The 57,671-nt window shown below is 60.0% G+C and carries 44 protein-coding genes (1 of these 44 running past the window's edge); 14 read left to right on the top strand and 30 right to left on the bottom strand.

Annotated features, from left to right (window positions below; genetic code table 11):
• Positions 1-202: 202 nt before the first annotated feature.
• Positions 203-3,313, top strand: a complete 3,111-nt coding sequence (locus PSH69_RS05320; protein WP_305411282.1) for a transglycosylase domain-containing protein — start codon at positions 203-205, stop codon at positions 3,311-3,313.
• A gap of 388 nt (positions 3,314-3,701) precedes the next feature.
• Entirely contained in the window at positions 3,702-8,528 is a 4,827-nt protein-coding gene (locus tag PSH69_RS05315) for an NEL-type E3 ubiquitin ligase domain-containing protein (RefSeq protein ID WP_370695228.1), read from the top strand.
• A gap of 48 nt (positions 8,529-8,576) precedes the next feature.
• On the opposite strand, the gene PSH69_RS05310 is transcribed toward PSH69_RS05315, so the two are convergent.
• The 6 genes from PSH69_RS05310 to PSH69_RS05285 all read right to left on the bottom strand — a co-directional run bounded on the left by PSH69_RS05310 (position 8,577) and on the right by PSH69_RS05285 (position 15,518).
• Positions 8,577-9,794, bottom strand: coding sequence for a hypothetical protein (locus tag PSH69_RS05310; protein WP_305411280.1), 1,218 nt, complete (start codon positions 9,792-9,794; stop codon positions 8,577-8,579).
• Between the two features lie 38 nt (positions 9,795-9,832).
• The gene (locus PSH69_RS05305) at positions 9,833-11,080 is read right to left on the bottom strand and encodes a hypothetical protein (protein WP_305411279.1); all 1,248 of its coding nucleotides are present in this window, start codon (positions 11,078-11,080) and stop codon (positions 9,833-9,835) included.
• 25 nt (positions 11,081-11,105) lie between these two features.
• Complete coding sequence (locus PSH69_RS05300) at positions 11,106-11,606, bottom strand: CS1 type fimbrial major subunit (RefSeq protein WP_305411278.1); 501 nt, start codon at positions 11,604-11,606, stop codon at positions 11,106-11,108.
• A 3-nt stretch (positions 11,607-11,609) separates the two neighbouring features.
• A complete protein-coding gene (locus tag PSH69_RS05295; RefSeq protein ID WP_305411277.1) occupies positions 11,610-12,350 on the bottom strand; it encodes a molecular chaperone in 741 nt (246 codons plus the stop codon).
• Positions 12,351-12,389: 39 nt separating this feature from the next.
• Positions 12,390-14,912, bottom strand: a complete 2,523-nt coding sequence (locus PSH69_RS05290) for a CS1-pili formation C-terminal domain-containing protein (protein ID WP_305411276.1) — start codon at positions 14,910-14,912, stop codon at positions 12,390-12,392.
• Positions 14,913-15,026: 114 nt separating this feature from the next.
• Positions 15,027-15,518: a CS1 type fimbrial major subunit gene (locus PSH69_RS05285; protein WP_305411274.1), complete on the bottom strand. Its 492-nt coding sequence runs from the start codon at positions 15,516-15,518 to the stop codon at positions 15,027-15,029.
• A 517-nt stretch (positions 15,519-16,035) separates the two neighbouring features.
• Here PSH69_RS05285 and PSH69_RS05280 point away from each other — a divergent pair.
• Together PSH69_RS05280 and PSH69_RS05275 are read left to right on the top strand one after the other, a co-directional pair.
• Complete coding sequence (locus PSH69_RS05280) at positions 16,036-16,611, top strand: PadR family transcriptional regulator (RefSeq protein ID WP_305411273.1); 576 nt, start codon at positions 16,036-16,038, stop codon at positions 16,609-16,611.
• Entirely contained in the window at positions 16,608-17,399 is a 792-nt protein-coding gene (locus PSH69_RS05275; protein ID WP_086946072.1) for a siderophore-interacting protein, read from the top strand. The genes PSH69_RS05280 and PSH69_RS05275 overlap by 4 nt, the downstream gene beginning before the upstream one ends.
• A gap of 55 nt (positions 17,400-17,454) precedes the next feature.
• Here the strand turns inward: PSH69_RS05275 and PSH69_RS05270 are convergent, their stop codons facing one another.
• The 3 genes from PSH69_RS05270 to PSH69_RS05260 form a co-directional block, all read right to left on the bottom strand.
• Positions 17,455-18,099: a Pr6Pr family membrane protein gene (locus PSH69_RS05270; RefSeq protein WP_305411272.1), complete on the bottom strand. Its 645-nt coding sequence runs from the start codon at positions 18,097-18,099 to the stop codon at positions 17,455-17,457.
• 2 nt (positions 18,100-18,101) lie between these two features.
• A complete protein-coding gene (locus PSH69_RS05265) occupies positions 18,102-18,332 on the bottom strand; it encodes a VF530 family DNA-binding protein (RefSeq protein ID WP_018926655.1) in 231 nt (76 codons plus the stop codon).
• Between the two features lie 160 nt (positions 18,333-18,492).
• Positions 18,493-19,881 carry a PLP-dependent aminotransferase family protein gene (locus tag PSH69_RS05260; RefSeq protein ID WP_305411271.1) on the bottom strand — a complete coding sequence of 463 codons (1,389 nt, stop codon included), beginning with the start codon at positions 19,879-19,881 and terminating at the stop codon, positions 18,493-18,495.
• Positions 19,882-20,228: 347 nt separating this feature from the next.
• Here PSH69_RS05260 and PSH69_RS05255 point away from each other — a divergent pair, with 347 nt between their 5' ends.
• The 5 genes from PSH69_RS05255 to lon all read left to right on the top strand — a co-directional run bounded on the left by PSH69_RS05255 (position 20,229) and on the right by lon (position 29,638).
• A complete protein-coding gene (locus PSH69_RS05255) occupies positions 20,229-21,434 on the top strand; it encodes a benzoate/H(+) symporter BenE family transporter (protein WP_305411270.1) in 1,206 nt (401 codons plus the stop codon).
• A gap of 139 nt (positions 21,435-21,573) precedes the next feature.
• Positions 21,574-22,812 (top strand): serine hydroxymethyltransferase, encoded by a 1,239-nt coding sequence (gene glyA / locus PSH69_RS05250; protein ID WP_305411269.1) that lies wholly within the window; start codon positions 21,574-21,576, stop codon positions 22,810-22,812.
• A gap of 243 nt (positions 22,813-23,055) precedes the next feature.
• Entirely contained in the window at positions 23,056-24,438 is a 1,383-nt protein-coding gene (locus PSH69_RS05245; protein ID WP_305411268.1) for a carbohydrate porin, read from the top strand.
• Between the two features lie 150 nt (positions 24,439-24,588).
• Positions 24,589-26,997, top strand: coding sequence for a glucose/quinate/shikimate family membrane-bound PQQ-dependent dehydrogenase (locus tag PSH69_RS05240; RefSeq protein WP_305411267.1), 2,409 nt, complete (start codon positions 24,589-24,591; stop codon positions 26,995-26,997).
• Positions 26,998-27,220: 223 nt separating this feature from the next.
• On the top strand, positions 27,221-29,638 hold the full coding sequence (lon, locus tag PSH69_RS05235; RefSeq protein ID WP_305411266.1) for an endopeptidase La: 2,418 nt from the start codon (positions 27,221-27,223) through the stop codon (positions 29,636-29,638).
• 145 nt (positions 29,639-29,783) lie between these two features.
• Here lon and PSH69_RS05230 read toward each other — a convergent pair whose 3' ends face one another.
• Both PSH69_RS05230 and PSH69_RS05225 read right to left on the bottom strand, forming a co-directional pair.
• Positions 29,784-32,855 carry an efflux RND transporter permease subunit gene (locus PSH69_RS05230; RefSeq protein ID WP_305411265.1) on the bottom strand — a complete coding sequence of 1,024 codons (3,072 nt, stop codon included), beginning with the start codon at positions 32,853-32,855 and terminating at the stop codon, positions 29,784-29,786.
• A 6-nt stretch (positions 32,856-32,861) separates the two neighbouring features.
• Complete coding sequence (locus PSH69_RS05225; protein WP_305411264.1) at positions 32,862-33,962, bottom strand: efflux RND transporter periplasmic adaptor subunit; 1,101 nt, start codon at positions 33,960-33,962, stop codon at positions 32,862-32,864.
• Between the two features lie 94 nt (positions 33,963-34,056).
• Here PSH69_RS05225 and PSH69_RS05220 point away from each other — a divergent pair, with 94 nt between their 5' ends.
• A complete protein-coding gene (locus tag PSH69_RS05220) occupies positions 34,057-34,701 on the top strand; it encodes a TetR/AcrR family transcriptional regulator (protein WP_018926667.1) in 645 nt (214 codons plus the stop codon).
• 161 nt (positions 34,702-34,862) lie between these two features.
• Here the strand turns inward: PSH69_RS05220 and PSH69_RS05215 are convergent, their stop codons facing one another.
• On the bottom strand, positions 34,863-35,645 hold the full coding sequence (locus PSH69_RS05215; RefSeq protein ID WP_018926668.1) for a class I SAM-dependent methyltransferase: 783 nt from the start codon (positions 35,643-35,645) through the stop codon (positions 34,863-34,865).
• A gap of 93 nt (positions 35,646-35,738) precedes the next feature.
• Between PSH69_RS05215 and PSH69_RS05210 the strand changes: the two genes are divergently transcribed.
• Complete coding sequence (locus PSH69_RS05210) at positions 35,739-36,359, top strand: energy transducer TonB (protein WP_305411263.1); 621 nt, start codon at positions 35,739-35,741, stop codon at positions 36,357-36,359.
• A gap of 35 nt (positions 36,360-36,394) precedes the next feature.
• On the opposite strand, the gene PSH69_RS05205 is transcribed toward PSH69_RS05210, so the two are convergent.
• From PSH69_RS05205 to ppc, 6 genes are all read right to left on the bottom strand, one after another.
• A complete protein-coding gene (locus tag PSH69_RS05205; RefSeq protein ID WP_305411262.1) occupies positions 36,395-37,216 on the bottom strand; it encodes an oxaloacetate decarboxylase in 822 nt (273 codons plus the stop codon).
• Between the two features lie 31 nt (positions 37,217-37,247).
• Positions 37,248-38,108: a DUF72 domain-containing protein gene (locus PSH69_RS05200; protein ID WP_305412787.1), complete on the bottom strand. Its 861-nt coding sequence runs from the start codon at positions 38,106-38,108 to the stop codon at positions 37,248-37,250.
• Entirely contained in the window at positions 38,105-38,410 is a 306-nt protein-coding gene (locus PSH69_RS05195; RefSeq protein WP_007940187.1) for a hypothetical protein, read from the bottom strand. The genes PSH69_RS05200 and PSH69_RS05195 overlap by 4 nt, the downstream gene beginning before the upstream one ends.
• A 154-nt stretch (positions 38,411-38,564) precedes the next feature.
• Entirely contained in the window at positions 38,565-39,239 is a 675-nt protein-coding gene (gene tsaB / locus PSH69_RS05190; protein WP_018926673.1) for a tRNA (adenosine(37)-N6)-threonylcarbamoyltransferase complex dimerization subunit type 1 TsaB, read from the bottom strand.
• A 93-nt stretch (positions 39,240-39,332) separates the two neighbouring features.
• Entirely contained in the window at positions 39,333-39,980 is a 648-nt protein-coding gene (gene adk / locus PSH69_RS05185; RefSeq protein WP_018926674.1) for an adenylate kinase, read from the bottom strand.
• A gap of 303 nt (positions 39,981-40,283) precedes the next feature.
• Entirely contained in the window at positions 40,284-42,914 is a 2,631-nt protein-coding gene (gene ppc, locus PSH69_RS05180) for a phosphoenolpyruvate carboxylase (protein WP_305411261.1), read from the bottom strand.
• 204 nt (positions 42,915-43,118) lie between these two features.
• Between ppc and PSH69_RS05175 the strand changes: the two genes are divergently transcribed.
• From PSH69_RS05175 to PSH69_RS05165, 3 genes are all read left to right on the top strand, one after another.
• A complete protein-coding gene (locus tag PSH69_RS05175) occupies positions 43,119-43,463 on the top strand; it encodes a hypothetical protein (RefSeq protein ID WP_018926676.1) in 345 nt (114 codons plus the stop codon).
• Positions 43,464-43,750: 287 nt separating this feature from the next.
• A complete protein-coding gene (locus tag PSH69_RS05170; protein ID WP_258672456.1) occupies positions 43,751-44,149 on the top strand; it encodes a DUF4398 domain-containing protein in 399 nt (132 codons plus the stop codon).
• A 56-nt stretch (positions 44,150-44,205) separates the two neighbouring features.
• Positions 44,206-44,994 carry an OmpA family protein gene (locus PSH69_RS05165; protein ID WP_305411259.1) on the top strand — a complete coding sequence of 263 codons (789 nt, stop codon included), beginning with the start codon at positions 44,206-44,208 and terminating at the stop codon, positions 44,992-44,994.
• Positions 44,995-45,128: 134 nt separating this feature from the next.
• Here PSH69_RS05165 and PSH69_RS05160 read toward each other — a convergent pair whose 3' ends face one another.
• The 12 genes from PSH69_RS05160 to PSH69_RS05105 form a co-directional block, all read right to left on the bottom strand.
• Positions 45,129-45,458: a hypothetical protein gene (locus tag PSH69_RS05160; protein WP_007940182.1), complete on the bottom strand. Its 330-nt coding sequence runs from the start codon at positions 45,456-45,458 to the stop codon at positions 45,129-45,131.
• The gene (locus PSH69_RS05155) at positions 45,455-46,369 is read right to left on the bottom strand and encodes an alpha/beta hydrolase (RefSeq protein ID WP_305411258.1); all 915 of its coding nucleotides are present in this window, start codon (positions 46,367-46,369) and stop codon (positions 45,455-45,457) included. Before PSH69_RS05155 ends, PSH69_RS05160 begins: the two co-directional genes overlap by 4 nt.
• A gap of 130 nt (positions 46,370-46,499) precedes the next feature.
• Positions 46,500-47,750: a flavohemoglobin expression-modulating QEGLA motif protein gene (locus PSH69_RS05150; protein WP_172901247.1), complete on the bottom strand. Its 1,251-nt coding sequence runs from the start codon at positions 47,748-47,750 to the stop codon at positions 46,500-46,502.
• 63 nt (positions 47,751-47,813) lie between these two features.
• Entirely contained in the window at positions 47,814-48,368 is a 555-nt protein-coding gene (locus PSH69_RS05145; protein ID WP_019581611.1) for a hypothetical protein, read from the bottom strand.
• Between the two features lie 162 nt (positions 48,369-48,530).
• Positions 48,531-49,247 carry a TetR/AcrR family transcriptional regulator gene (locus PSH69_RS05140; RefSeq protein ID WP_253416619.1) on the bottom strand — a complete coding sequence of 239 codons (717 nt, stop codon included), beginning with the start codon at positions 49,245-49,247 and terminating at the stop codon, positions 48,531-48,533.
• 102 nt (positions 49,248-49,349) lie between these two features.
• Entirely contained in the window at positions 49,350-50,852 is a 1,503-nt protein-coding gene (gene lysS, locus PSH69_RS05135) for a lysine--tRNA ligase (RefSeq protein WP_018926680.1), read from the bottom strand.
• A gap of 68 nt (positions 50,853-50,920) precedes the next feature.
• A protein-coding gene (prfB, locus tag PSH69_RS05130) for a peptide chain release factor 2 (RefSeq protein ID WP_096481021.1) occupies positions 50,921-52,016 on the bottom strand; the annotation gives its coding sequence in 2 pieces (ribosomal slippage) (positions 50,921-51,943 and positions 51,945-52,016; 1,095 coding nt in all).
• Positions 52,017-52,299: 283 nt separating this feature from the next.
• On the bottom strand, positions 52,300-53,301 hold the full coding sequence (locus tag PSH69_RS05125) for a PleD family two-component system response regulator (RefSeq protein ID WP_305411256.1): 1,002 nt from the start codon (positions 53,299-53,301) through the stop codon (positions 52,300-52,302).
• Positions 53,302-53,349: 48 nt separating this feature from the next.
• Complete coding sequence (locus PSH69_RS05120) at positions 53,350-54,360, bottom strand: chemotaxis response regulator protein-glutamate methylesterase (RefSeq protein ID WP_305411255.1); 1,011 nt, start codon at positions 54,358-54,360, stop codon at positions 53,350-53,352.
• Positions 54,357-56,654, bottom strand: coding sequence for a hybrid sensor histidine kinase/response regulator (locus PSH69_RS05115; RefSeq protein WP_305411254.1), 2,298 nt, complete (start codon positions 56,652-56,654; stop codon positions 54,357-54,359). The genes PSH69_RS05120 and PSH69_RS05115 overlap by 4 nt, the downstream gene beginning before the upstream one ends.
• Positions 56,651-57,334, bottom strand: a complete 684-nt coding sequence (locus tag PSH69_RS05110; protein WP_305411253.1) for a chemotaxis protein CheW — start codon at positions 57,332-57,334, stop codon at positions 56,651-56,653. The genes PSH69_RS05115 and PSH69_RS05110 overlap by 4 nt, the downstream gene beginning before the upstream one ends.
• A protein-coding gene (locus tag PSH69_RS05105; protein ID WP_305411252.1) for a protein-glutamate O-methyltransferase CheR crosses the window boundary here: on the bottom strand, positions 57,331-57,671 show its 3' portion. Its footprint extends 934 nt past the window's final position; the window shows 341 of its 1,275 coding nt (coding positions 935-1,275); its start codon lies beyond the right edge, outside the window — the gene reads right to left on this strand; the stop codon is at positions 57,331-57,333. The genes PSH69_RS05110 and PSH69_RS05105 overlap by 4 nt, the downstream gene beginning before the upstream one ends.

The following is a 57,671-nucleotide window of genomic DNA, read 5'->3' as shown; positions in this document are numbered from 1 at the left end:
TGCTGCGCAGCCGAACGGGGGCAAGCCCCCTCGCCACAGGCAAGCCCCCTCACCACAGTAAGTCCCTGTCCACAGTAAGCTCCCTTGCCACAGTTGATGATGCATACCTGATATTTGGTTGTTCACAATTTTTTCACCAACGCCAACCACCGTCTAAGCTTCAAACAAGTCCGATCAATCTGCGTGAATGGATCAGTCGACTATGGGCGCTTTGTGGCAAACCGATTCGAGTGACACTGTGGTTCCGACTGAACGTGTGGATGAAGCGCCTTTACCTGAAAAACCCCGTCGTTCACGGCACGGCTGGGGGGCGTTCTGGTTGCTGCTGCTGATTATCCTGATTGTCCTGGGCCTGGCCGCAGCCAAGGAAATGCGCACCTCCAAGTTCCAAGCCCGGGAAATCAGCAAATATGCCGCCTCGCTGAAATACGAACTGCAACCCGGCCCCAGCGACGCGATTCGCTACCCTGGCGAAGGCCCGTTCGATCAGCGTCTGGGCTACAGCTCCCTGGATGAATTCCTGCCGCGCCTGCTCAAGCGCGATTACGTCATAGCGGCGCAAACCCGCTTTTCGCCTGCGTTGATGAAGTACAGCGACAAGGGCTTTTTCATTCCCTATACCGAGAAAATCCAGGCCGGGCTGTCGATCACCGATTGCCGTGCGGCCCCGCTGTACCAGTTCAAGTATCCACAACAGCTCTATTCAAGCTTTGCCGCGATTCCACCGGTGGTGGTCAACAGCTTGCTGTTCATCGAAAACCGCTTTCTGCTCGATCCGCACCAGCCCCTGGCCAACCCCGCCGTGGACTGGCCACGGTTCGGCATGGCGGCGTGGTCCCAGGTGGCCAAGCTGTTGCGCCTGCCCGGCCAATCGGCGGGCGGCAGTACGCTGGCGACGCAGCTTGAGAAGTATCGACACTCGCCCGACGGGTTGACTGTGTCGGGCGCGGAAAAAATCCGCCAAATGATTTCCGCCAGCGTGCGGGCCTATCAGACGGGGCCGGAAACCCTTCAGGCACGGCAAAATGTGATTCGCGATTACCTCAACAGTGTTCCGCTGTCCGCGGTACCGGGCCACGGTGAAGTGCACGGCATGGCCGAAGGTTTGCGCGTGTGGTACGGCGCCGATTTCAACAAGGCCAACGAACGGCTGGCCAGCACCGACACCGATCAGAAAAGCCTGGCGGAAAAAGGCCTGGCCCTGCGTGAAATGCTGTCGCTGATGATTGCTCAACGCCGCCCTTCGCACTACTTGACCAAGGGCCGCGATGAATTGGCCAGCCTGACCGACAGCCATATTCGCCTGCTGTCACAAAATGGGGTGATCGATGCGCCGCTCGCGGCGGCGGCACTGGCCAGCCAAGTGACCTATCGCGACTGGCAGACCCAGCCCACCATCCAACCAATCGAAACCAACAAAGGCATCAGTGTCGCGCGCAGTCGGCTGGGCAGTTTGCTCAACCGTCCGCTGTATGACCTCGACCGCCTCGACCTTTCCGCCACCAGCACCCTGCAAGGCGAGCTGCAAACCCAGGCCACCGCATACCTCAAGCATTTGGCCGACCCGGCTTATGCAGCGGAAATCGGCCTGATCGGCGAACGCCTGCTCACCCCCACCAGTACCACCCAGGTGCGCTACAGCTTCACCCTGTTCGAACTGACCCCGGACGGCTCGCGGGTGCGGGTGCAGACCGACAGCACCGACCAACCGTTCGACATCAATGAAGGCAGCAAGCTGGAACTGGGCTCCACCGCCAAAATGCGTGTGCTCACCACTTACCTGCAGATCATCTCCGAATTGCACGATCGCTACGCAGGCATGACCGTTGCCGAACTGAAGAAAACCGAAGTCGCCGAACAGGATCGCCTGAGCAGCTGGGCCGTCGATTACATGATTCAGAACACCGACCGCAGCCTGCCAAAAATGCTCGGCGCCGCACTGGATCGCAAATATTCCGCCAGCCCCGGCGAGGCGTTTTTCACCGGTGGCGGGCTGCACACGTTTGTTAACTTCCGCAAGGAAGACAACGGCCGCATGCCGACCCTGCGCGATGCCATTCGTGAGTCGATCAACCTGCCGTTCATTCGGCTGATGCGCGACCTGGTGCGCTACAGCACCTACGCAGGCCCCAACAGCAGCGCCGAATTGCTCAAGGACGACCGCGACCCGCGGCGTCAGGAATACCTGGCCCAGTTCGCCGACCGCGAAGGCACCGCATTCCTGTTGCGATTCTGGAAGAAGTACCAGAACAAAGACACTCAGACCCGCCTCGAGACCTTCCTCGACAGCATGCACCCGACACCGATCCGCATGGCTGCCGTGCATCGCTACCTATTCCCGCAGGCCGACCAGGAGAGCTTCAACACCTTCGTGCGTTCACACCTCAAGGGCGCCAAGCTCACGGAAAAACTCACCGACGAACGCCTCGAACGCCTGTACCTGAGTTACGGCCCGGGCAGCTACGACCTGCCGGACCAGGGCTTCATCGCCAAGGTCCACCCGCTGGATCTGTGGCTGATGGGCTACTTGCTGAACAACCCCGACGCCAAGTTCAGCCAGATCGTCAAAGCCAGCGAATTCGAACGCCAGGAGGTTTACAGCTGGCTGTTCAAAAGCAAACACAAGGGTGCCCGTGACAGCCGCATCCGCACGATGCTGGAGATCGAGGCGTTCCTCGACATTCATCAACGCTGGCAGAAAGTCGGCTATCCGTTCGACCACCTGGTGCCCTCGCTGGCCACCGCCATCGGCAGCTCCGGCGACCGCCCCGCCGCGCTGGCGGAGCTGATCGGCACCATCCTCAACGACGGTGTACGCCTGCCGACGCTGCGCATCGACAGCCTGCACTTCGCGGCTGGTACGCCCTATGAAACCCAACTGATCAACAATCCGGTCGTCGGCAAACGCGTGATGCCTTCCGAGGTGGCAACCGCCATGCGCGAGGCCTTGTCGCAAGTGGTGGATGCCGGCACGGCCAAACGCGTGGCAGGCAGTTTCAAACTGGCCAACGGCACCCCGCTGGCCATGGGTGGCAAAACCGGGACCGGCGACAACCGCATAGAAGCCATCGGTCCGGGAGGGCGGATTCTGAGCTCGAAATCGATCAACCGCACCGCAACGTTCGTGTTCTACATCGGCGATAGCCATTTCGGCACCTTGACCGCCTACGTGCCGGGGCGCACGGCCGAAGCCTTCAAATTTACCTCGGCGTTGCCCGTGCAAGTGCTCAAGGGCATGGCGCCCATCCTGATGCCGTATCTGCAACCGGGGAGTGGCACCGGATGTTTGCCCGTGGAGCTCTCCCGCCGCTGACCGGGTAGTAAATAGTTATTTTCGGCATGGAAAATTCCAATGCTTTCGGCACTCTCCACAGGTGTTCCGCGCAGTAATTCAGACTTTTACTTTGAGCGATGAAGGATAGGCTGTTGCCTTCCATAACTGCTCAAGGCTGATAAAAACAATGTCAGATTTACAAGGACGTAAAACTGCCCGCCCAGGAGGGGCAGACGACGATAAGGGCCGTCACTACGCTTTCATCCAGAGTCGAATTCACCCGACATTCAAGGAAGCTTCGTTGCGCAGGGCGCGGGAACTGAGCCTCACACAAACCCGTTCCGGACAATGGATCAGGACCGCCACTCGATCTGCTCACACACAGTTACAAGATGCCAACCTTGAACTCTGGTCTGCCCAGAACAAGGTGGATCGGTTTCTCGAAGAGTTACAAAACGTTGATGACTTCGCTGAACCCTTGCTCACCGATGCATTGATGAAACAGTACGGGGTCGACGTCGATGTCAGAACCACTTACTTGCATCTTTACTTACCCAAAGAACGCCCCTGGTATGCCATCGACGTCACAGGCGGCGTCGTCACCCGAACCGTCTCCCTGCTGAACGCAGCCCTGCACAACTTCGCACGCAGCGAAACCTGCGAGCCGGATTCCGACTTCATCAGCCAGCCCGATGAGCGCGGTCTGTTCGACGTCCTGCCGGTCAAACGCAAAATGTCCATCGCCCAGTTCCAGACCCTGTGTCGAGAGCTGGACATTGGCGCGCGCTATGCCCGATACCTTGAAGACCGCTTGCTACCCGGCGATGCCGTCGCCAGGCGTTTTCTGCAACTCAAAATCATCGACAGCGAGAAAGCCGCCTTCAAGGCAGCCGTTCAACAAGCGCTGATGACCGGCGACATTGATGCCGACGCGAGCGACCTGATCCTGAAGATGCTCGATGGCCAACGCAACCTCACCCGCAAGGGCCGGGTGATGCATTTCGCAGAACTGTCCGTTCTGGACACCCGGCTGGCCGGGATCGTACTGATCACACCGGACCTGTACCGTGAGCACAGGCGAGAGGTCGTGCCGATATTCGCGTATGTCCCACAGGACCCTGAACATCCGTTGAAAGAGTACCCCTCAACGGTCGCCTTCATGAATGAACTGACTCGCCAGCTGCGGGACAACCCGCTCATCTCGTCCACTGGAATGACTTATCGCCAGTTCTTCAGCCGGTTCGTCGATCAGCCGGAGCGAGGGCATTTTTTCGGCGGGCTGCAGCAGCGTCTGTTCGAGGTGAAATGGCATCAGAAAGATCCGCTGGATCCAGGGCCCAGCTGGCGGGAAGTGCCGGTCGAGCAGCCCAATCTTCGTTTCAGCGCCACACCGATCCGCGGTGAATTCTGGAAATACCGCTTTGAGCAGAAGCTGAACAAGATCCTCAATGACGCCCGACACATCGCCGTGTCCACCGCCGACACCGATCGCAATGCCCGATGGGCCTGGTGGGAGAATTTCAAGAAAATAGTCTCGGACATCTTCAACGTCGCCCTGATGGTCGTCACACCGTTCGTGCCGGGGTTGGGGGAATTGATGATGGCCTACACCGCCTATCAGATCGCCAACGATGTCATCGAAGGCTTCGTCGACATGACGTTGGGGCTGTGGAACGAAGCCGTCGAGCACATCGTGGGTGTGGTGGAAGATGCCATTCAACTGGCGGCGTTCGCCGCCGGGGCAAACATTGGCAAGGTCGTGCGTCTGAAAATCTCGCCACTGATCGAAGGCATGAAACCGGTCACGCTGCCCAATGGCGAGCCACGCCTGTGGTATCCCGATCTGCAGCCTTACGAGCTGCCGGATGTGAAGCTGTCGGCCGACTCCGGTCCTGACGAGCTGGGCCTGCATACCCACCAGGGCCAGGACATCCTGCCGCTGGATGACACCCACTTCGCCGTGCGGAAAGACCCGCAAACCGGCAACTACCGCGTCAAGCATCCACACCGCGCCAATGCGTATTCACCCGAGTTGCGACACAACGGCCTCGGCGCCTGGACTCACGAAGGCGAAAACCCGCGAGCATGGAGCACGCCGAAACTGCTGCGCCGTCTCGGCCACACCGTCGACGGCTTGACCGACGCGGATCTCGAGCGCGCGCGCATTGCCAGCGGCACCGACGACAGTGCACTGCGCCGGATGTACATCGACAACACGGCTGCGCCACCGCTACTGGACGACAGTCTCGAACGCCTGCACCTACAGCGCCAGACCCGGCACAGCATTGAACGGATTCGCACAGGGCTGGCGCTGGATCCGTCCTCCTACTGGTTTGAACCGCTGGCGACCTACCTGGACGGCTGGCCTGCGGATAAATCGCTGAAGGTTTATCACAACGACGACCTGACCGGTCCCTTTCGCCAGTATGGCAATCCCGAGGCAACGGCCGGGCAGACGCTGTCCACCAGCTTGTCGCACCTGTTGAGCAACCGGTTTGCGCCAAGCCTCGTCAACTTCCTCGATGAAGCGGAACTGCAAGCAGTACTCGGCCGGCCAATGGCGAAAAGCGAACAGGTGCAAGCGCTGCGCGATCGGCTGGCGGACGAAGCCAATCGCTTGCTTCCAGACATCGTTAATCAGCTGTACCAAGGTGCACAAGCATCGGACGATCCCCGGGTCAGGCTCGTGCGCCATGAGTTTGCACAGCTGCCGTCCCGTGCGGTGAAGACCCTGCTGAGCCGTGCCGACAGCCCTGATCTCAAGCGAATGGGACAAGAGCAGCGCCTGCCTTTGAACATCAAGATCCGCGCCCGTGAAGCGGACTTCGAAGTCCGGGCAAACCATGCCTATGAAGGGTTCTACGACGATGCGCAGTGGGTGGCGGAAACCGAAAGCCTGGTGCTCAATGCGCTCAGGATTCATTCCGACACATTCAATGAGTTACGCATCGAAGTACGCGAAGGCAGCGATGCCGGCCCCCTGCGTTGCAGCGTGGGCACGCAGGATGCGTCGACCGTCCGGGTACTGGTCAGGGATGAGGAGAACCGCTTCGAAGTCTGGGACGCACAAAACCACAAATTGCGGGAAGCCGCCGATTTTTTCGAAGCGGTGCTCAACGCCTTGCCGAAAAACAAACAGACGCAATTGGGTTATCGACCTGGCCAGGGCCGTTTTTTCAAACAATGGGTCATGGTCAAGACCCAGACGCCTGCCGAACGCCGCACCGTGCTCCTTGCACCACCGATCCGTCCGCGGGCGGATCACGAAGACATCATGCTGTTGCGCGGCCCTGGTTTGTCCACCCGTAAAGCCACCCTCACGGAAAGAGTGCAGGACCTCTACCCGCACTTCAACGAACGAGAAGCCGATACCTTTGTGCGATCCCTTGGCTCGCCGGAACAAGGGCATCAGACCCTGACACGACTGGACCGCGAACTGCATGATCTTGAGGCGCTGCTCAATAAATGGCGATACCGGCAACCTGATAGCTGGGGCCCGGATCGCCAAGGGTTCGTCCGCGGTGGCGGGCTGCACATCAGCGAACGGCTCATCGATTGTTTCAGGAGAAAGCCCACCGTATTCGGTGAACGCAGCACCACTTCCGATGGCGGCTATGCACTGGACCTTTCCACGGAAATCGATGCTGTCGACCTCGAGCGCTGGTGGAAGGAACTGCCGGACATCAAGCGCTACCTCGATCAGATCACCACGTTGAACCTGGACCGCACGACGTTCTCCCAGAACGCCTCCGGCCTGTTGAAAGACTTCCCTCACCTGCGGCAACTGAGCGCCCGCAGCTGCGGCTTGACGCAATTGCCCGACAGCATCGGCAAGATGCATTACCTGCGCACGCTACGCCTGATGAACAACGACATCAGGCTGACACCGGCGTCCGTCGAGCAGCTGCGAAACCTGACCCGTATCGAAACACTCAGGCTCGATGACAACCCAAGGCTGGGGACGCTGCCGAACGTTGAGCGCATGCCCAAGCTCAGCATCCTGAGCCTGAGCAACACGGGGGCCACCACATGGCCGGATGGGCTCTTTGCGCCCAACAAGCGTCGACCTCGCGGATTTTTCCTGGATCTGCAGGAAAACCCGATCAAGATGATTCCCACCGTCGTGCCCGGCTCTGACGATGCGTTTATCGTGGCGCGGACCCGCCTGTTCGAAAGGAACCTGTCGCAGGCCAATATGGTCAAGTTCCAGGCGTATCGACGCTCGGTCGGCATCTCGCCCACACAGGTCTTTACCGACGCCGCCACCGACGCGATGGCCCAATGGCCGATGAAGGACGACTCGGTGTGGTGGAGTGCCGAAGTCTCCGGGTTGGGGACCTTCCGCCAGGAAGCCTGGCACGACCTGATGTCCGAGCCTGGCTCTGAAGGTTTTTTCGCCTTGATCCAGAAACAGACCACCTCGGCCGATTACCGCGCCGGTGGTGAATTGCGTGATCAACTGAGCAGCCGGGTATGGCGAATGGTCGAAGCCGTCGACCTGGACAGCGAGTTGCGCGCCGATCTGTTCGAAATGGCGACGTCGCCCACGACCTGCGCCGATGCGGGAGCCCAGATGTTCAACCACATGGGCATCAAGGTGCTTGCCTCCGAAGCCTATGCCTTGTCGACATCGGGCGCCATGCTGGAAAGCAGGTTGGTCAGGTTGGCAAAAGGGGCGGCCCGTCTTGCGCGGGTGGAAGATATTGCACGGGCCGATTTCGCCAAACGTTCGGGCGGCGACGAAATTGAAGTTTACCTCGCCTATGAGAGCGGCCTGGCGCAACGTCTCGATTTGCCGTGGCAATCGACATTGTTGCGGTATCCCGAATGGGCCAAGGTAAACGCTGAAATGCTCGACACGGCGTTCGAGACGGTGATGTCGATGGAAGCCGGCGACGGGTTGGTCAATGGAATGATCGAACAGCCGTACTGGGAGAAATACCTGCGTGACACCTATCCCGCGGAGTTCCGGCGCAATGCCCGGATGTATGAACACAGGACCGACCTACTGGATGAACTGCGCGAGGCCCAACGCGCCTGGGCCGGTTCCAGGGAGCAGATGATTGCGCAAAGACGCGCACTCAAACAGCGGTTACTCGACCTTGCCAGTCAACTCAACATCCCGGAAAGCCTTGTGCTCACCGGCGAGGAAATGACGGACGAGGTCTATGGTGGATTGCTCAACGACATCGGCTACGAGGAAAAACAGCTGAGCCGTCGGTTGACCCGAGCGGCGCTGCAAAACGCCGGATAATCAGCCCCCGCCCTGAAGGCGATCACGCCTTCAGGGCGCCTTCCACCGTTATCCCACTTCGGCGTCCCATATCACGGTGATGTTTCCGGAATAACGGGACGACACCCCGGGCTGGATCATGTAATCCACATAATTCGGTGTAATCTCGAAATGCAGGGCGCCTGGCGCGCGATCAACGTAGAAACCAGGCCTGAACTCCTGTGCATTCACCTGGCCTATGCGCAGCGGTCGACGGTTGACCGGTTGGCCGCTGACGTCCGTCAAGCCATTGGGCAGGCTGACACTCAGTTGTACCTGGGCAACGCGACTGGAAACAGGGTCGCGGATCAAGCAATGCGTCGACCCGCCCTCTCCGCACTCCAGGTGCATTTTGAAGCGGCTCGACGACGAGATGTTGAACGTCTGATCGCGAAACAGCCGGGTCGGTTTACGCCCCTGGGTCAGCCAGGCTTGCCAGCCACCCTGCGGCACCAGTTCAACGCTGCGTCCACCGGGCGGGATCTCGACTTTCAACGTGTGCTCGACACTCAACGTGAAGTTGAGAGTGATCAAATCGTCGTCAGGCAACATGACATCGCCCATGTCGAAATCCTGGTGCGGTCCGACGGTGTAGTTCAGCACGCCGCGATAGGTGCCTGCCGACATTTTGAGCGGGTTGGGCGTGGCCAGCTCGTAGCTGAACCCCGTGTTTTCATAAGCGAACTGGTAGTCCTGGGTAATGTCTTTTTGTGCCTGCTTGGCACACACCTCCGCATTGGCCGGCACTCGCCAAAAGAACGCATAGTACAAGGCAGTGCCATAACCCACCCCGCCATATCTGCAGGGAGGAGGCGCGTTGACCCAGGTACTTTGCCAGACCCCTGTGGGCAGAGGCGTCTTGATCGTGTAAGCGGCACCGATACCGTTCACGCGCATCCTGAGCGTCTCGGACTCTCCGGTATCGTCGTGCACCACCGTGACGTCTCTCCAGGATGAAGGAACCCGGAACATCGCGCCCCGACGCTGCTCGTGCATCGCTGGTATGTCTGCCGCCATCCGGAAGCGAACGGGCAACAAAATGCTGAAAACGCCCGCCTCGCAGTACTCGGGGTGATCTCCGCAATACCCGCCCTGAGGGGTCGTATTGATAAAGGTGTTTTGCATCGGTTTCGCCGGATCGGGACGAAATACCGCGGTCATTTCAACGGTGCTGGCGAGCGCGGTCTGCATGAACGCCCCCGCCAAACCCAAGCCGCTCAGCGGGATGATTTTCCTGAGCATTTCCATGATTGCTGCACTCCTTTTCACCGCATGGGCGCAAGACACTAAACCTCTGAATCCCACACCACTGTCACGTTTCCCGAATAGTGTCGTTGTTGTCCGGGGCGAATCATTGCTGCGACTTCACTGGCGGGTATTTCGAAATGCAGCGTTCCCGGTTTGCGATCCACATAAAACCCTGGCATGAACAACTGCGTGCCAGTGCCGTCAAGGCGTAGTGGCCGACGATTGACAGGTTGACCGCCCGCGTCCATCAAACCCTGGGGCAGACTTACGTCGACGTTCAGCGGCACAAAGTGACCGGACAACGGATCATGCAGCGAGCAGGTATTGCCTTGGATGTACTGGCACTGCAACTGCATCTTGAAACGTGAACTGGCGGAAATGTTGAAGGTCTGGTCGCGGAACAGGCGCGTCGGTTTTCGTCCTTGCGTCAGCCAGGATTGCCAGCCGCCCTGCGGGACCAGTTCAACACGGCTTCCACCGGGAGGCACCTCGACCTTGAGGGTGTGCTGAACGTCCAGCGCGAACTTCAACGTCAATGAAGTACTGCTGGGCAGCATGATGTCGCCCATGTCGAAATCGCCGTGGGGGCCGATCGTGTAAGTCAAATTACCGAGATATTTTCCCGAGGACATACCCAACGGGTTAGGGGTCACCAGTTCATAGGCAAAATCGAGATAGCTGTAACGCAGCCAAGGCACATTGAATTTTGCCTGTTTATGACACGAGCCTTCGGTCGGGGTTTTCCAGAAAAAAGCATAGGTATTCGACGTGTGCATACCCTCGCCGCTGTAAAGACAGGGAGACGGTGCCCAAACCCAACTCAGCCCCCACAGTTGATTGTGGGCAAGCCGATCATCGTTGCCTCCACCTACCAGACTGGTCACGTCTTCAGTCACGTATCTCGATCCTATACCCGCAATGCGCACCCTAACGGTTTCCGCTGCCCCGGTGGATTCGTGGAAAACCGTCAAATCTCGCCACTGCGCCGGCGCTTTTATCAACGCACCCTTGCGTGGATCCTCGTGATGGGCGGTGATCGGCGCGATGGAGTCGAATCGGATCGGCACCCTGATACTGAACATTTCGTTGTCGATGCATTGCTGAGGATATTGGGCGCAATAACCACTGGGTGGCGTGTCATTGTTGAATTTATTGCGTTGCGGGTACGCCGAGTCCGGTTTGAACGAGGCTTGAATCTGCACCTCCTGCGCCCATACCGATGACAGCGATCCCAGGAGCAAGGCCATTACACCTGCACATTGTTGTAATGCTTGAAAACGAATCATCTCTTTGGGCCTCATAGAATCGGTATCAAGCACCCGGCATCACCGCGTTGAAGATCATGTTGACGCTGCCAAAGTAACTTCCGGGCTTGTAAACCCCATCGGCAGGCGGCATCGGGAGGATTTCCAGCACCACGCGTTTACCAGGCGCGGCCTCGGCCAGGGACACCACTTCGCTGCTCTCGTGCTCGCTCAACTGTTTGCCGTTGAACAGCACCCGCAAGGCAATGTCATGGGCGTCGGTGCCGTTGGACAGATACGGCCGGCCTTCCAGCCGCGCCTCGATCGAGCCCGCTTCGTTCTTCACGTCGAAGTACTTGCGCAAGCCACCCAGTGTCGACGACGTCAAGTTCCAGGGCAGTTGCTGTTCGCGATGGATCCACCCTGGGTCCGATGGAATGACATAAAACGCCTGGGTCGGAATCGTCACGAACACCTCGAAGGTGTGCTCTTCCCGGGCGGCGAAGAGATTGGCGCTCGTGCACATGGCCACAACCGACAACAAGACCTGGGTCAGCTTTGTGCTCATGGGTTATCCCTTCACGTCCAGTTTTTTACTGCGTTCACCTTCCACCAGGGTGAACTGATACTCACGACCGGCCTGTTTTTCGAACTCAAAAGTACGCCCCGCCAGAATGTGATGCTTGGTCGTGGGCTGGCAGTCCTGCTCGTTTTTAACCGAACAATCCTTGAACTCATCGATCACCACCACGCTGTTGCCGTTGTTGCGAATCCGATACATGCCTGCGCCGTTTTCAATCGCACTGTCGAAGCGTGTTTCCTTTGGCCGTACGAAAAACACCGCGCCGTAACCCGCTAGCACGGTCACCCCGGCCGACAGGGATTTTTTGTAGTCTTCCCGCTCTTCGCCGGACACTGCGAATTCGTCTTCCTTCTCCGGCACCACCGGCACAAACCGCACCCGGAAGTAGCGCTCCCTGTCGCGCTCGCCCATGAACAGCAGACGGGTGCCCTGCATGCCATTGGCAGGCACAATCAGTCGCGCGGGACTTGCCATCAAACCATCGCGGGACTTGCCGTCGGTGTTGGATTTGAGCGGCACTTCCTGCGACTTGCCGTCGGCGTCGTAGAGAATTTCGAGGATGTTGACCTTGACGAATGCAGTGCTGTCGCCGCCGTTGAACACGCGTTTCAGGTACGTACTTTTATCGCCGTCCAGATAGTCGTAAACGGTGCCGATATTGATGCTCGGTCCGGCATGAACAGCTTGGGAAAACAAACAAAAACCCACAAATGCCAAAAGACGTTTCATCGTCCCTACCTCGTTAATTAATCAAGTGTTCCCGGGGGGTTAACCCGCGGTTGGAGCCATGAAAGTCGCATCGGCCAACGTATCCGGCGTGCAACGCAAATCGCCGATCATCAGCACGTTGTTTTCGGTACGCCCATTGTTCGGGTCCAGGCGGAACTGGCAAAGCAACTGGCTGCCGTGGCGCACTTCCAGGGTCGGTGAACCCGCATTCATTTCCATGGAGAAGAAGCCGTCCACTTCGCTCACCCCACGGCTGGCGTGGTTGATGATGTGGTGGCCTTTAAGCGGATTGCCCTGCGGGTCGATCAGGCGACCGAGGACGGTCAGGGTTTTCATCACTTTCACCTGGCGATATTCCACCCCACCCTTGTTCAGGTGATAGCTGGAACGGGCCGGTTGGATGGTGGCGGCCGGAACGTGGTTGCCCTCGAAATCGAAACTGACCGAGCTGCTTTTGTACGCGGTGATCGGCACGAAATTGCGCCCGGGCTTGAGCACCGCGCTGCCGCCGCTCAAATCATCGGCGCGCAAGGCGATGTCCTCGATGTCCGACTCCACGTCGATGATCATGCCGGCACCGTTGCGGTGATACTGGCTGGTCATGACCATTTTTTGCCCGCCGACGGCGACGGTGCTATCGAGGTTCAAGCCTCCGGTAAGGTCGTTGTTGAAGGACGAGCGCTGGATGAAGCCGTCGCCGTTGACCAGGTCGGAACTCATGGTCGCCATGGCATTCAAGCCGATGCCGTAGGTGTCGGTGATGGCCGTGGCGGAGACGCTTTGCAGCACGTGGTCCTGAAGGGTTTTGCGGTAGGTGATCGAAGCGTTGTTGTCGCGCCCGCCATCACGGTCGGTGCGGGTGCCGATACTGCCGGAAAGCTGTTCACCGGGACCGCCCAGATCGATGTTGACGCTCAAGTCGATACCCCGATTGCGGTCGTCTCCCGAGCTCACGCTGCCTGGTCGATCAAACAGCGACAGGCGCCAATTGGCGTCACTGCCAAACAGTTGGGTGCGCTGGGTCCAGCCCAGATCCACGCCCGTGCCGTTGGTGTTGCCTTCGCTGTGGGACACCCGGGCATTGACCGAGCTTTTGCTGTTGAGTCGATGGTTTATCGACAGTGAAGAGTTGCTGGTCTGGCCAATAAATACATTGCGCTGACGCACCCGCGTGCCATCGGGCAGCGTGTCGTACAGCCGAGTGGTATCGAGCCAGCTACGGTTATGGCTGGCGACGATGCTGCCGCTGCCATAGGAATAAAGCCCTTGCACGTCGAGGCCGGTACCGTAGTCCTCGGTCTTGTAGACGTTGGCATAGACGCTGGCGTTGTTGACGATTGCCCAATCGACCGACGTGCCGTATTGCAGAGCGTCGCGCACCTGTCGACCCGACAGGCCCAGGATGACTCGCGGGTGCAGCAGAAAGTTGAACGCGGCCCCCGCCGTCATGTCGCCGTCGGTCTGCTCTTCCCAGTTGCTGAGCAATTTCGATTCGCGGCCGGCGAACAGGTTATAGCGCCAGCGCTCGTCATGGTTACGCCAGTTGTTGGGTTTGTAGACCAGCTCCAGGGTGCTGGAGGTGATTTGGCCGTCTTCGATCAGACGCACTTCCACTTCATAAATACCGCCGGGCAGCGGACGCGTATCAAGGGTCTGCAACCCGGCAGGCACCGCCTGGGTGTTGATCAGCAAACCGTCGCGGTAGATCTCCACCGAACCCTGTCGATTGGCCGTGACGTAGATCGGATAGACCGCCGGTTTCGGGTTGTTGATGGCCAGGCTGTCGGAGCTGCCGTACATGACGCCCAATGCGGTGTCGGGGCTTGCGCCAAACGTGCGCGGCTGACGGGTCAGTCCTTCGGACGTAGGGGTGAAATAGCCCAGGCGCAGAAAGTTGCCCTCCAGCTCGCGCTGGGTAAAGAGCTCATGCACGGCGTGATACAGCTTGTTATCCAGACCACCCAGTCGAGACAGTTGCATATTGACGGCCTGGGTCCAGTTACCCAGGCTGCTGCTGGCTTCCAGGCCGTAGCGCCCGCCCAGGTCCTGGTTCTGCCCGCCGTTGAGGTTCAGCTGGTTGCGCACGATCAACCCGGTGCTGCCGTTTTCGGGCAGGTTGTAATAACGCTGTACCTGATCGTCGCGCTCAGCGTTTTGGGTGAGGATCGACACCAGTGAGTTTTCCAGGCTGTAGTGCACGGCCAGCAGTTGTTCGGGGCAATTGGCCTGGCAGCCGCCGAGCGCCACCCCTTGTTTCAGATAGTTGGCCCAGATGTCGCGCTCGCCGGGTTTGATCATGCTGTCGCTGACATCGGCGAAGTCAACGAGGGTGATGCGATCGTCGCGGGTCAACACGACCATCGCCTCACCGAGAAACTGTTGGTCAAGTTCCACGCGCACCGCCAGTGGCACATCAAAGAAATGCTCTTCGAATTCGGTCGGCAAACCCTTGGCCTGCGCCAACAGACTTCGAGGTGTATGGCCGTTTTCCGTGGGCGCGGCCAGGGCAGTTGCACAAAAACATAGGGCAAGTGCCGTCGCGATGGGCGTCATCGGGAACATGAACGAGATACTCTGAAGAGGGATGCATTAAAACCCGATCGACAGGGACAACACCCTATCGATCGGTGAACGTTGCCAAGTAAGACAGAACTTACTTATAGAACGCGCCTTGGTTTAGATGCGCGGAATGGCATCAAACATGACCACGGGATTGGCGGTATAGACACCCACCTGATTGTTGTTCGGCTTTGCGGCCTTGATGACCAGGTCTGCGCGCATGCCACCGTTGGACTCGACATCGCCTACCACTTCCTGGGAATCGGCAGTCAGCACCGTGCCATTGAAGGTATAAGTCAGAGGGATGTTCAAGGCCGAATTACCGTTGAACAGTGGCGTCGGACCGCCTACGACATAAGCGCCTACCGAACCATTGGTGTGTTGGATATCAAAGGTGCCACGGATCTCACTCAGGTCACCGGCACCGACGATGTATTGCATTCTCTCGTCTTTACCGAAGTCCGGGTTCACCGGCTGGGCATGGAAGACCTTGCTTGGAATATCCGCAGTAATGTTGATGGAAGTGCGCGATTCTTCAGCAGCGAACGCCACCGAGGAACTCAGGGCCAGGAGGGTCATCGGAACGGCGATTGCAAACTTCTTGAACATTGTTGAGTACCTGTCTTTTTCAAAGGAATGGGCCGAAGAAAGTCTGTACAAGCGGACGCCACCTAAAACGGGCGATGGCAATTTCGCTCAACTTTCAACGCCGAAAGATGATCGTCCAATCCCTCAATAAAGTAAGTACGTAACTTCCGAAGAACATGTAGTAACAATGGCACTCATGCAGCAGGAAAAAAGTTAAAAAAACACAAACTTTATTGTTTTGCCCTCAGAGAAATACTACACACAGTTTTAATTGAAAAAGCACACAGACAAGACTGATTTAAACTTCCGTAAGACCAATACTACTGTTCATACAAGAACAGGCCAGCCATAAACGGAAGAACCTTATAATTAGTTCAATTACTCTAAAAATCAACCTTCGCAGCATCCTCGTCACTCTCGTGCGCTCCCCATTCGCACCTTTCCCAAGTCCCCCAATCTCGACCGTTGGTCAAGATCGCTTGCGCCAGCCTAAAGATATATCTTAAGTTGTATCTAAACACGACGAGAGAAAGCAAAAATGAGAGACCATCATTCCCCCCACCGCGAACACGGCGACGGCCGCGACGGCTTCGAGAAACGCTCCGGTCGCGAACGCGGCAGTCGCGGCCCACGTGTCTTCGCCCCTGGTGACCTGAAATTGTTGCTGCTGGCGCTGATTGCCGAGCAGCCCTGCCACGGCTATGACCTGATCCGCCAGATCGAAAGCATGTTCGACGGCGCCTACAGCCCCAGCCCCGGCGTGATCTACCCGACCCTGACCTTCCTTGAAGAAAGCGAAATGATCCTGGGCGACGCCGAGGGTGGCAAAAAACGCTACAGCATCACCGACGCCGGACGTCTGTCATTAAGCGACCAGGCAATTGCCCTGGACGGTGTGCGCATGCGCATCGAAGTCAGCAAGCGCTCATTGCGCGGCCAGGATCGCCCGGCCGAGATCCATGAAGCGGTGCACAACCTGCGCCATGCCTTGCAAATGCACCATGGTCGCTGGAGCCCGGAAGAAATCCTGCGGGTGCGCGACCTGCTCAACAACACGGCCAAAGCCATCGTCGACGGCCCCGCCGTTCAACCCGTTTCGGAGAAAGTCGAATGACCGACGTTATCGTGCCATCCCAAACCATCCACCGTGTCAGCCACGAGATCAAACGCCGTCGTCTGCAAGTGCTGCGGGTGGTCGACCTGACGCCGCGCATGCGCCGCATCACGCTGGGCGGCCCGGAACTCGCAGGCTTCGTCAGCCTCGGCACGGATGACCACGTCAAACTGCTGTTCCCGCAAAACGCAGCGGAACAGGCAGCGCTGGAAACCCTGGTACTCGGCGCCGGCAAGGATAACGGGCCGATGCCCGCAATGCGCGACTACACGCCCCGTCGTTACGACCTGGACACGCTGGAACTGGACATCGACTTCGTGCTGCACGGCGACGGCCCTGCCTCAACCTGGGCCGAGCAGGCCAAACCCGGCCAGTTCCTGCACATCGGCGGGCCGCGTGGCTCGATGATCGTGCCGGACATCTTCGACAGCTACCTGCTGATCGGTGACGAAACCGCCCTGCCCGCCATCGCCCGTCGACTCGAAGGCCTGGCCGCCAATCGACGCGCACTGGTGATCGTGGAAGTGGAAAACGGCGCCGAACAACAACGCCTGGAAAGCGCCGCGCAAGTCGATGTGATCTGGGTGCTGCGTGAAGGAGGCAAAAACAACCTGCTGACCACCGTGCAACAGATCAAAGTGCCTGCTGGCAATCTGTATGCGTGGGTGGCGACCGAAACCAAAGTGTCGCGGCAGATCCGCCGGGCATTGCTCGATGAGCACGGGCTGGACGAGCAGTTTGTGAAGGCTGTCGGTTACTGGCGGCTGGAAGACAGCGACGAGGAATAAACGCTGTGCATGCTTTCTGTGGTGAGGGGGCAAGCTCCCTCGCCACAGTCAGTGTTCACTTGCGATCCGTGCGCCACCGATCCAACCCGATCACCAACAGTGAAACCAGCACAAACCCCGCCAACAATCCCCCTGCATTCACGAACACCTGTGGATAACCCAGTTTGTCGACATCAATGAACGGATAGGGATAAACCGCCAGCAGATGCCCACGCCAAAGCGAATAGCCGAAGTACACCAGCGGATAAATCACCCACAAGGCAATGTGCCGCAGCCGCAACGTCCCCTTGGGCACACAGAACCACCAATACACCAGGAACAGCAGCGGCATGACGTCATGCATCAACTCATCGGCCAGCCATTGCCAGCCTTCGGGATGCCATAAATGGCGTAACAACAGGCTGTACGCCACGCCGACCACCGCGATACTCACCGCAATGGCACTGCTCACCCACGGCTGCAAAAACCAGCGTCGCGCCGCTGACTCGCGGGACGTCAGTTCACAGGTCAGCACCACCGCCACCAGCGTATTGGTCAGCACCGTGAAAAAGCTGAAAAAACTCACCAGCCCGCCCAGCAGGCTGGCCGCGATACTCCAGCGGGTATAGAGAATCAGGTACATCTGAATGCTCAAGCCCGCCCAGCCCAGAATCGCCGCCACGGCCACACAACGATGCCTCGCGGTCGAGGGTATGACCATGCTCAAACCGGGCGCTTGGTGCGCATCAGTTTCACGTACAGGCGTTCGACCTTCTCCCGCGCCCACGGAGTTTTGCGCAAAAAGGTCAGGCTCGACTTGATGCTTGGGTCGCTCTTGAAGCAGCGGATATCGATACGCTCGGCCAGCCCCGACCACTCGTAGTGCGCAACCAGGGCGTTGAGGATTTGCTCCAGCGTCACGCCGTGCAGGGGATCAGGGTTGTGTTCGGTCATGCCGGGCCTTCGAACGATGAAAGGATGGGAAGCCGCGCACCTTAACGGAGGCTTTCGTCCGGTGGAAGGGCTCCGGACAGAGGCATTCGTCAGAGGCTGAATTAACTGTAGGCGAGTTGGCTATCATCCGAGGGACAAACGTCAGGAGATAGCGCCCTGCTCAGTAATAACGACGCGGGTCCGAATCGATCAGGCTGGCCAGCTTGGTCAGGGCAAACCGCAATTCGTCCTGGCTGGTGGGCGACATCAACACCAGTCGCACGCAGCGCGTAATGCCGCTACGTTCGGCCTGGAACTGGGTACCGCTGAGGACCAGCACACCGTTGGCACGGGCCAGCATGGTGAATTCGTCGCTGGTCCAGGGCTCGGGCAGCGTCAACCAGACGTGGTAGGCATACGGCTGGGTCTTGAGTTCGAAATTGGCGAAGATTTCCTGAGCGATCGCCTGCCGCCCGGCGGCTTCGTTGCGCTGAATACGGATCAGCTTTTTATCCAGCCCCTCGGTGATCACATTGCTGGCCAACTGAGCGGTCAATGGCGACGGCATCCAGACGCTGCTGCGCACCATCGAGGTCAGGCGCGACAGCAGTTTCGGCGGGCTATAGAGATAGCCAATCCGCAAGGCCGGCATGATCGACTTCGACAGACTGGTCAGGTACACCGAACGATCCGGGGCAAACGCCGACAGCGGTTTGATCGACGGGTCGGTGGCCAGAAAACCGTAGATGTCATCGTCCAGGATAATGAAGTCGAACTCCTCGGCCAACGCCGCGATTTGTGCCCGACGTTTTTGCGACATGATCGCCGCCGTTGGGTTCTGGCACGTCGCCACGCAGACCAGCATCGCCGGTTTCTCACGCTGGCACAGCTCACGCAGCGCTTCGGGAATGATCCCTTCATCGTCCATTGGCACGCCACGCAGGCGTCGTTCGAGTCCATGGGCAAGGGAAATGATGCCGGGGTAGCAGAGCTCCTCGCAGAGCACCAGATCACCGGCGTTGGTCAGCGCACTCATTGCGACCATCAAACCATGCTGTGCGCCGGCGGTGATCACCACTTGCTGCCATTGCGCATCGGGCAACGAATGGCGCAGCCATTGCGCGCCCGCCTCGCGATGAGCCGGATGTCCACCATCGGGTGCGTAATCGAGGGCATGGGCAAAATCCGTGCTTTTGGCCATGCCCACCAAGGCTCCGCGCAACCAGTATTCCAGGGTTTCGCTGTAAGGCTTGATGATCGAAAGGTCCAGTAACTCAGACTGTCCAAGATTCAGCGAGACGGCACTGTTGCTGGCCGGCAGTTCCAACTGTTTCTGGTTGAGCACATAAGTGCCCCGCCCTACTTCCCCCTGCACCAGACGCCGCCGATGGGCTTCGCTATAGGCACGGCTGATGGTACCGGGCGTGACATTCAGCGTGGTGGCCAGCTCCCGCAGGGTCGGCAGACGATCACCTTCGTTCAACACGCCGTTGCTGATATCGCGCGCCAACGCATCGGCAATCGACAAATACATCGGCTGGTTGAATTCGCTTAGCTGAGGAACCCACATGAATGACCGCTACCATCGTAGAAATGATGAATATCCGAGCATATCACAGGGTGGTCAGGCAACTAATAAATGGACTCAATCAATAAATTGAGTCGATTGATTCGGCGAACGAATCGAAAAGCATCTTTCACGCAAAATATTTTCAAACCAATAAATATATTTACAAATCAATTAGTTATTTAAAAAAAACCTGACAAATACACCTTGATAACCAAAAAGCATCTCGTAACAACTCGCCCACCTATTGAATCAACTCAATTCATTCAAATACACTCATCTCGAATCGAAGCAATCAACTCAATCTCATTCTGAATCACCGCGTGCCAGCCACGCCAAGCCGAGACATCATGGACACACTCAGAAAGGATCTATCCCTGTCAGCGATCATTGCAGGCTTCATCGCCGTGATCATTTCCTATGCCGGCCCGCTGATCATCGTGTTTCAGGCGGCCCGGGAGGCACACCTGCCCAATGATCAAGTGTCGTCCTGGATCTGGGCTATTTCCATCGGCAGCGGCATTACCGGTCTGTTATTGAGCTGGCGCTTGAGGATTCCGGTGATTACGGCATGGTCGACACCGGGTGCGGCGTTGCTGGTGTCGATGCTGCCCACGGTCTCCCTGCCCGAGGCCATCGGCGCCTATGTGGTGGCTTCGGTGATTATCGCGGTGGTCGGCCTGTCCGGTGCGTTCGACAAATTGATGAGTCGCCTGCCAAAAGCCATCGCCGCCGCCATGCTCGCCGGCATCCTGTTTCGTTTCGGCGCCGAACTGTTCACCTCGATCAAGCTGCAGCCGAGCATGGTGCTGTCAATGATCGCGGCGTACCTGATCTTCAAACGCTTTTCACCGCGCTACGCCATCCTGTCGGTATTGATTGTCGGCTGCGCCGTGGCCGCCTCGTTCGGTGGACTCAACACAGGTTCGATCACCGTCGATGTCGCCCACCCGATCTTCATTGCCCCGCAGTGGAGCTGGCACGCGATCATCAATATTGGCCTGCCGCTGGCCCTCGTCACCCTGACCGGGCAGTACGTGCCGGGCATGGCGGTGTTGCGCACCTCGGGCTACAACACCCCGGCGCGCTCGATCATTTCGGTCACGGCCATCGGCTCGATTTTGATGGCGCCATTCGGCTCCCATGGCTTAAACCTGGCGGCCATCACCGCCGCTATCTGCACCGGCCGCGAAGCCCATGAAGATCGCGACAAGCGCTACATCGCCGGGATCGCCTGCGGGGTGTTCTACATTCTGATGGGCATCTTCGGCGCGACCCTCGCTTCGGTGTTTTCTGCCTTGCCCAAAGAGCTGATCGCCTCCCTCGCCGGGCTGGCTCTGTTCGGGGCGATCAGCGCCGGGCTGACCGGCGCCATGGCTGAAGAGAAACAACGTGAAGCCGCGCTGATCACCTTCCTGGTCACCGCCTCGGGCATGAGCTTCCTGGGGCTGGCCGCTGCATTCTGGGGGCTGATCTTCGGGCTCGTGGCACATTTCGTACTGACCTACACCCGGGAAAGCAAAGCCGGCGCCGTCGCCGAGGGCAGCCGACCATGACCGTTCGTTACGACTTCACGGGCAGGGTCTGAAAGAGACGTTCATTTTTCTTTCGACACCAGCAAAAGCCAGTCACGGGTGTTGCCGCATCACGCGCCAGCCCCCTTGGCTGAAGCACTCATTTAAAGGAATGCCCTCCATGAGCCTGCAGAATCTAGACCCCACCCTCGCTCGCCTGATCGGTCGCGAACGCAATCGCCAGGAAACCCATCTGGAGTTGATCGCCTCGGAAAACTACGTCAGCGAAGAAGTGCTGGAAGCCCAAGGTTCGGTGCTGACCAACAAGTACGCCGAAGGCTACCCAGGCAAGCGCTATTACGGTGGCTGTAAAGTGGTCGACGAGATTGAAAGCCTCGCCATCGAACGTGCCTGCAAACTGTTTGGTAGCGAATATGCCAACGTCCAGCCGCACTCCGGCTCCCAGGCCAACCAGGCCGTGTTTCTCGCCGTGCTCAACCCTGGCGACACGATTCTGGGAATGTCCCTGGCCGATGGCGGCCACTTGACCCATGGCGCCTCGGTAAACTTCTCCGGCAAGTTCTACACCGCCTATTCTTACGGCCTGGAAAAACACAGCGAAACCCTCGACTACGCCGAGATGGAAGCCCTGGCCCGGGAACACCGGCCGAAAATGATCATTGCCGGTGCCTCGGCGTATTCCAGAACCATCGACTTCCAGCGTTTTCGCAACATCTGCGATGAAATCGGGGCGTACCTGATGGTCGACATGGCGCACTACGCCGGACTCATCGCAGCCGGCCTGTACCCCTCGCCGGTCGGCATTGCCGACTTCGTCACCTCGACCACTCATAAAACGCTGCGCGGCCCACGGGGCGGTCTGATCCTGGCCAAACGCGAACATGCGGCGTTGCTCGACAAGACGATATTCCCGGTCTATCAGGGTGGACCTCTGATGCACGTCATCGCCGCCAAGGCCGTAGCGTTCAACGAAGCCCTCGGGGATGAGTTCAAGCACTATCAGCAACGCGTCATCGACAACGCCAGGACCATGGCGAATATCCTTACTCGACGCGGCCTGCGGGTGGTGTCAGGGGGCACCGACTGCCACATGTTCCTGCTCGATCTGCGCGCGAAAAACATCACCGGAAAAGATGCCGAGGCGTTGCTCGAGAGCGCCCACATCACCTTGAACAAGAACGCGATCCCCGACGATCCGCAAAAACCTGCGATCACCAGCGGCATCCGCATTGGCACACCCGCCCTGACCACGCGGGGCTTCGGTGAAGCCGAATGCGCCGAAGTGGCCAACCTGATTGCCGACCTGCTTGAGCAACCGACCAATGCGGCGCTGCTGGACAATGTCCGTCGACGGGTGATGCATTTGTGTGAATGCTTCCCGGTCTATCTGTTGAATTAACGGCCCTGAAACATAGCGAGGCGGACTATTCAGTCCGCCTTTTTTTTGCGCCACCCGGCACTGTGGCGACCGGTCGCAGCCGACTATTACCAAATCCGAAATGATCCATGTCAGTAAAAGCCCTTTCTCAATGTGTTACAGAACATTATCCTTACGCCCGTCCAGCTGAAACGCTTCTCCCCTGCTGCATTCCTGCTGCGTTCAGCGCATCCCCTTTAGAAAAAGATCAAGAACTCCTTCTCTATGCCTGATTTTCAAACCCCGCGAGACAGCGCTGTCTCACCCGCTGTGTCCAGCCGAAAAGCCCTGAAGCTGATCAGCGGGTTCACCGCACTGGGCCTTGCCACTTGCACCCAGGCCGCGCCAGCCTTCGATAGCGACTCGCCATGGATGCTGGGTGACTGGAACGGCACTCGCACCGAACTTTCGGAAAAAGGCTACGACTTCAAAGTCGATTACACCGGTGAAATGGGCAGCAACCTGCACGGCGGCTACGACCATGACCGTACCGCGCGCTACAGCGATCAGTTTGCCTTGGGTACTCACCTGGACTTGCAGAAGATTCTGGGTTGGGACGACGCTGAATTTCAGCTGACCATCACTGAACGCAACGGCAACAACATCAGCAACGACCGGATCAACGACCCGCGTGTCGGCGGTTTCACCTCGGCGCAGGAAGTCTGGGGCCGTGGCCAGACCTGGCGCCTGACGCAGATGTGGTACCAGCAGAAATTCTTCGACCAGAAGCTCGACATCAAGGTCGGCCGCTTCGGCGAGGGTGAAGACTTCAACAGCTTCCCCTGCGACTTCCAGAACCTGGCGTTCTGCGGCTCCCAGGTCGGTAACTGGGTCGGTGGCATCTGGTACAACTGGCCGGTCAGCCAGTGGGCCATGCGCGTCAAATATCACCTGACGCCCGAGCTTTACGCACAAGTCGGGGCTTACGAGCAAAACCCGTCCAACCTGGATCGCGGCAACGGTTTCAAGCTCAGCGGCAGCGGCACTCAGGGCGCAATCCTACCGGTGGAACTGGTCTGGACCCCGAAGCTCAATGGCCTGCCGGGTGAATACCGCGCCGGTTACTACTACAGCAGCGCCAAGGCCAGCGACGCCTATAAGGACAGCAATGGCCAGCCGGCCGCCCTGAGCGGCGAGGCTTACCGCAGTGCATCGAGCAAGCATGGCGTATGGCTCGGTATTCAGCAGCAACTGACCAGCCGCGCCAGCGACAACTCACGCGGCCTGAGTGTGTTCGCCAACGCCACGATGCACGACAAGAAGACCAACGCCATCGACAACTATGTCCAGGCCGGCGTCGTCTATAAAGGCCTGTTCGATGCCCGAGCCAAGGACGATATCGGCTTCGCCCTGGCCCGTGTCCACGTCAACCCGGCCTACCGCAAGAACGCCGAGGCCACCAACCAGGCCCGCGCCGTCCAGGACTTCGACGATCCGTCGTTCCTGCCCCCGCAAGACACCGAATACAGCAGCGAGCTCTATTACGGCGTGCACGTCACCAACTGGCTGACCGTGCGCCCGAACCTGCAATACATCCGCCACCCCGGTGGCGTGGACAAGGTCGACGACGCGCTGATTGGCGGGATCAAGATCCAGTCATCGTTCTGATTAAACGCATTAAACCCGTGGAAGCTGGCTTGCCAGCCTCCACAGCGATTGCTTCACCTGAACACTTTTTAACCTGAACCATGCCCGCGCCAGATCGTCATCTACAGTGAACTTGCGCGGGACTACTTAAACGTCACGGAGAACCACACTATGAGCACTGATGGTGCTTTGAGTCGAAGCCGTCTGCTACCGAGCCTGCTCGGTATCGTGCTTCTGCTAATGGGCCTGGCCTTGCTGGCCGGGGGAATCAAGCTGAGCATGCTCGGCGGCTCGCTGTATTACCTGCTGGCCGGTATCGGCCTGTTGGTGGCTGGTGGGCTGCTGCTGGCCGACCGTTATGCGGCGCTGAGCGTGTACGCGGTGGTGCTATTCGCCAGTACCGTCTGGGCACTGTGGGAAGTCGGTCTGGACTGGTGGCAACTGGTGCCGCGTCTGGCACTGCTCTTTACCCTCGGCATCGTCATGCTGCTGCCATGGTTTCGTCGCCCGTTGCGTCGCGGCGACTTCAACCCGGTCGGCACCGGTGTGCTGAGTGCTGCCGTGGTCATCGCCGGTATCGCCGCGCTAGCCAGCCTGTTCACCAACCCCGGTGAAATCAAAGGCCAACTGGACCGTGACGCCGTGCCTGGCATGAGCAACACCGCCCCGGCCATGCCGGATGGCGACTGGAACTCCTACGGCCGCAGCGCCCATGGCGATCGCTACTCGCCACTGGCGCAAATCACCCCGCAGAACGTCAGCAAACTGGTTCCCGCCTGGACTTTCCGTACCGGTGACCTGCCTGGCCCGAACGACCCGGGCGAAACCACCGCCGAAAACACCCCGCTCAAAGCCAACGGCATGCTCTATGTCTGCACGCCGCACAGCCAGGTGATCGCACTGGACCCGGACACCGGCAAGGAAATCTGGCGTTTCGATCCGAAGCTCTCCACGCAGAACGCGGCGAACTTCAAGGGTTGGGCGCACATGACCTGCCGTGGCGTGACCTATCACGATGATGCCGCCTACGCATCCGAGCAGAGCCCGACCGGCACTGCCAACCCGCCAGTGACCAGCGTCTGCCCGCGCCGTATTTTCCTGCCGACCGCCGACACCCGCCTGATCGCCCTGAACGCCGACACCGGCAAAATGTGCGAAGACTTCGGTAACGGTGGCCAGGTCGACCTGACCGCCAACATCGGCGGCTTCACCCCTGGTGGTTACTACTCCACTTCGCCACCGGCGGTCACCAAAGACCTGGTGGTGATTGGCGGCCACGTCACCGACAACGTTTCCACCGACGAGCCAAGCGGCGTGATCCGCGCGTTCGACGTGCACACCGGCAAACTGGTGTGGAACTGGGACAGCGGCAACCCGGACGACACCACGCCAATTGCCGAAGGCAAGGTCTACACCCGCAACTCGCCGAACATGTGGTCCATGTTCGCCGTCGACGAAAAACTCGGCATGCTCTACCTGCCGATGGGCAACCAGACCCCGGATCAGTTCGGTGGCGCGCGTACCCCTGAATCGGAACTGCACGCCGCCGGCCTGACCGCGCTGGACATCGCCACCGGCAAGGTGCGCTGGCACTTCCAGTTCACCCACCATGACCTGTGGGACATGGACGTCGGTGGCCAGCCAACCCTGATGGACCTGAAAACCGCTGACGGTGTGAAGCAGGCGGTGCTTGCGTCCACCAAGCAAGGCAGCATTTACGTGCTGGACCGCAGCAACGGCAAGGCCATCGTGCCGATCAACGAAGTGCCGGTGCCACAAGGCGCTGTCGAAGGTGATCACACCTCGCCGACCCAACCGAAATCCGACCTGAACCTGATGCCGCCGCCGCTGAAAGAGCGCGACATGTGGGGCGTCACCCCGTTCGACCAACTGATCTGCCGGATCAACTTCAAATCCCTGCGCTACGACGGCCCGTTCACGCCGCCATCGCTGCAAGGTTCGATCGTTTATCCAGGCAACTTCGGTGTGTTCGACTGGGGTGGTATCTCGGTTGACCCGGTGCGTCAGATTGCTTTCATGAACCCGGACTACATGGCGTTCAAATCGAAACTGATCCCCGCCGCCGAAATCGCAGCCCAAGGCCCGCGTAAAAGCGAAACCGAAGGCGTGCAGCCGAACAAAGGCGCGCCATACGGCGTCATCCTCGAACCCCTGCTCTCGCCAATGGGCCTGCCGTGCCAGGCACCGGCCTGGGGTTACGTGACAGCGGTCGACCTGACCACCAGCAAAATCATCTGGAAACACAAAAACGGCACCGTGCGTGACAGCTCGCCGGTTCCGATCCCTCTGAGCATGGGCGTACCGAGCCTGGGCGGGACCTTCACCACCGCCGGTGGCGTGGCCTTCCTGAGCGGCACCCTCGACCAGTACCTGCGCGCCTACGACGTGAAAAACGGCAAGCAGCTGTGGGAAGGCCGCCTGCCAGCCGGCGCGCAAACCACACCGATGACCTACACCGGCAAAGACGGCAAGCAATACGTGCTCGTTGTTGCGGGTGGTCACGGATCGCTGGGCACCAAGCAAGGTGACTATGTGATTGCGTACAAACTGTCGGAATAAGCGGTAGCGGCAGTTAAAACAAAGGCGACGCCCTGTGAGGGGCGTCGCCTTTTTTTGTGCGCGCTGCAATCCCCGCCATCCCCAAAATCCCTATAGGTGCGAAGCCCTTTGGAGGTCCAATACCTGTCAAAACCCTGAACACACACTCTGAAATAGCCAGGGCCATTGAAACCACCCCCCACCTGCCCCATCTAACATCCATACCCTATTGCGCAGGTGCCCCATGACCGACCAGCAAGAATTCCCCGAAGACCCGAGCGAATACGCAGAAACAGACAACGCCGAACACCATGCACCCGGCAAAGGCCTCACCCTGCCTGGCCAGAACCTGCCGGACAAGGTCTACATCATCCCGATCCACAACCGGCCTTTCTTCCCGGCGCAAGTGCTGCCGGTGATCGTCAACGAAGAGCCGTGGGCCGAGACTCTCGAACTGGTGAGCCAGTCCGACCACCATTCCCTGGCCCTGTTCTTCATGGACGCCCCCCAGGACAACCCGCGCCATTTCGACACCAAAGCCCTGCCGGAATACGGCACGCTGGTCAAAGTCCATCACGCCAGCCGCGAAAACGGCAAACTGCAATTCGTCGCTCAGGGGCTGACCCGGGTGCGCATCAAAACCTGGCTCAAGCACCATCGCCCACCGTACCTGGTGGAAGTCGAATACCCGCACCAGCCCACCGAGCCGACCGACGAGGTCAAGGCCTACGGCATGGCGCTGATCAATGCGATCAAGGAGCTACTGCCGCTGAACCCGCTGTACAGCGAAGAGTTGAAAAACTACCTCAACCGCTTCAGCCCCAACGATCCGTCACCCCTGACCGACTTCGCCGCCGCCCTGACCTCGGCCACGGGCAGCGAGTTGCAAGAAGTGCTCGACTGCGTGCCGATGCTCAAGCGCATGGAAAAAGTCCTGCCGATGCTGCGCAAGGAAGTCGAAGTCGCGCGCTTGCAGAAAGAGATTTCCGCTGAAGTTAACCGCAAGATCGGCGAACATCAGCGCGAGTTCTTCCTCAAGGAGCAACTCAAGGTCATCCAGCAAGAGCTGGGCCTGACCAAGGACGACCGCAGCGCCGACATCGAGCAGTTCGAGCAGCGCCTGACGGGCAAGGTACTGCCGGCCCAGGCGCAGAAGCGTATCGAAGAGGAAATGAACAAGCTGTCGATCCTCGAGACCGGCTCGCCGGAATATGCGGTGACCCGCAACTACCTCGACTGGGCGACCTCGGTGCCTTGGGGCGTATATGGCGAGGACAAGCTCAACCTCAAGCACGCGCGCAAGGTGCTGGACAAACACCACGCCGGTCTCGACGACATCAAGGACCGCATCCTCGAATTCCTCGCGGTCGGTGCCTATAAAGGTGAGATCAGCGGCTCCATCGTCTTGCTGGTGGGCCCACCGGGTGTGGGCAAGACCAGCGTCGGCAAATCCATCGCCGAATCCCTAGGCCGACCGTTCTACCGCTTCAGCGTTGGCGGCATGCGCGACGAAGCCGAGATCAAGGGCCATCGCCGCACCTACATCGGCGCACAACCGGGCAAACTCGTCCAGGCGTTGAAAGACGTCGAAGTGATGAACCCGGTGATCATGCTCGACGAGATCGACAAGATGGGCCAGAGCTATCAGGGCGACCCCGCCTCGGCGCTGCTGGAAACCCTCGACCCGGAACAGAACGTCGAATTCCTCGACCACTACCTCGACTTGCGGATGGACCTGTCGAAAGTGCTGTTCATCTGCACCGCCAACACCCTGGACTCGATCCCCGGCCCGTTGCTGGACCGGATGGAAGTGATTCGCCTGTCGGGTTACATCACCGAAGAAAAAGTCGCCATCGCCAAGCGTCACCTGTGGCCGAAACAGCTGGAAAAGGCCGGCGTACCCAAAGGCAACTTGAGCATTAGCGACACCGCATTGAGGGCCTTGATCGACGGCTATGCCCGTGAGGCCGGAGTCCGTCAGCTGGAGAAAAACCTCGGCAAACTGGTGCGCAAAGCGGTGATGAAACTGCTCGACGAACCGAAAGCCGTCATCAAACTCGGCCCCAAAGACCTGGAAGCCTCACTCGGCCGCCCGGTGTTCCGCAACGAGCAAGTGCTGTCCGGCGTCGGCGTGATCACCGGGCTGGCCTGGACCAGCATGGGCGGCGCGACCCTGCCGATCGAAGCCACGCGCATCCACACCCTCAACCGAGGCTTCAAACTCACCGGGCAACTGGGAGACGTGATGAAAGAGTCGGCGGAAATCGCCTACAGCTACGTCAGCTCCCATCTGAAGCAATTCGGTGGTGACCCGACATTCTTCGATGAAGCCTTCGTCCACCTCCACGTACCGGAAGGCGCAACGCCGAAAGACGGCCCGAGCGCCGGCGTGACCATGGCCAGCGCCCTGCTCTCCCTCGCCCGCAACCAACCGCCGAAAAAAGGCGTGGCCATGACCGGTGAACTGACGCTGACCGGGCATGTACTGCCGATTGGCGGGGTGCGCGAAAAAGTTATCGCGGCGCGTCGGCAGAAGATCAATGAACTGATTTTGCCGGAGCCGAACCGCGGTAACTTCGAGGAGTTGCCGGACTACCTGAAGGAAGGCATTACCGTGCACTTTGCCAAGCGCTTTGCGGATGTGGCGAAGATATTGTTCTGAGCCGTAACCTGATCGTTTCCATGTGTTGGGAATAATCAGACACAACAAAAAGCCCGCTGACCTTTTAATGGGTCAGCGGGCTTTTCATTTATGTCATCTACAAGGGAATGCGGTGAACCAAACCACGAGGTCGAGGCCACCAGGATCAAGCCGGTTCTTTTTTCACTCTGAACCAAGCTGCATACAACGCCGGCAAGAACAGCAACGTCAACGCCGTCGCCACAATCAGCCCGCCCATGATCGCAACCGCCATCGGCCCGAAAAACACACTGCGCGATAATGGAATCATCGCCAGCACCGCCGCCAGCGCGGTCAACACAATCGGCCGGAAACGTCGCACCGTCGCCTCGATGATCGCCTGCCAGGGCTTGAGCCCGGCAGCGATGTCCTGCTCGATCTGATCCACCAGAATCACCGAGTTACGCATGATCATCCCGGACAGCGCGATGGTCCCGAGCATGGCGACGAAACCGAACGGCTGACGGAATACCATCAGGAACAACGTCACCCCGATCAACCCCAGCGGCGCGGTCAGAAACACCATGGCAGTGCGTGAGAAACTGCGCAGTTGCAGCATCAGCAACGTCAGCACCACCACGATGAACAGCGGCACGCCGGCCTTCACCGAGTTCTGCCCACGGGCCGAGTCTTCCACCGTGCCGCCGACGTCCAGCAGATAGCCGTCCGGCAGTTCGGCGCGGATCGGATCGAGGGTCGGCATGATCTGCTGCACCAGTGTCGCTGGTTGTTCCTTGCCGTAGATGTCGGCGCGAACCGTCACGTTGGGCAGGCGGTTACGGTGCCAGATGATGCCTTCTTCGAAGCCGTATTCCAGCGTGGCAATCTGCGACAGCGCCACGCTGCGACCGTTGTCGGTCGGCACGGCCAGGCTCGGCAGCAATGCCAGTTCAGTGCGCTCATGCACCGTGCCGCGCAGCAGGATCTCGATCAATTCGTTATCTTCGCGATACTGGCTGACACTGGAGCCGGTCAGCGAGCTTCGCAGGAACCCCGAGAGGTTCGCCGTGCTCACGCCCAGCGCCCGCGCGCGATCCTGATCGACGTTCAGGTACACGACTTTGCTCGGCTCTTCCCAGTCCAGATGCACGTTGGCCACGTGTGGATTCTCGCGAACCTTGGCCGCAACTTTACGCGCCAGGGCGCGAACGTCCGCGATATGTTCACCGGTGACCCGGAACTGCACCGGATAGCCAACCGGCGGGCCGTTCTCCAGTCGTGTGACCCGCGAGCGCAGGGCCGGGAATTGTTCGTTGAGGGTTTCGATCAGCCAGGTGCGCAGGGCTTCTCGGTCTTCGATGGTCTTGGCCAGCACCACAAACTGCGCAAAGCTTGCGGCCGGAAGTTGCTGGTCCAGCGGCAGGTAGAAACGCGGCGAACCGGTACCGACATAAGCCACGTAGTTGTCGATCCCGGCGTGATCCTTGAGCAGGCCTTCGAGACGCTTGACCTCCTCGGCGGTGTTGCTCAGGGAGGCACCTTCGGCGAGTTTCAGATCAACCATCAACTCCAGTCGCCCCGATGCCGGGAAGAACTGCTGCGGCACGAAACGGAACAGCACCACGGACGCGACGAACATCACGATGGTCAGCACAATCACCGTTTTGCGCCGGCGCACGCACCACTCCACCAGCCGTCTGACGCGCTGATAGAACGGCGTGCCGTAAGGGTCGGGCTGGCCGTCGCCGGTGCCGTGTTTGGCGGCGTGAATTTTCGCCAGGTCCGGCAGAAGTTTCTCCCCCAGATAAGGCACAAAAACCACAGCCGCCACCCACGACGCCAGCAGCGCGATGGTTACCACCTGAAAGATCGAGCGGGTGTACTCGCCGGTGCCCGATTGCGCGGTGGCAATCGGCAGGAAACCGGCGGCGGTGATCAACGTACCGGTGAGCATCGGGAACGCGGTGCTGGTCCAGGCATAGCTGGCGGCCTTGATCCGGTCGAAGCCCTGCTCCATTTTGATCGCCATCATTTCCACGGCGATGATCGCATCATCCACCAGCAAGCCCAGCGCCAGCACCAGCGCGCCGAGGGAAATCTTGTGCAGGCCTATTCCTAAGTAATACATGCAGGCGAACGTCATCGCCAACACCAGCGGTATCGCCAGCGCTACGACCATGCCGGTGCGCACGCCGAGGGAGAAGAAGCTCACCAGCAACACAATCGCCAGGGCCTCCACCAGCACCTGGACGAACTCGCCGACACCGGTTTTCACCGCAGCGGGTTGATCGGACACTTTGCGCAACTGCATGCCGGCCGGCAGGTTTTGCTGAATCCGGGCGAACTCGATTTCCAGCGCCTTGCCCAATACCAGAATATCGCCACCGTCCTTCATGGCCACCGCCAGACCGATGGCGTCCTCAGCCATGAAGCGCATGCGCGGCGCCGGTGGATCGTTGAAGCCACGACGAACGTCCGCCACATCACCGATGCGGAACGTGCGATCTGCGACGCGGATCGGGAAGTTCTTGATCTCGTCGACCGTCTGAAAATTCCCCGAGACCCGTAGCTGCAACCGCTCGCTGGTGGTTTCGAAGAAGCCTGCGGTGGACATCGCGTTCTGTTCTTCGAGTGCCTGCTGCACCGCTGCCAGCGGCACCCCGAGGGTGGCCAGTTTAACGTTGGAGAGTTCGATCCAGACCTTCTCGTCCTGTAACCCGAGCAGGTCGACCTTGCCCACATCCTTGACCCGTTGTAGCTGGATCTGGATGCGGTCGGCGTAATCCTTGAGCACTGCGTAATCAAAGCCCTCGCCGGTCAGGGCGTAGATATTGCCGAACGTGGTGCCGAATTCATCGTTGAAAAACGGGCCCTGGATACCCGGTGGCAGGGTCTGGCGAATATCGCTGATCTTCTTGCGGACCTGATACCAGAGGCCCGGGATATCCACCGAATGCATGGAATCGCGCGCCATGAACGTCACCTGGGACTCGCCCGGGCGGGAGAACGAGGTGATCCGTTCGTACTCGCCGGTTTCCATCAGTTTCTTTTCAATACGCTCGGTGACCTGGCGCGCCACTTCCTCGGCCGTGGCCCCCGGCCAGTTGGTACGAATTACCATGGCCTTGAAGGTGAACGGCGGGTCTTCGCTTTGGCCGAGCTTGGTGTAGGACAACGCCCCGACCACAGCCAGCAGGAGCATCAGGAACAGTACGATCTGGCGGTTACGCAGCGCCCATTCGGAAAGATTGAAACCCATCTGGGATTACTCCTTGTGCGCCAGATTGACCACGCGGTTGGAGCGATCCACCGGGCGTATTTGCTGCCCGTCGTGAAGCACATGAACACCGGCCGCCACCACCCAGTCACTGGCGTTCAGCCCCTCAAGCACCGGCACGGTTTTCTCGCCGAATGCACCGACCCGCACCGGGACTTTTTTCAAGGTGTTGTTGGCGCCGACCACCCACACGTAGGTGGCGCCGTTTTCTGCGGTGAGGGCCGACAGCGGCACTGACAACGGCACCACTTCGGCGGTCTGGATGAACACCCGGGCGCTCTGGCCGAGTTCGGCGGGAACCTTGCCGGCGGTAAAAGCGATACGGGCGGCAAAAGTGCGGGATTTGGGATCGGCGGCAGGCGACAACTCACGGATGTGCCCAGGGAAACGCTGATCGGGTTGGGTCCAGAGCTCCACCGAGACCGGCTGACCGACCTTGAAGCGGCCGAAGCTCTGCTCCGGCAGGCTGATCAACACTTCGCGTTCGCCATCGGTGGCCAGGGTAAACACGGTTTGCCCCGCCGCCACCACCTGCCCGACTTCAACCGCACGCTTGGCGACCACGCCATCCTGCGGCGCACGCAGCACCGCGTAACTGGCCTGATTGGTCGATACGTTGAATTCGGCTTTGATTTGCTTGAGGCGGGCCTCACCGGAGCGGTAGAGGTTTTCCGCGTTGTCGTACTGCGAACGGCTGACCATCTGCCGCTCCATCAGGGTCTTGTAGCGATCGCGCTCGGCGCGCACCAGGTTCAGATTGGCTTCGGCAGCCGCGACCTGGGCACGGGTGGCTTCCAGTTGCAGGCGCACGTCCTGAGGATCGAGTTCCGCCAGGGGTTGGTCAGCCTTGACCCGCTGCCCTTCTTCGACCAGTCGTCGGCTGACTTTGCCGCCAATCCGGAAGGCAAGATCCGGCTCATACCGCGCGCGAACTTCGCCGGGATAGCTTTCCATTGCCTGGGCCGAGGGCTCTGGCTGCACCACCATGGCCGGGCGCACGCTGACCGGAGGGGCTTCTTCATGGCCACATGCCGACAATAAAAAAGCCAGACTGACCGGCAACGCGAGGGGCAAGGCAAAGCGCAGCATGGTGAACGACCTTTCGCTAATGGTGCTTGGAATAATTATACTGACCAGTATGTTATTAATAGCAAACTCACCAGTCCAGTATTAAAAGCGAAGAATGTCAGACAATCTTTCCACCCCCAGCGGTCCGGGCCGTCCCAAGGATCTGGCCAAGCGCCGGGCAATCCTCGACGCGGCGAAAATCCTGTTTTTGAGTAAGGGATACGCCAACACCAGCATGGATGCCGTAGCGACTGAGGCCGGCGTATCGAAGCTGACGGTCTACAGCCATTTCAACGACAAGGAGACGCTGTTCTCTTCTGCTGTCGTAGCCAAATGCGAGGAGCAATTGCCTCCGCTGGTTTTTGAATTGCCGGACGGCGTCGCCGTGGAAACCGTGCTGCTGAACATCGCACACGGCTTTCATCAACTGATCAACAGCGACGAATCGGTGAACCTGCACCGGCTGATGATGACGCTGGGCAGCCAGGACCCGAAACTCGCACAGATCTTCTTCGAGGCCGGGCCGGAACGCGTGCTGCACGGCATGGAGCGTTTGCTGAGCAAGATCGATCAGAGTGGCGTGTTGAGCATCGACAAACCGCGCAATGCCGCCGAGCACTTCTTCTGCCTGCTCAAGGGCGCGGGGAATTTCCGCTTGCTGTATGGCTGCGGCGAACCGGTAACCGGGGATGCGGCCGAAGCCCATGTGCAGGAAGTGGTGGGATTGTTTATGCGGGCGTATCGGCCGGAGTCGGCCTGATAGATATTTGGCGTCTGGACTGACGTGATGATCGTTCCCACGCTCTGCGTGGGAATGCAGCCCGGGACGCTCCGCGTCCCAGAAACGGACGCAGAGCGTCCATTGAGGCGTTCCCACGCAGAGCGTGGGAACGATCAAGGATCAGTGAAGGAGACTCGGTCTTAAGGCTTGAGCGCTTTCTTCGGATAAATGTCATACCGGCTGGATTTACCGTCCAGCGCATGACTCGGCTTCGGTCCATCAATGCACGGCGCCTTGCGCGGGCGTTTGACCACCACCCGGTGACTGGCCAGGGCCAACGCCGCTTCGAGCAGAGCCGGCGCATCCGGGTCATCGCCGACCAGCGGCCGGAACAGGCGCATTTCCTTCTTCACCAACGCGGTTTTCTCACGATGGGGAAACATCGGGTCGAGGTAGATCACCTGCGGCGGCTCGCCTTCCCAGTTGCGCATCACCTCGATCGAATTGCCCTTGAGCAAACGCATCCGCGCCACGATCGGCGCTACGTCGAAATCTTCCGCGCCGCGTGCCAGACCATCTTCAAGCAAGGCGCCGATCAGCGGCTGGCGCTCGATCAGGCTCATCTCGCAGCCCAGGCTGGCCAACACGAACGCGTCCTTGCCCAACCCGGCCGTGGCGTCCAGTACCCGCGGGCGCACGCCTTGGGCGATGCCGACCGCTTTGGCGATCATCTGACCGCTGCCGCCGCCGTACAACCGACGATGGGCTGCGCCACCCTCGACGAAGTCCACCCGCACCGGCCCCGGTGCGTCCGGCCCCAGTTGTTGCAGCTGCAAACCCTGCTCGCCCACCTGTAAGGCAAACTCGCCGTCATCCACCTGCAACGGCAAACCCAGGCGCTCGGCCCATTGCTCGGCCTGTGGCTGGAACGTCGCGCCCAAGGCCTCGACATGGATGCGGCAGGCCGCAGGTTGCTCAATCATGGGAAAACACGCTCAAAAAATTAATGATCGGCAAAAACGGCCGATAACCAAACTATCGAGCATTTTGCCAGAGCTGAGCGTCGACCGAGAGAAATGTCAGACATTCAACGCACATCGATAGGTTACATCTCGCCCCACGGCGATTTTGGCCTGCGAAATTCCCAAGCACTGAGCGGCGTCAGTCACCTGTGGCAGGATTTTTTTGCCCAGGCCCTGGCCGATCAGTCGGGCGATGTGGTGCCGGCGTCTCTGGACTTCCCACCGGTCGATCTCGACAGCCCGGTCGAACCGACCGTCGGCAGCGAGCTGCTGGCGCACATCATTTCCCAGCGTGAATGCAACGTCACAGAAACCCCGGTCCGTCCACCCGAGCCGTTGTTCCTGCCGATTGCCGAGTTCGAAATGGACCTGGCCGATAAACCATTCCCGCCGTTCCCGCCGGAAGAAATCGTCGCGCAACAGAAACAGCAGGACTTCGAAAGCGGCTGGGTTCGCCCGATCGTGCTCACTGCCGGTCAACCGCTGCCCGAGCCTGGTGCCGCATCGCAACCGCGTCCGCTGCACTTGCCAATCGCCGAGTTCGAACTCGACCTGCTGGACAAACCGTTCCCGCCGTTCTCACCGCAAGAGTTGGTGGAACAGCAGAAACAACTCGATTTCGATAACGGCTGGGCGCGCCCGATCGTTCTGCAGAACCTGCGCATCGCCGCATAACCCCTCAGCGGCCCAGCCATCACGGCCCGACCTCGTCAGCCTTTGAAGAATTGATTGGCCTTCTGGAACGGCATCGACCGGGAAGTGAAGCCGAAAGTCCCGTGTTGCTGGATTTCCTCGGCCGCGCGCAAGAACTCGCCATACGCTGCCAAAGCCAGGGCCGAACCGACGCTGATGCGCTTGACGCCCATTTCGCTCAACTGCGCCACCGTCAGCTTGAGCCCGCCGGACATCAACACATTGACCGGTTTCGGTGCCACGGCGCGAACCACCGCCAAGACCTCTTCAGCATTGCGCAGGCCTGGGGCGTAAAGCACGTCCGCGCCGGCCTCGGCGAATGCCCGCAAGCGGCGAATGGTATCGTCGAGGTCAGGATTGCCGTGCAGAAAGTTCTCGGCACGCGCCGTCAACGTGAAGGGGAAAGGCAAACTGCGAGCTGCTGCGACGGCGGCTTCGATACGCGCCACGGCATGCTCGAAGCAGTAGATCGGCCCGTCTTCACGCCCTGTGGCATCCTCGATCGAACCGCCAACGGCACCGGCCTGGGCGGCCCGCAGAATACTTTGGGCGCACTCGGCGGGGTCGTCAGCGAAACCGTTTTCCAGATCGACCGCGACTGGCAGGTCGGTGGCCGCGACAATCGCTCGAACGTTCGCCAGGGTATCGTCGAGCGTCAATCCACCATCGGGGCGGCCCTGGGAAAAGGCGTAGCCGGCACTGGTCGTCGCCAGCGCCTCGAAGCCAAGGCTGGCGAGCATTTTCGCCGAGCCGGCGTCCCAGGGGTTGGGAATGACAAAAGCGCCCTCGCGTTCATGCAGTGCTTTGAACGCCTGGGCTCGAAGGGTTTGCGCATCCATTGGCAGGCTCCTGAAAAAGGGAAAACCCGCTTCAGAGCAAGCCAAGTTGCTCGGCGGCGGGTTCTCTGTATAGCTCAGGCAGCGGCGGCAAGCCAGGCAAACGCTGCATCAGTTGTGCGTGAAAACGTTGTGCCAGTTTCGCCGCCAGCAGGTTATCGGCGGTGTGCAGGAAGATATATGGCGTGCGGCCCTCTTCGATCCAGACGGCGATTTTCTCGACCCATGGCACCAGGAACGGATCGTTGGCTTCAAGCTCCGGATGGCCGATGAAACGCACCTGCGGAAACTGAGTGAACGCCGCGGGGCGAGGCGGCACCCTGGGCTTTTTCGATTGGGCGTGAAGCACCGAAGGATCGGTCGAGGTGCAGCTGAACAGCGCGCGCGGATCGAGGCAGATGCGCTCGACGCCACGATCCAGCAGCAGGCGATTGAGCATTCGCTCGGCATCGCCCTTGGCAAAGAACTCGTCATGCCGCACTTCGACCGCCAACGGCCGGTCCACCGCATCAATAAAACCGGCCAGTTCCGACAGTCGTTGCGGGGTGAAGCTTTTGGACAATTGCAGCCACAATGGCGAAACCCGCTCCCCCAGAGGGCTGAGCAATTGCAGGAACGTTTCTGTGGCGGTCAATTGTTCGCGCAGGTCACCGCTGTGGCTGATGTCGCCGGGAAATTTGGCGGTGAAGCGAAAGTGTTCGGGCATGGTCTCGGCCCAGCGCTGCACGGTGGCGGCAGCCGGGCTCGCGTAGAAGGTCGTATTGCCTTCCACGGCGTTGAACACTTGAGAATAAAGATCAAGAAACTCGGCGGGTTTGGCGCCTTGTGGATACAAGTAGTCACGCCAGGCGTTTTCGCTCCAGGACGGGCAGCCGAGGTAATAAGGCAGCATCAGATGTACAGGTCGAGACCCAGCACATCCGCATCCCAGTCGACAAAAGTGGCAGTGCTCAGGTAACTGGCCAGTGCCATTGCCACGCTTTTGCTCATGGCGCGGTGATAAATCATGTCTTGTTGACGCGCGGGAAGATTGCTCAGGCGTTGCGCGGAGGCTTTGGCGGCGCGGGCGGCCAATTGCTCTTCGGTAGGGAATTCCAGCTCGCCGTCGATATCGACGGAGTCATCCTCGGACACATGGCCTTTACGAGGCTTGCGCTTGATCGGGTAGGACTGGGAGGAAACGCCGTCTATACGCATAAGTGCATGCTCGGTATCGATGATGGCAGTTTAGTGGCGCATTACCCACTTCGCAAACCGCCGAGTGATAACTAGAACACAGAAAAGCGAAAAGGTTTAAAAGCGGCGGGCAGAAACTGACAATTTGCCAAAGATGAAATGCCGACCATGTGGATTACCGCGCTTTCGGCGTCGCGACTTTATCGCGCAGATACACCGGCTGCGCCTGATCGGCCACGATCGCTTCACCGCGTTCCCAGGCGAAACGCGCCAGGGTCAGCAGATCTTCGGCGTGGGGCAGCATGCTCGCGTCCTGGCCGCTCAGGTTCACTGCAATACGCTCGGCATAACCCCAACCGGTGCCCGCGCCGAACCACTCGCCGCTGGCATCGACCGGCAACGCGGCGGCTTCCGGTGGCAATACCGCTTCGTTACCCACCAGCCGCATCTCCCCCGCCGTTTCGCGGTAGCAGCCCCAATACACCTCATCCATACGCGCATCGATGGCTGCCGCGACCTGGCTGACGCCGTGTTCGCGATAAGCCCGCTGGGCGAGTACAGCGAGGTTGGAGACCGGCAACACCGGACGGTCCAGCGCAAACGCCAGCCCTTGCACCACGCCAATGGCGATCCGCACACCGGTAAACGCGCCCGGCCCACGACCGAACGCAATGGCGTCGACCGCTTGCAGCGTGGTCCCGGCATCGGCCAGCAGTTGCTGAATCATCGGCAGCAACTTCTGCGCATGCAGGCGCGGGATCACCTCGTAATGACTCGTGACCTTGCCGTCATGCAGCAAGGCAACGGAGCAAGCTTCAGTCGCGGTGTCCAGGGCCAGCAAGGTGCTCATCGATGTATCCGTAAGAGAGGTCAGAAAAAGTGCGCCAGTATAAACAACTACGGCCCGCAAGCGGGCCGTAGAAGATGAAGCCGATCAGACTTTTCAGCTCAGTGCTTCAAGCACCTTGCCGGTAATCGTCTCAACCGAGCCAACGCCAGGAATATGGCTGTACTTCGGCTTGCCCTGAGCAGCGGCCAGGCCTTGGTAGAACTCCACCAGAGGTTTGGTCTGGGAGTGGTAGACCGACAGGCGATGACGCACGGTTTCTTCGGTGTCGTCCTTGCGCTGCACCAGCTCTTCACCAGTGATGTCGTCTTTACCGGCGATTTTCGGCGGGTTGTACACGGTGTGGTACACGCGGCCGCTGGCCTCGTGAACGCGACGACCGGCGATACGCTGAACGATCTCTTCGTCATCGACGGCGATTTCGACCACGTTGTCCAGTTCCACGCCAGCTTCTACCAACGCTTCAGCTTGCGGAATGGTGCGCGGGAAACCGTCGAACAGGAAACCGTTGGCACAGTCAGGCTGCGCGATACGGTCCTTGACCAAAGCGATGATCAGATCGTCGGAGACCAGACCACCGGCATCCATGATGCTTTTGGCTTTGATGCCCAGCTCGGTGCCGGCTTTTACAGCAGCACGCAGCATGTCACCGGTAGAGATTTGTGGAATGCCGAACTTTTCGGTGATGAACTTAGCCTGAGTACCTTTACCGGCCCCGGGAGCTCCCAGCAGAATGACGCGCATTAGATGTGCTCCTCAATTTTTTATTTAGAATTACTTAAACAAAACAAAGGATTCGCCTCGTAGGGCCAATCTCAAAAAATAGGGTCGTGACCGCCCAAACGGCCAAAGGCTGATCAAGATACACAGCAGGCCCTGCCCACACAAGCCGCCGAAAGTCGGAGAAACCTGCGCCGGACGTGCCCTTTCGAAGGGGTACCCCAAGTCGCAACCCCATCATTAACTGTCGCGTGGCAGACCTTTTCGACCGCTCGCCGACAGGCACTCGACGCTCGCGCCGGGTGCCTGTTCCCTATGACGAAAACCTTAGCCGGTATTTCGCAAACCGGCGGCAATCCCCGCCACAGACACCAGCAACGCCTGTTCTACCGGGCTGCCCTGCGCTTCATCCTGCTGCCGCGAACGGGCCAACAGTTCGGCCTGCAATAGATGCAGCGGGTCGAGGTAGGTGTTGCGCAGGCGGATGAATTCAAGGGTGTCTGGGCTATGTGCCAGTAGCTGGGACTGACCCGTCAGCCCCAGGACCACCGCACAGGCCTGCGACAATAGGTCGCGTAAATGCGCACCCAAAGGGAGCAGATCCGGCTCGACCAGGCGCTCGTCGTAAGACTGGGCGATATCGGCGTCGGCCTTGGCCAGCACCATTTCCAGCATATCGATGCGGGTGCGGAAGAACGGCCATTGCTCGCGCATCTGCCCCAGCAGCTCCCCTTCGCCGCGCTCCAGCGCCTTGCTCAGCGCCGTTTCCCAGCCGAGCCAGGCCGGCAACATCAGGCGCGTCTGGGTCCAGCCGAAAATCCACGGAATGGCGCGCAGGCTTTCGATGCCGCCGGCGCGGCGCTTGGCCGGGCGGCTGCCCAACGGCAAACGCCCCAACTCCTGCTCCGGGGTGGACTGGCGGAAATACTCGACGAACTGCGGATTTTCCCGCACCACGGCACGGTAGGCCTTGACCCCATCGGCGGCCAATTCGTCCATCAAGTGGCGCCAGGCAGGCGTAGGAGGTGGCGGCGGCAGCAAGGTTGCTTCCAGCACCGCCGCCAGGTACAGATTGAGGTTTTGCTCGGCGATGTCCGGCAGGCCGAATTTGAAACGGATCATTTCCCCCTGCTCGGTGGTGCGGAAACGCCCCGCCACCGACCCCGGCGGCTGCGACAGAATCGCCGCGTGCGCCGGGCCGCCACCACGGCCCACGGTGCCGCCACGGCCGTGGAACAACAGCAGCTCCACTTGTTGCTCCCGGCAAATATCCACCAGACGCTCCTGCGCCCGATACTGCGCCCAGGCCGCCGCCGTAGTGCCAGCGTCCTTGGCCGAGTCGGAATAACCGATCATCACTTCCTGTGGCCCTTGCAGGCGCGAGCGATAGCCCGGCAGCAACAACAGCTTTTCGATCACCGGGCCCGCGTTATCGAGGTCGGCGAGGGTTTCGAACAGCGGCACCACGCGCATCGGCCGCAATACACCGGACTCTTTGAGCAGCAACTGCACGGCCAGCACGTCGGAAGCGGCGCCAGCCATGGAAATCACATACGAGCCGAGGGAAGCCCCCGGTGCCGCAGCGATTTCCCGGCACGTCGCCAGCACTTCGGCGGTGTCGGCAGACGGTTTGAAGTAGGCCGGCAGCAACGGCCGGCGATTGTTCAGTTCGCGCATCAGGAAGGCAATGCGCTCTTCTTCGCTCCAGTCCTCATAACGACCGAGGCCGAGGTAATCGGTGATTTCAGTCATGGCCGCGGTGTGGCGTGAGGAGTCCTGGCGCACATCGAGGCGCACCAGAAACAGCCCGAACGTCACCGCGCGGCGCAGGCAGTCGAGCAACGGGCCATCGGCGATAACGCCCATGCCGCATTCATGCAGCGAGTGGTAACACAGCTCCAACGGGTCCAGCAGGTCGCGGTTGTTTTGCAGCACATCGGCGGACGCCGGCGTGGTGGCCGTCAGGGAGGCCTGGGCCCAATTACGGGTTGCGCGCAGGCGCTCACGCAGCTGTTTGAGTACCGCGCGGTAAGGCTCGGCGCTGTCGCCAGCCTTGGCTTTCAGGGCGTCGCTGGCCTGTTGCATCGACAATTCGGCGGCGAGGTGATCGACATCGCGCACGTACAAATCGGCAGCCATCCAGCGTGCCAGCAGCAAGACTTCGCGGGTCACGGCGGCGGTGACGTTGGGGTTGCCGTCGCGGTCGCCGCCCATCCACGAGGCGAAACGAATCGGCGCGGCCTCCAGCGGCAGGTGCAGGCCAGTGGCGGCATGCAGGGCCTGGTCGGCTTTGCGCAAATAGTTGGGAATCGCCTGCCACAGCGAATGCTCGATCACCGCAAAGCCCCACTTGGCTTCGTCTACAGGTGTCGGGCGGGTGCGGCGGATTTCTTCGGTGTGCCAGGCTTCGGCGATCAGGCGCTGCAAGGTGGTCTTGATCTGCTCGCGCTCGGCGGTGGTCAGGTCGCGATGATCCAGGGCCGCCAGTTGCGCGGCGATCGCGTCGTATTTCTGGATCAGTGTGCGTCGCGCCACTTCGGTGGGGTGCGCCGTCAATACCAGCTCGATGTCCACCCGCCCCAATTGCCGGGCCAGGGATTCGGCGTCATGGCCGGCAGTCAGCAGGCGAGCGAGCAGTTCCGGCAACACCCGGGCCTCGAACGGCGCGGGTTGTGACTCTTCGCGGCGGTGAATCAGCTGATATTGCTCGGCGATATTGGCCAGGTTGAGGAACTGGTTGAACGCCCGCGCCACCGGCAGCAATTCGTCCTCGCTCAACTGGTTGAGGCTGGCGCTGAGTTCGGCATCCATCGAACCGCGACGGTCGGCCTTGGCGCCTTTGCGGATCTGCTCGATCTTGTCGATAAAGCCATCCCCGTACTGCTCACGAATGGTGTTGCCCAATAGCTCACCCAACAGGTGAACGTCCTCGCGCAAGCGTGCATCAATATCGGTCATCAGCAGTTCTCCAGCGAAAATCCGGGCGGCTATGCTTTGATAGTAGAGAGTGCCGCTGTAAAGCGGTTCTTACAAGCAGACGGCAGGGGTCGTCAAACTTCAAGCCTTGCAGCTAGTCTCAACACAAGCCGTACAACGGCTTACCACCGGCCACCGCCGGACACTCACCCGGCCTGCCATGAGCAGGTACGTAATGAGGTCATTATGAAAATCCGCGAGCTCGCCAAGCACTGGGAAGAAAACGCCAAGGGTCGCCTGACCGACACTGGCTATACGATTCGTCTGGACGTGGAAGCCGCCGCACGGCTGGCGGCGATTATCGATATGTACCCCAAGCGGCACCCTGAAGAACTGCTCGGAGAATTGATCGGCGCCGCCCTGGAAGAGCTCGAAGCGAGCTTTCCGTATGTGAAAGGGTCAACGGTGGTCGCCACCGATGAAGAAGGCGATCCGCTGTACGAAGACGTCGGTCCAACCCCGCGTTTTCTCGCCTTGTCCCGTCGTCATTTGCACGATTTGTCGACCGAAAACGACAAGCCAAAACACTGATTTGCGCGTCTTGCTCCCCTTCCAGAAATACGTATTTCCTGGCCCGTGCAGGGCCGGGAATACCCCTGCGCACGACTAAAGTTCCCGATTTAGAGCCTTGTCCGTCAGGTCAAAGTTTTTTCGGGCGAAAGGCCATATTCTCTGAACTTTTAAAAAATACCTCGGGTCAACCCAGTAACCACGCCTGGGACGGCCGTTTCAAAATGCTCTGGAAATCGAAGGTTGCGGCTCCTTGCCCAGGATGGATTCAGATGTATTTCAGGAGTTATCCAACGGAGTTGAAAACCATGAAGACCAGCACTGCTTCATCCTCGTCCACCCACCTGCGCGGTCTCAAACTGGCGGCCCTGGCCATCGGCAGCAGCCTGGTTCTGGCCGGATGCGCCGGCAACCCGCCCACCGAGCAATACGCCGTGACTCAATCGGCCGTGAACAGTGCCGTCAGCGCCGGGGGCACCGAATTCGCCGCGGTGGAAATGAAGTCCGCCCAGGACAAGCTCAAACAAGCCGAAATCGCCATGCACGACAAAAAGTATGACGAAGCCAAAATGCTCGCCGAACAGGCCGAGTGGGACGCCCGAGTGGCAGAACGCAAAGCCCAGGCGATGAAAGCCGAACAGGCTGTAAAGGACTCACAGAAAGGTGTTCAGGAACTGCGTCAGGAAAGTCAGCGCACCGTGCAGTGAGCGCGCATCCCGATTTTCAGGCCTGACACTTTTATCGATAGAAAGGACGAACCACCATGCGCAAACAACTGATGATACCCGCCCTCCTGGCCGCAAGCATTGCACTGGCTGCCTGCTCCACACCGCCCAACACCAACCTGGAGCAAGCCCGCACCAACTACGCCGGCCTGCAAGCCAACCCGCAAGCCAGCAAAGTCGCGGCACTGGAAACCAAAGACGCCAGCGATTACCTGGACAAGGCCGACAAGGCTTACCAGGACAAGGAAGACCAGAACAAGGTCGACCAACTGGCTTACCTGACCAACCAGCGTGTTGAAGTGGCCAAGCAGACCATCGCCCTGCGCACCGCGGAAAACAACCTGAAAAACGCCGCGGCTCAGCGAGCCCAGGCGCGTCTGGATGCCCGCGACCAGCAGATCAAACAATTGCAGGCCAGCCTCAACGCCAAACAGACCGATCGCGGCACGCTGGTAACGTTCGGTGACGTACTGTTCGCCACCAACAAGGCCGACCTGAAACCCAGCGGCTTGGTGAACATCAACAAACTGGCGCAGTTCCTTCAGGAAAACCCCGACCGTAAAGTGATTGTCGAAGGCTACACCGACAGCACCGGCGCAGCGTCGTACAACCAGTCGCTGTCCGAGCGGCGCGCGACCTCGGTGCAAGTGGCCCTGATCAAGATGGGTGTCGACCCGGCGCGCATCGTGGTCCAGGGTTACGGCAAGGAATACCCGGTGGCCGAAAACACCAGCGTCTCCGGCCGTGCGATGAACCGTCGGGTGGAAGTGACCATTTCCAATGACAACCAGCCAGTGATCCCGCGTTCAGCTGTCAGCTCTAACTGAGCTTCGTCTGAAACACAAAAGCCCCGTCTGATCGGATCAGGCGGGGCTTCTTATTGATCGAACACTTGTCTTGGGGCCAAGCAACCCTGTGGCGAGGGGGCTTGCCCCCGTTCGGCTGCGAAGCAGGTGGGATTTTACTGTTCGAGTTTTTGCGGGGTTTCCTGGCCCATGCAGCGCACGGCTTTTTTCTTGTTGTTGACCAGTACGCCAGTCAGGCCTTTCTGTTCGGTATCAAACATCACCAGCACGCCATCGATGCACTGCGCCACTTGCGCGGCCGGTTCCAGGGAGATTTTATAGTCTTCGCCCGGCACGGTCTTGAGCATGGTGAAGTCGCTGAGCAGCAGCGCATCTTCGGGTTTGGCGAAGTGCAGGTAGCCGTACCACCACAGGGCCCCGACGGTGCCGAGGATGCTGCAGATACCGGTGATGATCAGCGGGATGGCGTTACGTTCTTCACTCATTGCGGACTCTCTGGTGGTTCATCTTCAGAATTCGGGGGGGCCGGGTAATTCGGGATTTCACCCAGGCGGCGCAGGCCGTTGAAATGCTGCGGGTCTTCGAGGTAACGCAGCATGACTTTTCGCCAGACCGGGTCGGCGAAGGTTTGCACATGACCGCCCCGGGTCAGTTGCAGCACTCGCGGCGGCGGCGCAGCTTGATACAGTCGGATGCCGTTGGAAAGGGGCACCAGCTGATCATCGATACTGTGATAGATCAGTTTCGGTACGCCATTGAGCTGTGTCATGGAACGGATCGCGCTATCGCCATCCGGCACCAGCCAGGACAACGGCACCTGGAACGGCCAGGTCATCCAGGAGGTGCTGAGGGCGAATCGTCCGACATCGCGGTAACTGGCAGGCGCGCCATCGAGCACTAAGGCCTTGAGTTGCCGCTGACGCTCGGGATGCTGGGCCAGGAAATGCACGGCCATCGAACCGCCGAGGCTCTGACCGAGAAGGATCAACGGCTTGCCCTTGACCTCCGGCGCCTGGTCGAGCCATTTGAAAGCGGCGTCGATGTCCTGGTAAATCGCCGGCAACGCCGGTTTACCTTCGGACAAACCATACCCACGATAGTCCACCAGCAACACCTGATAGCCCTGCTTGGGCAACCACCAGCTTGCGCCCAGATGCCACGCCAGATTGCCGCCGTTACCATGCAAATGCAGCACAGTGCCTTTGACTTCGACGCCTTTTTTCGCCGGCAGCCACCAGCCATGCAGCTTAAGTCCGTCGGCAGTGGTCAGGGTGACGTCGCGATAGTCGAGCTTGGCTTTTTCCGGGGTGAACGGCTGGCCGGGCTCGGGGTAGAACAGCAAAGAGCTGCAACCGCCGAGGGCCAGGAGCAGGCAGAAGATGCCGAGGATTCTCATCCGGTGAAGCCTCAATGTGGGTGATCGTTCCCATGCTCCGCGTGGGAATGCATACCGTGACGCTCTGCGTCACAGTGGACGCGGAGCGTCCATGGCGGCATTCCCACGCAGAGCGTGGGAACGATCTGAATCAAAGGATATTGGAGTAATCCGCTTCGATCCGGTCCAGGCTCAGGTGGTTGAGGAAGTTGGAGAAGCACATCCACGCCGACAACGCGTTCATGTCGCGGAACTGCTCGGGCAGGTATTTGGGCGGCACCACCAGGCCTTCGTCCACCAATTGGCGCAAGGTCCGCATGTCCTCCAGCGTAGTCTTGCCGCAGAACAACAGCGGTATCTGCTCCAGCTTGCCTTTGCGCACGGCCAACTGAATGTAGTTGTAAATCATGATAAAGCCCTTGAGGTAGGACAAGTCTTTGGTAAATGGCAGACCATTCGGCACCGAGCCGCGGAACACCCGACTGGCATTGCCGTAGCTTTCGGCCATTTCAAAGCCCTGAGCCCGGAAGAACTCAAAGATCTGCAAGAAGTCTGCGCCCTCCTCCACCATATGAATGGCGCGGGTGCGGTTGGTCAGTTTGCGCAGGCGGCTCGGGTAGGAGGCGAAGGTGATGATTTCCATCAGGATCGCCAGGCCTTCCTGAGTCACGGTGGACGACGGCGGGCCTTTGGACAGGAACGTACAGATCGGCTGATTCAAACCGTTGAGGGTGGTGCCCACATGCACCAGCCCTTCATGGACTTCCAGCGCACGCACGTCGCGATTGTTGAACATCGCGTCGGTGCGGATCTTGATGTAGTCGGCGCCGGCCGCCGCGTCGGCGACGATCCCGTCGGACTCGAACACCCGGATGGTTTCCTCGTTTTCGCCAAACACCTTGTTCAACCGATGTTGCAGCAGATCGACGGCTTCCTTGGCGGTGAGGACTTTCGGTTCGTCCTTGAGGTCGCCACGGCCGTCGATGTTGTTCAGGTAATCGGAGAGCATCAGCCCCAGGTCGGCCAGGGTCGGGTCGCCGGCGTGAAACGCATCGGACGCCGCGCCGTACAACTCCTGGGAAATCAGCCCGAAATCCTCGGTGCCGCGCGCTTCAAGCATGCGCACCACCATGCGGTATTCCTTGCACATGCGGCGCATGATCTGCCCGACCGGGTTGAACTGGCCGAGTTGACGAGTGATGTCGCGCTCGATGTTCTGGAATTCCAGCTTCACTTTGCTGGAGTCGAACGACAGCGGTCGATTGAGGTAGTAGTCGCGGTCCACGGCTGGCATTTCCTTGCCCTTGCCCTTGAGGAACCCCTTGCGAATGCTGTCATCCCACTTGACCGCATCCAGAATGCGAATCGGCGTTTGCGCCAGCACTATGCGATCGGACAACATGCGTATCGTCTGCTGGTATTCGTCCACCCGAGACTCCTGTAGTAAAGCTGTTACGTGCTGGGTTTATTTGGTTTTGGCCAGGCGCTGATAGCGTACCGCTTCGACGAACACATCGGAATTGGCCGGGTCGTCGAGGTAGGCGAATACCTGATCCAGGCTGTTGTTGATCAACACCCCATCGCCATCTTCAGTCTGAAAGCCTTCGCCACTGAGGGCCTCTTGCCCCATGGCCTGTCTGATCTGCTCGAGGTCGAGGTTGTAGACCACCAGTTCGTGCTTATCGTTGAGCTCGAAACCGGCGATGGTGAAATGCCCGCCGAACTGCGCCGGCACCTTCGCCGACAGGTACCAGCGATTGCCATGGCGCGACACCGTGAAGGGATAGGCTTCGCGCTCATGGGGTTTGGCCTTGAAGTAGCTGACCGCCTGGTAGTGATTGTCGCCGACGCGTGTCAGTTCCAGGTTCATCGGCTCGCCCCAGGCGTTGGTGCTGGCCCATTTGCCGAGCAGCCCTTTGGGCGCGGGCTCGCTGGCGGGCAGCGACTCCTTGAAGGTCACCAGGCAGCCACTGAGCAGCAGGAACGACAAGGCGATCACTACGACACGCCAGGCTTTCATTCAACACTCCCTATCGACACACGATGACTTTCGGCGCTGCTCATTCCCACGCTCTGCGTGGGAATGCCGCCACGGACGCTCCGCGTCCGCTTTGAATGTGACGCGGAGCGTCTCGGGATGCGTTCCCACGCAGAGCGTGGGAACGATCACAACCCTGCAGGGTTACACCGACGCCAGTACCAGGTGCATGTAGCGGGTCAGGATGCCGAGCATTTCCTCTTCGGCAACAGGCTCGGCATCGTTGAGCAGGCCCTGATATTCCATCCGTCCGACAATCGCCGTCAACACTTTGGCATCTTGTTGTGGCTCGCGGGAACCCAATACTTCGAAAAGCTGGCAGGTGCCCTGCAAGAGAATTTGCTGATGGGAACGCACCAACAACGCCAGACGCGGGTTGAGCAACGCTTCCTGGCGGAAGGCTTGCTCGGCCATCAGGTGCTCGCGGCGATTGATCAATTGCCGATGGACATAGTCAGCCATCAGCCGTGCGATATCGTCCGCCAGTTGTGAGCGGGACTCGGCGGTGCCATCACCGCTGACAACCATCTCGCGCAACAGGCCTTCGTTGCTGGCCCACAACCGGGCCATGTATGCCGCGCTGCGTTCCACGTATTGGGCGAAGGTATCGGTGAGCAGGTCATCGATGTCCTTGAAATAGTAAGTGGTGGCCGACAGCGGCACACAGGCCTCGGCTGCCACCGCACGGTGCCGCACGGCCCGCACGCCATCGCGCACGACAATGCGCATCGCCGCGTCGAGAATGTCCTGTCGACGCTGTTCGCTGCCCTGTCGGCTGGCCTTGCGGCCCTGGTACTGAACACTTTCAGCGACCGCAGTGGCGATATCCGCTGCACCTTCTTGAGCCATTGCACGATTCACGACAGGTATTCCTCTCTAACGTCAAAAGTAACCAATTGATACGTTTGTACCAGACAGGCAATAAAAAGCCGCCTGTTTTAGGCGGCTTTTTAATTGAAACATTTACGCTTGCGGGCGCATGTGCGGGAACAGGATCACGTCGCGGATCGACGGTGAGTTGGTCAGCAACATCACCAGACGGTCGATGCCGATCCCTTCACCGGCGGTCGGCGGCATGCCGTACTCCAGCGCACGAACAAAGTCGGCATCGTAGTGCATTGCTTCATCGTCGCCAGCATCCTTGTCGGCCACCTGTGCCATGAAGCGCTCGGCCTGGTCTTCCGCGTCGTTCAACTCGGAGTAGGCGTTGGCGATTTCACGGCCGCCAATGAACAGTTCGAAACGGTCGGTGACGTTCGGGTTCTCGTCGTTACGACGGGCCAGCGGCGACACTTCGAACGGGTACTGGGTAATGAAGTGCGGCTGTTCCAGCTTGTGCTCGACCAGTTCTTCGAAAATCATCACCTGCAGTTTGCCCAGGCCTTCGAAGCCGAGCACCTTGGCGCCGGCCTTCTTGGCGATGGCGCGGGCCTTGTCGATGTCGTTCAGGTCGGCAGCGGTCAGTTCCGGGTTGTACTTGAGGATCGAGTCGAACACCGACAGGCGCACGAACGGCTCGCCGAAGTGGAACACCTTGTCGCCGTAAGGCACGTCGGTGCTGCCCAGAACCAGCTGCGCCAGTTCGCGGAACAGCTCCTCGGTCAGGTCCATGTTGTCTTCGTAGTCAGCGTGGGCCTGGTAGAACTCGAGCATGGTGAACTCGGGGTTGTGCCGGGTCGAAACGCCTTCGTTACGGAAGTTGCGGTTGATTTCGAAGACTTTCTCGAAACCACCGACAACCAGACGCTTGAGGTACAGCTCCGGCGCGATACGCAGGAACATCTGCATATCCAGCGCGTTGTGGTGAGTTTCGAACGGCTTGGCCGCCGCGCCACCCGGAATGGTTTGCAGCATCGGCGTTTCGACTTCCAGGAAGTCACGCTTCATCAGGAAGCTGCGGATGTGCGCAATCACTTGCGAACGCACGCGGAAGGTCTGGCGCACGTCTTCGTTGACGATCAGATCGACGTAACGCTGGCGGTAGCGCTGCTCGGTGTCGGACAGACCGTGGTGCTTGTCCGGCAGCGGGCGCAGGGATTTGGTCAGCAGGCGCACGTTGGTCATTTCAACGTACAGGTCGCCCTTGCCGGAACGGGCCAGGGTGCCTTCGGCGGCAATGATGTCGCCCAGGTCCCAGGTTTTCACCGCGGCCAGGGTTTCTTCGGACAGGGTTTTACGGTTGACGTAAACCTGGATGCGCCCGGACATGTCCTGAATCACCATGAACGAGCCACGGTTGAGCATGAGACGACCGGCAACCTTGACCGGGATCGCAGCCTCTGCCAGCTCTTCCTTGGTCTTGTCCGCGTACTTCTTTTGCAAGTCTTCGCAGTAGGCGTCGCGGCGGAAGTCGTTGGGGAAGGCCTGGCCCTTGGCGCGCTCGGCAGCAAGCTTTTCCTTGCGCAGGGCGATCAGGGAGTTTTCTTCCTGTTGCAGGGCTTGCGGGTCGAGTTGTAGGTCGCTCATGTCTTTAAAAATTCCATCACAGATTCGTTGCCCCCAGCCTTCGGCTGGGGATCGCTGTAGGGCGTGCCTTACAGCCCTTGTTTCAGGCTCGCCACCAGGTATTCGTCGATGTCGCCGTCGAGCACCTTGTCGCAGTCGCTGCGTTCGATGTTGGTGCGCAGATCCTTGATCCGCGAGGCATCAAGCACGTACGAACGGATCTGGTGACCCCAGCCGATGTCCGACTTGGTGTCTTCCAGGGCCTGGGAGGCGGCGTTGCGTTTCTGCACTTCCTGCTCGTACAAGCGCGCCCGCAACATTTTCATCGCGGTGTCTTTGTTGGCGTGCTGGGAGCGTTCGTTCTGGCAGCTGACCACGGTGTTGGTCGGTACGTGAGTAATCCGTACGGCCGAGTCAGTGGTGTTTACGTGCTGACCACCGGCACCGGAGGAGCGGTAGGTGTCGATGCGCAGGTCCGACGGGTTGATGTCGATTTCGATGTTGTCATCGATTTCCGGCGACACGAACACGGCCGAGAACGAGGTGTGACGACGGTTGCCGGAGTCGAACGGGCTCTTGCGCACCAGACGGTGCACGCCGATTTCGGTACGCAGCCAGCCAAAGGCGTATTCGCCCTTGATGTGCACGGTCGCGCCTTTGATACCGGCGACTTCACCGGCCGACAATTCCATGATGGTCGCGTCGAAACCGCGTTTATCCGCCCAGCGCAGGTACATGCGCAGCAGGATGTTGGCCCAGTCCTGGGCCTCGGTACCGCCGGAGCCGGCCTGGATGTCCAGGTAGGCGTTGTTCTGGTCCATCTCGCCGCTGAACATACGACGGAATTCGAGCTTCTCGAGGGCTTCGCGCAGGCGCTCCACTTCAAGGGCTACGTCGTCGACGGCGGCCTGGTCTTCTTCCTCGGCAGACATCAACAGCAGGTCCTTGGCATCGGCCAGACCGCTGGACATTTCATCGAGGGTTTCTACGATCTGGGCCAGCGCAGAGCGCTCGCGACCCAGGTTCTGAGCGTACTCAGGGTTGTTCCAGACACTCGGATCTTCAAGCTCGCGATTGACTTCGGTCAGACGCTCATGCTTTTGATCGTAGTCAAAGATACCCCCGAATAGTTTCGGAGCGCTCGGACAGGTCCTTGATACTGTTAAGGATCGGGTTGATTTCCATGGCGGGCAGCACTCGTTGGCGAACTTTTGAAAGCCGGCGAGTATAACGTAATCACGCTGTCAAGGCAGCCCGCCTGGCGGCTTTAGGGGCGAATGGTTTACGGAATAACGCGGGTGGCCCGTAGCAGCTGCCGAGCCCGCGAGGCTGCGTTCGGCGGCGCAGCCGTCGCAAAGTCAGACAACGCGGTCATTCAGGCAAACCGCATACACAGGACTTGCGAGGACTTCGTCCTCGAACGCAGCCTCGCGGGCTCGGCAGCTGCTACAGCGCTACGGTCAGCGGGTTACTCAATTCCCACCTGATTGCGCCCATTGTTCTTCGCCAGGTACAGCCCCTTGTCCGCCGCCGAGATCAATTGCCGGCAGTCGCTGCCTGGCTGCGGGATCATGGTCGACAGGCCGATGCTGATGGTCAGGCATGAGCCTTCGGTCGGGAAAATGTGCGGGATCTTCAACCCGACCACGGTCTGGCGCAGTTTTTCCGCCACCAGCCGCGCACCGCCCGGCGAGGTGTTGGGCAAGACCAGGACGAACTCTTCGCCGCCGTAACGGGCCGGCAGGTCCGATGGCCTGGCGCTGGCGTCGCGAATGGCCGTGGCGACTTTGCGCAGGGCTTCATCGCCTTCGAGGTGGCCAAAACTGTCGTTGTAGGACTTGAAATAGTCGACATCGATCATCAGCAACGACAATTGCGTCTGGTCACGCAACGAACGCCGCCACTCCAGTTCCAGGTATTCGTCGAAGTGCCGGCGGTTCGACAGCCCGGTCAGGCCGTCGGAGTTCATCAAGCGTTGCAGCACCAGGTTGGTGTCGAGCAACTGTTGCTGGCTGACCCGCAACGCACGGTATGCCGCGTCACGCTGCAGCAGGGTCATGTAGGAGCGCGAGTGATAGCGGATGCGCGCCACCAGTTCGATGTTGTCCGGCAGTTTGACCAGGTAATCATTGGCCCCGGCGGCAAACGCCGCGCTCTTGATCAGCGGGTCTTCCTTGGTCGACAGGACAATGATCGGAATATCCTTGGTCGCCGGGTGATTACGGTATTCGCGCACCAGGCTCAGGCCGTCGAGGCCGGGCATGACCAGGTCCTGAAGGATCACCGTCGGCTTGATGCGGATCGCCTGGGCAATGGCCTGGTGCGGGTCGGCGCAGAAGTGGAAGTCGATGTTCTCTTCGTTCGACAGACCACGGCGCACCGCCTCGCCGATCATCGCCTGATCGTCCACCAACAACACCATGGCGGCGTTTTCGTCGGTTTTGAAGTCGTCGAGCTGTAAATCATTCATGTGCGGTCACCTGAGTACTGCCTGGGCCACGACTGCTGCTAATGATAGTCATTTTTGAAAAATCTCCAGCAATCGTGGCGCTATCTTGTCCAGTGGGCGGATTTCCACGGCAGCGTCGATGGCTGCGGCCGCCTTGGGCATTCCGTACACGGCACTGCTGTTCTGGTCCTGAGCGATGGTCAGGTAGCCCTGTTGGCGCATGAGTTTAAGCCCCTGGGCACCGTCGCGCCCCATACCGGTCAGCAGGACGCCCACGGCATCACCGCTCCAGTAACTGGCCACACTCTCGAAAAACACATCGATCGAAGGCCGATAGATCTCGTTGACCGGTTCGGCGGTGTAGGCCAGCGTGCCGTTTTTCAGCAAGCGGATATGGTGATTGGTACCGGCCAGCAGGATCGTGCCGCTTTGTGGCGGTTCGCCTTCCTGGGCCAGGCGCACGTCCAGGCCGCTGGCGCTGGCCAGCCATTCGGCCATGCCGGCGGCGAACACCTGGTCCACATGCTGGACCAGCACGATGGCCGCCGAAAAATCCCGGGGCAGGCCCTTGAGCAGCACTTCCAGCGCCGCCGGCCCGCCAGCGGATGAACCGATCGCCACCAGGTGCTGGCGCGAGGCCGAGTTGCGGTGCGGGCTCGGTGCCGATCGCTCCCGATTGCTGTGGTCACCAATCAGCCAGCCAATGTTCATGATCTTGCGCAGCAGCGGCGCGGCGGCTTCCTGAGCATTGCCGGACCCGATCGCCGGGGTATCGACCACATCCAGCGCGCCATGGCCCATGGCTTCGAACACCCGGTGCACGTTCTGCTGGCGGTCGACGGTGACGATGACGATCGCGCACGGGGTCTCGGCCATGATCCGCCGGGTCGCTTCCACGCCGTCCATCAACGGCATGATCAAGTCCATCAGGATCAGATCCGGGGTGTATTCGGTGCAACGTTGCACCGCCTCGGCCCCGTTGCTGGCAACCCAGACCACCTCGTGTGCCGGTTCGAACGCCAGGGCGCGGCGCAAAGCCTCCACGGCCATGGGCATGTCGTTGACAATGGCGATTTTCATGCGCGCGCGCCTCCAATGAGCTCGACTACTGCATCCAGCAAGGCGTCATCATGAAAACTGGCCTTGGCTAGATAATAGTCGGCCCCGGCATCCAGTCCACGGCGGCGGTCTTCTTCGCGGTCCTTGTAGGACACCACCATCACCGGCAGCGATTGCAGGCGATTGTCGCGGCGCAATAAAGTCACCAGCTCGATGCCGTCCATGCGCGGCATGTCGATGTCGGTGATCAGCAGGTCGAAATCCTCCGAACGCAGGGCGTTCCAGCCATCCATGCCGTCCACCGCCACGGCGACGTCGTAGCCGCGATTGAGCAGCAACTTGCGCTGCAACTCACGAACGGTCAGCGAATCGTCCACCACCAGAATCCGTTTGCGCGCGGCCTCAACGGCCTGATTGGCGTGCCGGGCAATGCGCTCCAGACGCCCGCTATTGAGCAGTTTGTCCACCGAACGCAGCATGTCTTCGACGTCGACAATCAGCACCACCGAGCCGTCATCGAGCAAAGCCCCGGCGGAAATGTCCTGTACCTTGCCCAGACGCTCGTCCAGCGGCAGCACCACCAGCGTTCGCTCGCCGATAAACCGCTCGACCGCCACCCCGTAGATCGCCTCGCGCTCGCGGATGACCACGACTTTGAGGGTCTGCGCGCTGTTCTGGCTCGCCGGCCGATGCAACAGCTGACTGGCAGCGACCAGCCCGACATGCCGGCCTTCGTACCAAAAGTGCTGCCGGCCTTCGACCTGCACGATGTCTTCCGGCTCCAGGTCGCACATGCGCTCGATGTGCGCCAGCGGGAAGGCGTACGCCTCGTCACCGACTTCCACCACCAGACTGCGCACCACCGACAGCGTCAGCGGCACTTCAAGATGGAAACGACTGCCCGCGCCCGCCGTCTGCTCCAGCAGCACGGCACCGCGCAACTGCCGGACCATGTGCTGAACCGCATCCAGCCCGACGCCGCGCCCGGACACTTCGGTGACCGTGTCACGCAGGCTGAAACCCGGCAGAAACAGGAACGTCAGCAGCTCTTCTTCGCTCAACTGCGCGGCGGTCTCGGCTGGGGATAACTGCCGCTCGACGATCGTGCGGCGGACCTTTTCCAAGTCGACGCCATTGCCATCATCGCTCAGTTCCAGCACCAGCAGACCAGCCTGATGGGAGGCTCGCAAACGGATCACGCCTTCCTCCGGCTTGCCCGCCAAGCGTCGCTGTTCCGGGGTTTCGATGCCGTGATCCACCGCATTGCGCAGCAGGTGTGTCAGCGGCGCTTCGAGTTTTTCCAGTACGTCTCGGTCGACTTGGGTCTTGTCGCCCTCGATCTCCAGCCGCACCTGTTTGCCAAGGTCGCGCCCAAGATCGCGGACCATGCGTACTTGACCGCTCAGCACGTCAGCGAACGGCCGCATGCGACAGGCCAGCGCGGTGTCATACAACACTTGTGCGCGCTGGCTGGCGTGCCAGGCGAACTCGTCCAGTTCGGCGTTTTTTTCCACCAGCAATTGCTGGGACTCGGCCAGCAATCGGCGGGCATCGCCCAAGGCTTCCTGGGCTTCGAGGCTCAAGGCATGGTCCTTGAGATGAACGTTGAGGCTTTCCAGCGCCCGCAGGCCATTGCTCTGCATGCGTTTAAGGCGCTGCATGGTGGCCAGGTGCGGCTTGAGGCGCTGGGTTTCCACCAGGGATTTACTCGACAGGTCGAGCAGGCTGTTCAAGCGCTCGGCCGTGACACGCAATACGCGCTCGCCAGTGTCGGTGGCGCGCCTGGTCTTGGACGCAGGCTCGGCGGGCGCTACCTGGGCTGCGTCGACAGGTGCTTCGTCGGCAGGAACAGGCGGCTCGACCCTGGACGTCGGTGGTTCGAGCTGAGGTTCTGCCATCGGCGACGCGATGGGGGCAACCGTCGCCATGTGCTCAAGCAACCGTCCCATCAAAACCACGTAAGCGTCGATATCCGCAGGCGCCGGAGCATTGTTCGGCGTCGCAATCCGCATCAGCAGATCGGTGCCCTGCAACAGCGCATCAATGTGTTCGGGTCGCAGGTACAGGCGCCCTTCCTGGGCGCTGACCAGGTAATCCTCCATCACATGGGCAACACTGACCCCGGCATCGACGCCTACAATACGCGCCGCGCCCTTGAGCGAATGGGCCGCGCGCATGCACGACTCGAGGTAATCGGCCTGGGTCGGATCGCGCTCCAGCGCCAGCAGACCGGCGCTCAGCACCAGGGTCTGGGCCTCGGCTTCCAGGCTGAACAGCTCCAGCAAAGAGGCGTCACGCATTTGGTCGGGGGTCATGTGAGGCTCCGGGTCACGGCAGACAGCAGCTGCTCTTCATCCAGCCAACGCAGGCTGCGACCTTTGAATGGCAAGACGCCGCGGGTGTATTTGGCGCTGGCCTGGGTGCCGGACTGGGACGCGGCATCGAGAATGCGCTCGTCGATGGCGTGAATCCCGTCCACTTCGTCCACCGGCACCACTACCGGCCCGCCGTGGGCGGCGATGATCAGCATCCGCGGCGTTACCCGTGCGCCGGGCGCCACGCTACTGGTGTCGTCGAGCCCCAACAGCTCCACCAAAGACAGGCACGCCACCAAGGCACCGCGCACATTCGCCACGCCGAGCAATGCCCGGGAACGCTGGTGCGGCAAGGAATGGATCGCTTGCAGCGGCGCCACTTCGACCAGGCTGCGAGTGGCCAGGCCCAGCCACTCTTCGCCGAGGCGAAACATCAGCAGCGAACGGGTTTTCACCTCGCTCTCGGCTACCGTGGAGATTTGCCCACGGTCGCCCTGCGACAAGGCGTAACGGTCGAGCAAGCGCGTGGCGGCAGCCGAATACACCGCGCAATTGCGGCAATGAATGTGCTCGCTCAGCAGCGGGCAGGACTGGTCGCCGTGGATACCGATGCGGTTCCAACAGTCGTCGATGGCCTGGGCATCTTCATGGGTGACGCTCAAGGTGTCGGAGACGTTCATCGTTTGCGCTCACTGTCAGCGGCGCGCTCGCTACGAACGGCGCGGGCCTGCAATCGTCTGGCTCCCGCCGTGTCGCCCTGGGACTGCAGCAAGGCGGCCAGGTGCATCAACGCGTCGGGGTGTTGCGGTTCGAGGTACAACGCCTTGCGATAAAACCCCTGGGCCTCCAGGGCGCTACCGGCGACATCACTGAGCAGCCCCAGCCAATAGAACACTTGGGCCACTGGTTCGTGACTGCGCAAATAACTTTCGCACGCGGTGCGGGCCTCGGCACTTTTGCCTTCATTGGCCAGCGCGGCAATATTCGCCAACAGCGTGGCGGCGTCCGAAGGGGTGG

The sequence above is a fragment of the Pseudomonas sp. FP1740 genome (assembly GCF_030687165.1).
GTDB lineage: Bacteria > Pseudomonadota > Gammaproteobacteria > Pseudomonadales > Pseudomonadaceae > Aquipseudomonas.
This window is presented reverse-complemented; position numbering and strand designations above follow the sequence as displayed.

Bases quoted from the DNA above. Each gene is read 5' to 3' on its own strand.
- PSH69_RS05320 (WP_305411282.1), top strand. From the start codon at position 203: ATGGGCGCTTTGTGGCAAACCGATTCGAGTGACACTGTGGTTCCGACT.
- PSH69_RS05310 (WP_305411280.1), bottom strand. From the start codon at position 9,794: ATGGAAATGCTCAGGAAAATCATCCCGCTGAGCGGCTTGGGTTTGGCG.
- PSH69_RS05305 (WP_305411279.1), bottom strand. From the start codon at position 11,080: ATGATTCGTTTTCAAGCATTACAACAATGTGCAGGTGTAATGGCCTTG.
- PSH69_RS05300 (WP_305411278.1), bottom strand. From the start codon at position 11,606: ATGAGCACAAAGCTGACCCAGGTCTTGTTGTCGGTTGTGGCCATGTGC.
- PSH69_RS05295 (WP_305411277.1), bottom strand. From the start codon at position 12,350: ATGAAACGTCTTTTGGCATTTGTGGGTTTTTGTTTGTTTTCCCAAGCT.
- PSH69_RS05290 (WP_305411276.1), bottom strand. From the start codon at position 14,912: ATGTTCCCGATGACGCCCATCGCGACGGCACTTGCCCTATGTTTTTGT.
- PSH69_RS05285 (WP_305411274.1), bottom strand. From the start codon at position 15,518: ATGTTCAAGAAGTTTGCAATCGCCGTTCCGATGACCCTCCTGGCCCTG.
- PSH69_RS05280 (WP_305411273.1), top strand. From the start codon at position 16,036: ATGAGAGACCATCATTCCCCCCACCGCGAACACGGCGACGGCCGCGAC.
- PSH69_RS05275 (WP_086946072.1), top strand. From the start codon at position 16,608: ATGACCGACGTTATCGTGCCATCCCAAACCATCCACCGTGTCAGCCAC.
- PSH69_RS05270 (WP_305411272.1), bottom strand. From the start codon at position 18,099: ATGGTCATACCCTCGACCGCGAGGCATCGTTGTGTGGCCGTGGCGGCG.
- PSH69_RS05265 (WP_018926655.1), bottom strand. From the start codon at position 18,332: ATGACCGAACACAACCCTGATCCCCTGCACGGCGTGACGCTGGAGCAA.
- PSH69_RS05260 (WP_305411271.1), bottom strand. From the start codon at position 19,881: ATGTGGGTTCCTCAGCTAAGCGAATTCAACCAGCCGATGTATTTGTCG.
- PSH69_RS05255 (WP_305411270.1), top strand. From the start codon at position 20,229: ATGGACACACTCAGAAAGGATCTATCCCTGTCAGCGATCATTGCAGGC.
- glyA (WP_305411269.1), top strand. From the start codon at position 21,574: ATGAGCCTGCAGAATCTAGACCCCACCCTCGCTCGCCTGATCGGTCGC.
- PSH69_RS05245 (WP_305411268.1), top strand. From the start codon at position 23,056: ATGCCTGATTTTCAAACCCCGCGAGACAGCGCTGTCTCACCCGCTGTG.
- PSH69_RS05240 (WP_305411267.1), top strand. From the start codon at position 24,589: ATGAGCACTGATGGTGCTTTGAGTCGAAGCCGTCTGCTACCGAGCCTG.
- lon (WP_305411266.1), top strand. From the start codon at position 27,221: ATGACCGACCAGCAAGAATTCCCCGAAGACCCGAGCGAATACGCAGAA.
- PSH69_RS05230 (WP_305411265.1), bottom strand. From the start codon at position 32,855: ATGGGTTTCAATCTTTCCGAATGGGCGCTGCGTAACCGCCAGATCGTA.
- PSH69_RS05225 (WP_305411264.1), bottom strand. From the start codon at position 33,962: ATGCTGCGCTTTGCCTTGCCCCTCGCGTTGCCGGTCAGTCTGGCTTTT.
- PSH69_RS05220 (WP_018926667.1), top strand. From the start codon at position 34,057: ATGTCAGACAATCTTTCCACCCCCAGCGGTCCGGGCCGTCCCAAGGAT.
- PSH69_RS05215 (WP_018926668.1), bottom strand. From the start codon at position 35,645: ATGATTGAGCAACCTGCGGCCTGCCGCATCCATGTCGAGGCCTTGGGC.
- PSH69_RS05210 (WP_305411263.1), top strand. From the start codon at position 35,739: ATGTCAGACATTCAACGCACATCGATAGGTTACATCTCGCCCCACGGC.
- PSH69_RS05205 (WP_305411262.1), bottom strand. From the start codon at position 37,216: ATGGATGCGCAAACCCTTCGAGCCCAGGCGTTCAAAGCACTGCATGAA.
- PSH69_RS05195 (WP_007940187.1), bottom strand. From the start codon at position 38,410: ATGCGTATAGACGGCGTTTCCTCCCAGTCCTACCCGATCAAGCGCAAG.
- tsaB (WP_018926673.1), bottom strand. From the start codon at position 39,239: ATGAGCACCTTGCTGGCCCTGGACACCGCGACTGAAGCTTGCTCCGTT.
- adk (WP_018926674.1), bottom strand. From the start codon at position 39,980: ATGCGCGTCATTCTGCTGGGAGCTCCCGGGGCCGGTAAAGGTACTCAG.
- ppc (WP_305411261.1), bottom strand. From the start codon at position 42,914: ATGACCGATATTGATGCACGCTTGCGCGAGGACGTTCACCTGTTGGGT.
- PSH69_RS05175 (WP_018926676.1), top strand. From the start codon at position 43,119: ATGAAAATCCGCGAGCTCGCCAAGCACTGGGAAGAAAACGCCAAGGGT.
- PSH69_RS05170 (WP_258672456.1), top strand. From the start codon at position 43,751: ATGAAGACCAGCACTGCTTCATCCTCGTCCACCCACCTGCGCGGTCTC.
- PSH69_RS05165 (WP_305411259.1), top strand. From the start codon at position 44,206: ATGCGCAAACAACTGATGATACCCGCCCTCCTGGCCGCAAGCATTGCA.
- PSH69_RS05160 (WP_007940182.1), bottom strand. From the start codon at position 45,458: ATGAGTGAAGAACGTAACGCCATCCCGCTGATCATCACCGGTATCTGC.
- PSH69_RS05155 (WP_305411258.1), bottom strand. From the start codon at position 46,369: ATGAGAATCCTCGGCATCTTCTGCCTGCTCCTGGCCCTCGGCGGTTGC.
- PSH69_RS05150 (WP_172901247.1), bottom strand. From the start codon at position 47,750: ATGTTGTCCGATCGCATAGTGCTGGCGCAAACGCCGATTCGCATTCTG.
- PSH69_RS05145 (WP_019581611.1), bottom strand. From the start codon at position 48,368: ATGAAAGCCTGGCGTGTCGTAGTGATCGCCTTGTCGTTCCTGCTGCTC.
- lysS (WP_018926680.1), bottom strand. From the start codon at position 50,852: ATGAGCGACCTACAACTCGACCCGCAAGCCCTGCAACAGGAAGAAAAC.
- PSH69_RS05125 (WP_305411256.1), bottom strand. From the start codon at position 53,301: ATGAATGATTTACAGCTCGACGACTTCAAAACCGACGAAAACGCCGCC.
- PSH69_RS05120 (WP_305411255.1), bottom strand. From the start codon at position 54,360: ATGAAAATCGCCATTGTCAACGACATGCCCATGGCCGTGGAGGCTTTG.
- PSH69_RS05115 (WP_305411254.1), bottom strand. From the start codon at position 56,654: ATGACCCCCGACCAAATGCGTGACGCCTCTTTGCTGGAGCTGTTCAGC.
- PSH69_RS05110 (WP_305411253.1), bottom strand. From the start codon at position 57,334: ATGAACGTCTCCGACACCTTGAGCGTCACCCATGAAGATGCCCAGGCC.